Annotated in this window: 58 protein-coding genes and 1 pseudogene (2 of these 59 running past the window's edge); 32 read left to right on the forward strand and 27 right to left on the reverse strand. The window is 69.1% G+C overall.

Annotation, left to right across the window (positions count from 1 at the left end):
- From tilS to folK, 7 genes are all read left to right on the forward strand, one after another.
- On the forward strand, nt 1–850 hold the 3' portion of the coding sequence (tilS, locus tag GIY23_RS01590; RefSeq protein ID WP_228717490.1) for a tRNA lysidine(34) synthetase TilS. Its footprint begins 146 nt before the window's first position; 850 of the gene's 996 nt are visible here — the last part of the coding sequence; its start codon lies beyond the left edge, outside the window; it ends in the stop codon at nt 848–850.
- Between the two features lie 31 nt (nt 851–881).
- A complete protein-coding gene (hpt, locus tag GIY23_RS01595; RefSeq protein ID WP_154075028.1) occupies nt 882–1439 on the forward strand; it encodes a hypoxanthine phosphoribosyltransferase in 558 nt (185 codons plus the stop codon).
- Between the two features lie 235 nt (nt 1440–1674).
- The gene (gene ftsH, locus GIY23_RS01600) at nt 1675–4092 is read left to right on the forward strand and encodes an ATP-dependent zinc metalloprotease FtsH (protein WP_154075029.1); all 2418 of its coding nucleotides are present in this window, start codon (nt 1675–1677) and stop codon (nt 4090–4092) included.
- Nucleotides 4093–4164: 72 nt separating this feature from the next.
- On the forward strand, nt 4165–4803 hold the full coding sequence (gene folE / locus GIY23_RS01605; RefSeq protein ID WP_222850213.1) for a GTP cyclohydrolase I FolE: 639 nt from the start codon (nt 4165–4167) through the stop codon (nt 4801–4803).
- On the forward strand, nt 4803–5648 hold the full coding sequence (gene folP / locus GIY23_RS01610) for a dihydropteroate synthase (RefSeq protein ID WP_154075030.1): 846 nt from the start codon (nt 4803–4805) through the stop codon (nt 5646–5648). The genes folE and folP overlap by 1 nt, the downstream gene beginning before the upstream one ends.
- Nucleotides 5641–6000, forward strand: coding sequence for a dihydroneopterin aldolase (gene folB / locus GIY23_RS01615; protein ID WP_154075031.1), 360 nt, complete (start codon nt 5641–5643; stop codon nt 5998–6000). The genes folP and folB overlap by 8 nt, the downstream gene beginning before the upstream one ends.
- Nucleotides 5997–6491, forward strand: a complete 495-nt coding sequence (gene folK / locus GIY23_RS01620; RefSeq protein ID WP_154075032.1) for a 2-amino-4-hydroxy-6-hydroxymethyldihydropteridine diphosphokinase — start codon at nt 5997–5999, stop codon at nt 6489–6491. Before folB ends, folK begins: the two co-directional genes overlap by 4 nt.
- Nucleotides 6492–6617: 126 nt before the next feature.
- Here folK and GIY23_RS01625 read toward each other — a convergent pair whose 3' ends face one another.
- On the reverse strand, nt 6618–7190 hold the full coding sequence (locus GIY23_RS01625) for a hypothetical protein (protein WP_154075033.1): 573 nt from the start codon (nt 7188–7190) through the stop codon (nt 6618–6620).
- Between the two features lie 125 nt (nt 7191–7315).
- On the opposite strand from GIY23_RS01625, the gene GIY23_RS01630 reads away from it, so the two are divergent.
- The 10 genes from GIY23_RS01630 (at nt 7316) to GIY23_RS01675 (ending at nt 19070) form a co-directional block, all read left to right on the forward strand.
- The gene (locus GIY23_RS01630) at nt 7316–7783 is read left to right on the forward strand and encodes a DUF3180 domain-containing protein (RefSeq protein ID WP_154075034.1); all 468 of its coding nucleotides are present in this window, start codon (nt 7316–7318) and stop codon (nt 7781–7783) included.
- A 57-nt stretch (nt 7784–7840) separates the two neighbouring features.
- The gene (locus tag GIY23_RS01635; RefSeq protein WP_154075035.1) at nt 7841–8863 is read left to right on the forward strand and encodes a DUF6779 domain-containing protein; all 1023 of its coding nucleotides are present in this window, start codon (nt 7841–7843) and stop codon (nt 8861–8863) included.
- A gap of 90 nt (nt 8864–8953) precedes the next feature.
- Nucleotides 8954–10201 (forward strand): PrsW family intramembrane metalloprotease, encoded by a 1248-nt coding sequence (locus tag GIY23_RS01640; protein WP_154075036.1) that lies wholly within the window; start codon nt 8954–8956, stop codon nt 10199–10201.
- 299 nt (nt 10202–10500) lie between these two features.
- Nucleotides 10501–11421 (forward strand): Rossmann-like and DUF2520 domain-containing protein, encoded by a 921-nt coding sequence (locus tag GIY23_RS01645; protein WP_228717491.1) that lies wholly within the window; start codon nt 10501–10503, stop codon nt 11419–11421.
- A complete protein-coding gene (panC, locus tag GIY23_RS01650; RefSeq protein WP_154078539.1) occupies nt 11421–12344 on the forward strand; it encodes a pantoate--beta-alanine ligase in 924 nt (307 codons plus the stop codon). Before GIY23_RS01645 ends, panC begins: the two co-directional genes overlap by 1 nt.
- Before the next feature lie 94 nt (nt 12345–12438).
- On the forward strand, nt 12439–12924 hold the full coding sequence (gene panD / locus GIY23_RS01655; protein ID WP_154075037.1) for an aspartate 1-decarboxylase: 486 nt from the start codon (nt 12439–12441) through the stop codon (nt 12922–12924).
- Between the two features lie 28 nt (nt 12925–12952).
- Nucleotides 12953–13756, forward strand: a complete 804-nt coding sequence (locus tag GIY23_RS01660; RefSeq protein ID WP_154075038.1) for a type III pantothenate kinase — start codon at nt 12953–12955, stop codon at nt 13754–13756.
- Nucleotides 13757–13943: 187 nt separating this feature from the next.
- Nucleotides 13944–15449, forward strand: coding sequence for a lysine--tRNA ligase (gene lysS / locus GIY23_RS01665; protein WP_154075039.1), 1506 nt, complete (start codon nt 13944–13946; stop codon nt 15447–15449).
- Nucleotides 15450–15603: 154 nt separating this feature from the next.
- On the forward strand, nt 15604–15951 hold the full coding sequence (locus GIY23_RS01670) for a histone-like nucleoid-structuring protein Lsr2 (protein WP_154075040.1): 348 nt from the start codon (nt 15604–15606) through the stop codon (nt 15949–15951).
- A 560-nt stretch (nt 15952–16511) separates the two neighbouring features.
- Nucleotides 16512–19070 (forward strand): ATP-dependent Clp protease ATP-binding subunit, encoded by a 2559-nt coding sequence (locus tag GIY23_RS01675; RefSeq protein WP_154075041.1) that lies wholly within the window; start codon nt 16512–16514, stop codon nt 19068–19070.
- Nucleotides 19071–19450: 380 nt separating this feature from the next.
- On the opposite strand, the gene GIY23_RS01680 is transcribed toward GIY23_RS01675, so the two are convergent.
- Nucleotides 19451–20062, reverse strand: a complete 612-nt coding sequence (locus GIY23_RS01680; protein WP_154075042.1) for a TetR/AcrR family transcriptional regulator — start codon at nt 20060–20062, stop codon at nt 19451–19453.
- Nucleotides 20063–20148: 86 nt separating this feature from the next.
- On the opposite strand from GIY23_RS01680, the gene GIY23_RS22880 reads away from it, so the two are divergent.
- Complete coding sequence (locus GIY23_RS22880; RefSeq protein WP_228717492.1) at nt 20149–20541, forward strand: hypothetical protein; 393 nt, start codon at nt 20149–20151, stop codon at nt 20539–20541.
- 176 nt (nt 20542–20717) lie between these two features.
- Nucleotides 20718–21740 carry an endonuclease/exonuclease/phosphatase family protein gene (locus GIY23_RS22885; RefSeq protein ID WP_228717493.1) on the forward strand — a complete coding sequence of 341 codons (1023 nt, stop codon included), beginning with the start codon at nt 20718–20720 and terminating at the stop codon, nt 21738–21740.
- A 125-nt stretch (nt 21741–21865) separates the two neighbouring features.
- Here GIY23_RS22885 and GIY23_RS01690 read toward each other — a convergent pair whose 3' ends face one another.
- The 7 genes from GIY23_RS01690 to GIY23_RS01720 form a co-directional block, all read right to left on the reverse strand.
- On the reverse strand, nt 21866–22687 hold the full coding sequence (locus tag GIY23_RS01690; protein ID WP_154075044.1) for an SIR2 family NAD-dependent protein deacylase: 822 nt from the start codon (nt 22685–22687) through the stop codon (nt 21866–21868).
- Complete coding sequence (locus GIY23_RS01695; RefSeq protein ID WP_154075045.1) at nt 22684–22992, reverse strand: antibiotic biosynthesis monooxygenase family protein; 309 nt, start codon at nt 22990–22992, stop codon at nt 22684–22686. The genes GIY23_RS01690 and GIY23_RS01695 overlap by 4 nt, the downstream gene beginning before the upstream one ends.
- Before the next feature lie 57 nt (nt 22993–23049).
- Nucleotides 23050–23556 (reverse strand): 2'-5' RNA ligase family protein, encoded by a 507-nt coding sequence (locus GIY23_RS01700; RefSeq protein ID WP_154075046.1) that lies wholly within the window; start codon nt 23554–23556, stop codon nt 23050–23052.
- Nucleotides 23556–24461 carry an HhH-GPD family protein gene (locus GIY23_RS01705; protein ID WP_154075047.1) on the reverse strand — a complete coding sequence of 302 codons (906 nt, stop codon included), beginning with the start codon at nt 24459–24461 and terminating at the stop codon, nt 23556–23558. Before GIY23_RS01705 ends, GIY23_RS01700 begins: the two co-directional genes overlap by 1 nt.
- Nucleotides 24462–24514: 53 nt before the next feature.
- Nucleotides 24515–25891 (reverse strand): DNA repair protein RadA, encoded by a 1377-nt coding sequence (gene radA, locus GIY23_RS01710; protein WP_154075048.1) that lies wholly within the window; start codon nt 25889–25891, stop codon nt 24515–24517.
- Nucleotides 25892–25963: 72 nt separating this feature from the next.
- Nucleotides 25964–26791, reverse strand: coding sequence for an arginase family protein (locus tag GIY23_RS01715; protein WP_154075049.1), 828 nt, complete (start codon nt 26789–26791; stop codon nt 25964–25966).
- Between the two features lie 83 nt (nt 26792–26874).
- Complete coding sequence (locus GIY23_RS01720) at nt 26875–27453, reverse strand: copper chaperone PCu(A)C (protein ID WP_154075050.1); 579 nt, start codon at nt 27451–27453, stop codon at nt 26875–26877.
- 366 nt (nt 27454–27819) lie between these two features.
- On the opposite strand from GIY23_RS01720, the gene GIY23_RS01725 reads away from it, so the two are divergent.
- The 4 genes from GIY23_RS01725 (at nt 27820) to GIY23_RS01740 (ending at nt 29864) form a co-directional block, all read left to right on the forward strand.
- Entirely contained in the window at nt 27820–28311 is a 492-nt protein-coding gene (locus GIY23_RS01725; RefSeq protein ID WP_154075051.1) for a CarD family transcriptional regulator, read from the forward strand.
- A 19-nt stretch (nt 28312–28330) separates the two neighbouring features.
- Entirely contained in the window at nt 28331–29038 is a 708-nt protein-coding gene (gene ispD, locus GIY23_RS01730; RefSeq protein WP_154075052.1) for a 2-C-methyl-D-erythritol 4-phosphate cytidylyltransferase, read from the forward strand.
- Complete coding sequence (ispF, locus tag GIY23_RS01735) at nt 29035–29514, forward strand: 2-C-methyl-D-erythritol 2,4-cyclodiphosphate synthase (RefSeq protein ID WP_154075053.1); 480 nt, start codon at nt 29035–29037, stop codon at nt 29512–29514. The genes ispD and ispF overlap by 4 nt, the downstream gene beginning before the upstream one ends.
- A 104-nt stretch (nt 29515–29618) precedes the next feature.
- On the forward strand, nt 29619–29864 hold the full coding sequence (locus GIY23_RS01740) for a hypothetical protein (RefSeq protein WP_154075054.1): 246 nt from the start codon (nt 29619–29621) through the stop codon (nt 29862–29864).
- Nucleotides 29865–29895: 31 nt separating this feature from the next.
- On the opposite strand, the pseudogene GIY23_RS23335 reads toward GIY23_RS01740, so the two are convergent.
- The 4 genes and pseudogenes from GIY23_RS23335 to GIY23_RS01760 all read right to left on the reverse strand — a co-directional run.
- Nucleotides 29896–30030 (reverse strand): annotated as a pseudogene (locus GIY23_RS23335) (type II toxin-antitoxin system PemK/MazF family toxin); the annotation flags it as partial.
- Nucleotides 30027–30239 (reverse strand): antitoxin MazE family protein, encoded by a 213-nt coding sequence (locus tag GIY23_RS01750; RefSeq protein ID WP_154075055.1) that lies wholly within the window; start codon nt 30237–30239, stop codon nt 30027–30029. The pseudogene GIY23_RS23335 and the gene GIY23_RS01750, both read right to left, overlap by 4 nt.
- Before the next feature lie 73 nt (nt 30240–30312).
- The gene (locus GIY23_RS01755; protein WP_154075056.1) at nt 30313–30711 is read right to left on the reverse strand and encodes a PIN domain-containing protein; all 399 of its coding nucleotides are present in this window, start codon (nt 30709–30711) and stop codon (nt 30313–30315) included.
- A complete protein-coding gene (locus GIY23_RS01760) occupies nt 30708–31016 on the reverse strand; it encodes a type II toxin-antitoxin system Phd/YefM family antitoxin (protein ID WP_154075057.1) in 309 nt (102 codons plus the stop codon). The genes GIY23_RS01755 and GIY23_RS01760 overlap by 4 nt, the downstream gene beginning before the upstream one ends.
- A gap of 139 nt (nt 31017–31155) precedes the next feature.
- Here GIY23_RS01760 and GIY23_RS01765 point away from each other — a divergent pair, with 139 nt between their 5' ends.
- The 3 genes from GIY23_RS01765 to rlmB all read left to right on the forward strand — a co-directional run bounded on the left by GIY23_RS01765 (nt 31156) and on the right by rlmB (nt 34251).
- A complete protein-coding gene (locus GIY23_RS01765; RefSeq protein ID WP_154075058.1) occupies nt 31156–31839 on the forward strand; it encodes an HAD family hydrolase in 684 nt (227 codons plus the stop codon).
- A gap of 63 nt (nt 31840–31902) precedes the next feature.
- Nucleotides 31903–33297, forward strand: a complete 1395-nt coding sequence (cysS, locus tag GIY23_RS01770) for a cysteine--tRNA ligase (protein WP_154075059.1) — start codon at nt 31903–31905, stop codon at nt 33295–33297.
- A gap of 3 nt (nt 33298–33300) precedes the next feature.
- Complete coding sequence (rlmB, locus tag GIY23_RS01775) at nt 33301–34251, forward strand: 23S rRNA (guanosine(2251)-2'-O)-methyltransferase RlmB (RefSeq protein WP_154075060.1); 951 nt, start codon at nt 33301–33303, stop codon at nt 34249–34251.
- A 217-nt stretch (nt 34252–34468) separates the two neighbouring features.
- Here the strand turns inward: rlmB and GIY23_RS01780 are convergent, their stop codons facing one another.
- Nucleotides 34469–35293 (reverse strand): phospholipid scramblase-related protein, encoded by an 825-nt coding sequence (locus GIY23_RS01780; RefSeq protein WP_154075061.1) that lies wholly within the window; start codon nt 35291–35293, stop codon nt 34469–34471.
- 142 nt (nt 35294–35435) lie between these two features.
- Between GIY23_RS01780 and GIY23_RS01785 the strand changes: the two genes are divergently transcribed.
- The 3 genes from GIY23_RS01785 (at nt 35436) to GIY23_RS01795 (ending at nt 38855) form a co-directional block, all read left to right on the forward strand.
- A complete protein-coding gene (locus GIY23_RS01785) occupies nt 35436–36869 on the forward strand; it encodes an MBOAT family O-acyltransferase (RefSeq protein ID WP_154075062.1) in 1434 nt (477 codons plus the stop codon).
- A gap of 331 nt (nt 36870–37200) precedes the next feature.
- Entirely contained in the window at nt 37201–38730 is a 1530-nt protein-coding gene (locus GIY23_RS01790) for a sodium-dependent transporter (RefSeq protein WP_154075063.1), read from the forward strand.
- Nucleotides 38730–38855, forward strand: a complete 126-nt coding sequence (locus GIY23_RS01795; protein WP_154075064.1) for a methionine/alanine import family NSS transporter small subunit — start codon at nt 38730–38732, stop codon at nt 38853–38855. Before GIY23_RS01790 ends, GIY23_RS01795 begins: the two co-directional genes overlap by 1 nt.
- 16 nt (nt 38856–38871) lie before the next feature.
- Here GIY23_RS01795 and GIY23_RS01800 read toward each other — a convergent pair whose 3' ends face one another.
- Complete coding sequence (locus GIY23_RS01800; RefSeq protein ID WP_154075065.1) at nt 38872–39432, reverse strand: dihydrofolate reductase family protein; 561 nt, start codon at nt 39430–39432, stop codon at nt 38872–38874.
- A 527-nt stretch (nt 39433–39959) separates the two neighbouring features.
- Nucleotides 39960–41249 (reverse strand): alginate O-acetyltransferase AlgX-related protein, encoded by a 1290-nt coding sequence (locus tag GIY23_RS01805; RefSeq protein WP_228717494.1) that lies wholly within the window; start codon nt 41247–41249, stop codon nt 39960–39962.
- A gap of 106 nt (nt 41250–41355) precedes the next feature.
- Here GIY23_RS01805 and GIY23_RS01810 point away from each other — a divergent pair, with 106 nt between their 5' ends.
- Together GIY23_RS01810 and GIY23_RS01815 are read left to right on the forward strand one after the other, a co-directional pair.
- Entirely contained in the window at nt 41356–41709 is a 354-nt protein-coding gene (locus GIY23_RS01810) for a sporulation protein (RefSeq protein ID WP_228717495.1), read from the forward strand.
- A gap of 76 nt (nt 41710–41785) precedes the next feature.
- Nucleotides 41786–42220 carry a TIGR03618 family F420-dependent PPOX class oxidoreductase gene (locus tag GIY23_RS01815; protein WP_154075067.1) on the forward strand — a complete coding sequence of 145 codons (435 nt, stop codon included), beginning with the start codon at nt 41786–41788 and terminating at the stop codon, nt 42218–42220.
- Between the two features lie 165 nt (nt 42221–42385).
- Here GIY23_RS01815 and GIY23_RS01820 read toward each other — a convergent pair whose 3' ends face one another.
- From GIY23_RS01820 to GIY23_RS01835, 4 genes are all read right to left on the reverse strand, one after another.
- On the reverse strand, nt 42386–43183 hold the full coding sequence (locus GIY23_RS01820) for an IS5 family transposase (RefSeq protein ID WP_154075068.1): 798 nt from the start codon (nt 43181–43183) through the stop codon (nt 42386–42388).
- 252 nt (nt 43184–43435) lie between these two features.
- Nucleotides 43436–44314: a metal ABC transporter permease gene (locus GIY23_RS01825; protein WP_222850300.1), complete on the reverse strand. Its 879-nt coding sequence runs from the start codon at nt 44312–44314 to the stop codon at nt 43436–43438.
- 5 nt (nt 44315–44319) lie between these two features.
- Nucleotides 44320–45207 (reverse strand): metal ABC transporter ATP-binding protein, encoded by an 888-nt coding sequence (locus tag GIY23_RS01830; protein WP_228717496.1) that lies wholly within the window; start codon nt 45205–45207, stop codon nt 44320–44322.
- A gap of 1 nt (nt 45208) precedes the next feature.
- Nucleotides 45209–46231, reverse strand: coding sequence for a metal ABC transporter solute-binding protein, Zn/Mn family (locus GIY23_RS01835; RefSeq protein WP_154075070.1), 1023 nt, complete (start codon nt 46229–46231; stop codon nt 45209–45211).
- 342 nt (nt 46232–46573) lie between these two features.
- On the opposite strand from GIY23_RS01835, the gene GIY23_RS01840 reads away from it, so the two are divergent.
- A complete protein-coding gene (locus GIY23_RS01840; RefSeq protein WP_154075071.1) occupies nt 46574–47674 on the forward strand; it encodes a LacI family DNA-binding transcriptional regulator in 1101 nt (366 codons plus the stop codon).
- Between the two features lie 90 nt (nt 47675–47764).
- On the opposite strand, the gene GIY23_RS01845 is transcribed toward GIY23_RS01840, so the two are convergent.
- The 7 genes from GIY23_RS01845 to GIY23_RS01875 all read right to left on the reverse strand — a co-directional run.
- Nucleotides 47765–49363, reverse strand: coding sequence for a polyamine aminopropyltransferase (locus tag GIY23_RS01845; protein ID WP_154075072.1), 1599 nt, complete (start codon nt 49361–49363; stop codon nt 47765–47767).
- Between the two features lie 300 nt (nt 49364–49663).
- The gene (locus tag GIY23_RS01850) at nt 49664–50089 is read right to left on the reverse strand and encodes a DUF350 domain-containing protein (protein WP_154075073.1); all 426 of its coding nucleotides are present in this window, start codon (nt 50087–50089) and stop codon (nt 49664–49666) included.
- 42 nt (nt 50090–50131) lie between these two features.
- A complete protein-coding gene (locus GIY23_RS01855) occupies nt 50132–51172 on the reverse strand; it encodes a hypothetical protein (RefSeq protein ID WP_154075074.1) in 1041 nt (346 codons plus the stop codon).
- Entirely contained in the window at nt 51169–51600 is a 432-nt protein-coding gene (locus tag GIY23_RS01860) for a DUF4247 domain-containing protein (protein WP_154075075.1), read from the reverse strand. Before GIY23_RS01860 ends, GIY23_RS01855 begins: the two co-directional genes overlap by 4 nt.
- A gap of 10 nt (nt 51601–51610) precedes the next feature.
- The gene (locus GIY23_RS01865) at nt 51611–52219 is read right to left on the reverse strand and encodes a DUF4178 domain-containing protein (RefSeq protein WP_228717497.1); all 609 of its coding nucleotides are present in this window, start codon (nt 52217–52219) and stop codon (nt 51611–51613) included.
- A 218-nt stretch (nt 52220–52437) separates the two neighbouring features.
- Nucleotides 52438–54996 (reverse strand): trehalose-phosphatase, encoded by a 2559-nt coding sequence (gene otsB, locus GIY23_RS01870; RefSeq protein WP_154075077.1) that lies wholly within the window; start codon nt 54994–54996, stop codon nt 52438–52440.
- A gap of 157 nt (nt 54997–55153) precedes the next feature.
- Nucleotides 55154–55945: the 3' portion of an alpha,alpha-trehalose-phosphate synthase (UDP-forming) gene (locus GIY23_RS01875; RefSeq protein WP_154075078.1), read on the reverse strand. The gene runs 633 nt beyond the window's last position; 792 of the gene's 1425 nt are visible here — the last part of the coding sequence; its start codon lies off the right edge, out of view; its stop codon occupies nt 55154–55156.

Consider the following 55945-nt stretch of genomic DNA (forward strand, 5'->3'; position numbering starts at 1 on the left):
CGCACACGTAGCGCCTCGGCGGGTGCGCGCGCTCGTGGTGGATCACCAGCTTCAGGCGGGATCGGCCGAGGTCGCCGCGCGGGCTGCCGAGCAGGTGCGCCGGATGGGCTGCGAGGACGTGCGCGTGTGCCGGGCCGAGGTGCGCGGTCCCGGTGGAGCAGAGGCCGCAGCGCGTCGCGCCCGCTACGACGTGCTGAGCCAGGAAAGCCCGGACGATGCTCTCGTCCTCCTCGGACACACCCTGGACGACCAGGCCGAAACCGTCCTGCTCGGCCTCGGACGGGGTTCGGGGCCGCGCTCGATCGCCGGTATGCGTCCGCTGTCCCCGCCGTGGGCGCGGCCGCTGCTCGACACGTCCCGCGTGACCACCCGCAAGGCCTGCAGTGCGCTCGGCCTCGAACCGTGGGACGACCCGCACAACGTCGATCCGACCTTCACCCGTGCCCGCCTGCGCGGCGAGGTGGTCCCGCTGCTCGAGGAGGTCCTGCAAGGCGGGGTCGCCGAGGCTCTCGCGCGCACTGCCGCGCAGCTGCAGGACGATTCCGACGCGCTCGACGCGCTCGGGTCCCGCCTCCGTGGTGAAGCGCACGTGCGTGACGAACTCGACACCGAGGTCCTCGCCGCGTGGCCCGCCGCCGTGCGCAGGCGCGCCCTCCGGGAGTGGCTGTACGCCCGTGGCGTGCCGGAACTCGACGACCGGCACCTGCGGGCCGCCGACGCGCTGGTCGGCCGCTGGCGTGGGCAGGGCCCGCACGCCTTGCCGGGCGGCTTTGAGCTGCGCCGGGCGCATGGCAGGCTTCGGGTGGACGACGGTGGACACGCTTGCACCGCCGGTGCGACCGGAGGGTGAACGTGCGCCCAACAGAGAGGGGAAGCCGGGCGTGTACGACGGCGACATCGCCTCGGTGCTCATCACCGAGCAACAGCTTCGGGACAAGATCAGCGAGATCGCCCAGAAGGTCGACAGCGACTACGAGGACGTCCACACCTCGGATCTGGTGCTCATCGGCGTGCTCAAGGGCGCCGTGATGTTCATGACCGACTTCGCGCGAGCGCTCGGGCGCTCGACGCAGCTGGAGTTCATGGCCGTGAGCTCCTACGGCTCGTCGACCTCGTCGTCGGGCGTCGTGCGGATCCTCAAGGACCTCGACCGCGACATCGCGGGTCGTCACGTGCTCGTCGTCGAGGACATCATCGACTCCGGACTCACCCTCTCCTGGTTGCTGAAGAACCTCGAGTCCCGCAACCCCGCCTCGCTCGAGGTGTGCACCCTGCTGCGCAAGCCGGACGCGGTTCAGGTCGAGGTGCCGGTGCGCTACGTCGGCTTCGACATTCCGAACGAGTTCGTCGTCGGCTACGGTCTCGACTACGCCGAGCGCTACCGCGACCTGCCCTACATCGGCACGCTCGACCCGAAGGTCTACACCTCGGGCCGGTAGCGGTGCGTGGTGGACGACACAGCATGCGGTGGTCACCGCCGGAACTCCTGTGGTTCGCCGACCGTTGACCCCCGTGGGTGGGTACCCTGGAAAGCCCGGCGGAAGACTCGCGCGGCTCGCCGGCTGCGGCGGGCTGTACGCTGGTCCGAACCGGGGGTGGACGTCGACAGGGACGCCCACCGCCGCCCGACGTCATTGTCAGGGAGGGTCGAGGCCGCCCGTCGGCCGGAAGTGAATGGACCGAAAGCGCCTACTCCGCAACCCGCTGTTGTGGTTCCTCGCGGTGTTGCTGCTGTTCTACACGTTCAACGTGCTCTTCGACGACACCCGCGGTTACGCGGAGGTGTCCACCGCAAGGGCTCTGGAGCAGATCGACCAAGGCCGGGTGGCCGAGGTCACGATCGAGGACAAGGAACAGCAGCTTCGCCTGACCCTCAACGAGGGCGAGCAGATCGACGGCAGTAACCGTCTGATCGCCCAGTTCCCTGCGGGCTCCACCGACGGGATCGTGCAAGAGATCCGCGGTGCCCAGATCAACAACTGGAACACCGAGGTCACTCAGGACTCGTTCCTGATGCAGATGTTGATCTATCTGATCCCGCTGGGTCTGCTGTTGCTCCTGCTGCTGTGGATGATGAACAAGCAGGGCGGCGGAAACCGCATCATGAACTTCGGCAAGTCCAAGGCCAAGCAGTTCACCAAGGACATGCCCAAGACGCTGTTCGGTGACGTCGCCGGTGCCGACGAGGCCGTCGAAGAGCTGCACGAGATCAAGGACTTCCTGCAGTACCCGAGCCGGTACCAGGCGCTGGGAGCGAAGATTCCGAAGGGCGTGCTGCTCTACGGGGCTCCCGGCACCGGCAAGACGCTTCTCGCCCGCGCCGTCGCAGGCGAGGCCGGGGTGCCGTTCTACTCGATCTCCGGTTCGGACTTCGTCGAGATGTTCGTCGGTGTCGGTGCCTCCCGCGTGCGCGACCTGTTCGAGCAGGCCAAGCAGAACGCGCCCTGCATCGTGTTCGTCGACGAGATCGACGCCGTCGGGCGTCAGCGTGGCGCCGGGCTCGGCGGCGGCCACGACGAGCGGGAGCAGACGCTGAACCAGCTGCTCGTCGAGATGGACGGGTTCGACTCGAACGCCAGCATCATCCTCATCGCCGCGACGAACCGCCCCGACATCCTCGACCCGGCGCTGCTGCGTCCCGGCCGTTTCGACCGACAGATTCCTGTCTCCCCGCCGGACATGGCCGGTCGTCGCGCGATCCTGGGCGTGCACACCCAGGGCAAGCCGTTGGCTCCCGACGCCGACGTGGAGGGACTGGCCAAGCGCACCGTCGGCTTCTCCGGTGCGGACCTGGAGAACGTGGTCAACGAGGCCGCGCTGCTCACGGCACGCGAGAACGGTCAGCTCATCACCAGTGCGGCGCTGGAGGAGTCCGTCGACCGCGTGATCGGCGGGCCGAGGCGCAAGAGCAAGATCATCTCTGACCGGGACAAGAAGATCACCGCTTACCACGAGGGTGGTCACGCGCTGGCCGCGTGGGCGATGTCCGACCTGGACCCGGTCTACAAGCTCACGATCCTGCCGCGCGGCCGTACCGGTGGTCACGCCCTTGTCGTCCCCGAGGACGACAAGGACATGATGACCCGGTCGGAGATGATCGCCCGGCTGGTGTTCGCGATGGGTGGCCGCACCGCGGAGGAACTCGTCTTCCACGAGCCGACCACCGGGGCCTCCAGCGACATCGAGCAAGCGACCAAGATCGCCCGCGCGATGGTCACCGAGTACGGCATGACCGCACGCCTCGGCGCCGTGAAGTACGGCAAGGAGGAGGGCGACCCGTTCGTCGGGCGTTCCGCCGGTCAGCAGCCCAACTACTCGCTCGAGGTCGCTCACGAGATCGACGAAGAGGTCCGCAAGCTCATCGAGACCGCCCACACCGAGGCGTGGGAGATCCTCAACACCTACCGGGACGTGCTCGACAACCTCGTGTTGGAGGTCATCGAGCAGGAGACGCTGAACCGCACGGAGCTGGAGCGCATCTTCGCCAAGGTCTCCAAGCGTCCCCGGATCACCGCGTTCGACGACTTCGGCGGTCGGACGCCGTCGGATCAGCCGCCGGTGAAGACGCCGGGTGAGCTGGCCAAGGAGCGCGGCGAGCCGTGGCCGCCTCCGGAGCAGCAGCCCGCTCCGGTCGGCGGCACCAACGGTTCCGCACCGCAGGGACAGTTGCCCCCGGGGCAGCCTCCGCAGGTGCAGTCGCCGCAGGGCCAGCCGTACCCGCAGGGCCAGCCGTACCCGCAGGGCCAGTCCGCTCCGCAGGGCCAGCCGTCTCCGCAGCAGTCCGGTCAGGATCAGGGAACGGTGCAGGTCCCGCAGACGAACCAGGACCCCTCGGCGCAGACCGGCGGCCCGTCCGCTCCGCGTGCGGTACCGCCGAACTACGGTGCGCCGCCAGGGTGGACTCCGGCGACGTCGCCGGGCAGCCGGGACACCCAGCACAGTTGGGTCCCCTCGTGGGAGCGTCCGCAGAACCACCAGGCGCCCACCCCACAGCCGGGGCAGGTCGCCGCTGACCCGAACCGCCCGCAGGGTGAGCAGAACGGCTCCGCGGACGAGTCCCAGCGCGAGGACCCGGACAGTCGGAACCAGTGACGGTGCTGTGCCCGGCTCTGCCGTGAGCTCGCGGTGGTGCGCGGGCACGGACCGGTGGAGGACGAGAAGCACGTGACCAGTGAGGTCGGGGAACCGGTCGAGGTGGAACAGGACCACCTCGACCGGTTCGACGTCAGCAGGCCCGAGTTCGACCACGATCGCGCCCAGGCGGCGATCCGGGAGTTGCTCCTGGCGGCCGGGGAGGACCCCGACCGCGAGGGGCTGGTGGAGACCCCGGAACGGGTCGCCCGGGCGTATCAGGAACTGTTCGCCGGGCTCTACACCGACCCGGACGAGGTACTGGACCGCACGTTCGACGAGTCGCACGAGGAACTCGTCCTCGTCCGCGACATCCCGATGTACTCGTCGTGTGAGCACCATCTGTTGCCGTTCCACGGGATGGCCCACGTCGGCTACATCCCGAACGACCAGGGCCGAGTGACGGGGCTGTCGAAGCTGGCCCGGCTGGTCGACCTCTACGCGAAGCGCCCGCAGGTCCAGGAGCGGTTGACCTCGCAGATCGCCGATGCGCTGGCCCGCAAGCTCGAACCGCGCGGTGTCATCGTCGTCGTCGAGGCCGAGCACCTGTGCATGGGCATGCGCGGGGTTCGCAAGGCGGGCTCGACGACCACGACCTCGGCGGTGCGCGGCATCTTCCGTTCCTCCGCGTCGTCGCGGTCCGAGGCCCTGTCGCTGATCCGGGGGCGTTGATGCACGCTTTGTTGCCGCGTCCCGAGCGGTCGGTGGTGATGGGCGTTCTCAACGTGACGCCGAACTCGTTCTCCGACGGTGGCCGCTACCTCGACCAGCGGGACGCGGTCGAGCACGGTGTCGAGATGCACCGGCAGGGTGCCGATCTCGTCGACGTGGGCGGTGAGTCGACCAGGCCGGGTTCGGATCGGGTGGCCGCCGAGGAAGAGAGCTCCCGGGTCCTCCCGGTCGTGCGGGATCTCGTGGCGGCGGGCGTGCCGGTCAGTGTGGACACGACTCGGGCGCAGGTGGCGCGGGCGACCGTCGAGGCGGGCGCCTCGATGATCAACGACGTCTCCGGTGGCCTCGCGGACCCGGACATGGCGAAGGTCGCCGCGGAACTCGGCGTGCCGTGGGTCCTGATGCACTGGCGTGGCCACAGCAAGGACATGAACGCGCTCGCCGAGTACCACGACGTGGTTACCGAGGTGCGGGACGAGTTGAGCCGGCAGGTCGACGTGGCGTTGGCGGCCGGTGTCGAGCAGGAGGCGATCGTCCTCGACCCGGGCCTGGGCTTCGCCAAACGCGCCGAGCACGACTGGGCGCTGCTGCGGCACCTGGACGTGGTGCTCGGCATGGGGTTCCCGGTCCTGGTGGGGGCTTCCCGCAAGCGGTTCCTCGGGGCACTGCTCGCCGAGGAGGACGGCACACCGCGTCCGGCGGAGCAGCGCGACGGGGCGACTGCGGCGGTGTCGGTGCTCGCGGCCGACCACGGCGCCTGGGGAGTACGGGTGCACGACGTGTCGGGGTCGTTGGATGCCGTGCGGATCGCTGCGGCCTGGCGCCGCGGAGGTGCCCGTGGGTGACCGGATCACGCTGACCGGACTGCGGGTGCGCGGCTATCACGGGGTGTTCGACCACGAGAAGCGAAACGGGCAGGACTTCGTCGTCGACGTGACGGCGTGGCTGGACCTGGGCCCCGCGGCGCGTTCGGATCAGGTGGAACAGACGCTGCACTACGGCGAACTCGCCGAGCAGGTGGCCGGGATCGTGGCCGGGCCGTCACGCGATCTGATCGAGACGGTGGCCGGGGAGGTCGCCGATCACGTCCTGAGCGACTCACGTGTCGCGGAAGTGCAGGTCACCGTGCACAAACCGACGGCGCCGATCGCGTTGGAGTTCGCCGACGTGGCTGCCACGATCCACCGGTCGCGATGAGCAGGGCGGTGCTCTCGCTCGGGTCGAACCTGGGAGAGCGGCTGGAACATCTCCGGCTGGCGGTGCACGGATTCGGCGAGGACGTGGTGGTGACCTCGGCGGTGTACGAGACCGAGCCGTGGGGTGTGCGGGATCAGCCTCGCTTCCTCAACGCCGTGATCGTCGTCGCTGCGGACGGGCTCGACGAGTGGGGCTGGCTGCGGCGCGGCCAGGCATTGGAGGCGCAGGCGCAGCGGCGTCGCGAGCAGCGGTGGGGGCCGAGGACGCTCGACGTCGACGTGGTCACAGTGGACGGTGTCCACAGCGATCACCCGGACCTCGTGCTGCCGCATCCCGGGACGCCGAGCCGGGCGTCGGTTCTCGTGCCGTGGCTGGAGGCCGACCCCGAGGCCGTGCTGCCGGGCCACGGCCCGGTCCGTGACCTCGCCGCGGCGCTCTCGAAGGAGGAGCGGGACACGCTCCACCGCCGACCCGACCTCCCCCTCCACTGAGAACCCGCCGGTGGTCGTGCCGCGTCCGTGGTGACCGCTCAGCGGCTCCACCCCCAACCTGTGGACAACTCCCTCCCCCTGTGGACAGAGGGGTGGCAAATTCGCGCGAATTTGCCACCCCGGCGGTTAGCGGAGGGAGGCTCGGAGGGCCGCGGCGAGCCATTTGCTGGCGGCGTCGTCGAGGATGCCCTTCTGCTGGGGCCATCCGTTGATCGTCGCGAGCAGCACCCAGTAGCGGGAGAGCCGGGAGTCGTGGGACTCGAAGTGCCCGGCGATCTCTTCCCGCAGCTCCGGGGTGTCTGCCTTGCCCTTGTGGTCGGCGAAGGTCGTCGCGAACTGGCCCGCGAGTTCCACCGCCCGCGGAGAATCCGCAGGCGTGCCCTCGCGATGCGCCTGCGCGACGGCTTCCTGTACCTCCCACGCCTCCTCGGCGAGCTGCTGCGGCTGCTGCGCGTCCTCCTCGCCCCCGTCGCGTAGTGCGGCCTGCTCGGCGTTCATACCGCGCACCAGGTCACGGAAGCTCCGGTCGCTGACGAGGTCGGCGAGTTCGATCCACGCCTCCACCTGCTCGGTCGAGGCGTTCTCCGGCAGGTTCGGTTTCGCCGAGCGCATCCACGCGATGAATTCCGGGTTCACGTTCAGGCCTTCGCTGACCTCGTCCCAGAACTCGTCGATCATCCGGTTGCGTTCCTCGTCCACTCTGTTGTCTCCATTCGGGGGAGACTCAACCCCGAATGGCACCGGTCGTCGCACGCTCCCCGTGCGGGCCGTCGACGCCGACCCAGTGCCATCCTGGACGGGTGGCGCCACGGCAGCAGGAAAAGATGACTTTCACCCAGCCCCGGCATTTGATCGCGGCCGGGTTGATCGCGGCCGTGATCGCGTACCTCGGCGTTCAGATCGGGTACGGCGGTCTGCAGCGGGTCCCGCCCCTCGCTGGGACGACGCTGTTGCTCGTCGCGCTCGTCGACGGGACGCTCGCGTTGACGATGGGCCCGCGGGTGCGCCGCAAGCAGGACGTGGATCGGGTCGATTCACTGACGGCGGCGCGTGCTGTGGCGTTGGCGAAGGCGTCGTCGATGGCGGGCGCGATCATGGCGGGGGTGTGGCTGGGGTTCCTCGCGTACCTGCTGCCGATTCGGTCCACAGTGGAAGCGGCGAGTTCGGATACGGTCGCGGCCGTGGTCGGCCTGGTCAGCGCCCTGGTGCTCGTCGGTGCGGGCCTGTTGCTGGAATACAGCCTGCGCAACCCCGACGAACCGGAGGAACTGGACGGGGCGGAGGATTCGTGATCACGCGTTGCGGCGGCACATGGTCTCGATGCGATAAAGGCCAGGTACCGTAGGGCCATGCCCGACCCACACGAGACGAGGTCCGCGCATGGTGGTCGCGGCGCGACTGTGCTCGGGGTCGTGACCGTGGTGCTCGCGGTCGGCGCCACCGGCGCCATGGTGCTCGGCGACGACACGCGAATCCTGCGTCTCGGTCTGGTTGGCGCGCTCTGGGCGACGGTGCTGGCCGGGTTCGCCGTCACCGGTCTACGGAAACGGCTCGCGGACAAGGACGCGCGGGAAGTCGACCTCAAGCGGGTCTACGAGCTGGAGCTGGAACGCGAGGTCGCAGCGCGCCGCGAGTTCGAGGCCGAGGCCGAAACGGCGGCGCGGCGCACCGCGGCGGCGGAGTCCCGGGAGGAGCTCGACGCACTGCGTGCCGAACTGGCGAAGCTGCGGGGCACCCTGGAGCAGATCGTCGGCGGGGACATGCTCGTCGAGCGGGTGGCGCTGCATGCCGAGTCGACCCGGGTGCGGTCGTGGGGTGAGCACGAGGGCCCGCCTGCCCGCGTCACCCGGCCCGCCGACCCGTGGGGTGCGCAGTTGTCCCCGGGCGCGGCAGAGTACGGCTACGGCGATTACGCGCACAGTGGTCACGTGCAGTACGCACAGTACGGCGGCGACCCGACGCCGGGTGTGAACGGCGCTGGCTCCGCGCCTCACGGTGGGTACCCGGTGAACGGAGTCCGTCCGGCGCAGGCGCCGCCGCCCGGGGTCGATCACGGCGTGGGCGAGGCGCACACCGACCTCATCAGTCCCGTGCCGGGCAATGCGGCCTCGGACGGGCCCTCGCCTACCCCCGACACGTTGCGCGATTCGGCACGCCCCGCCGTCGTCCGCTCAGGCCCGCCGCCGCAGTCGGAGGTCACCGGCGAGTGGCCGGCCGCCACCGGCGAGGCCGCCGAGCCGGAGTCCGCACCGCCCGAGTCTGCGGAGCCACAGGGGAGCCCCGGCGCGCACGCGCAGGGAAAGTCGGTCAGCGAGTTGTTGGCCGCGTTCGGCGGTGGCCGGGCGTCGAAGCGCAGGCGCCGTCAGGGGTGACCGTGACGCGCCGGCCGCGGTCGAGCACGGAGGGTGCGGGTTCGCCGGGCCGGGCATCGCGCCGAACGTCGAGCACATAGGGTTCCTGCCGTGTCCACCCCAGCTGATCTCTCCGGTGCGCGGCGCCTGCAGATCCAGAAGCAGGCGCTCGCGGTCTGGCCGGTCGTCGGGCTGATCGTTCTCGGCGTCGTCGGTCTGATCATGGTCAGTGTCGCCACCGCGCGGGTCGGTGTCGCGGCGACGGTGATCGGCGCGGTGGCGGCGTTGGTCCCGGTCGGCGTCGTGTTCGCCGCGATCGTGTGGATGGACCGCTGGGAGCCGGAACCGCCGATGTTGCTGCTCGGCGCGTTCCTGTGGGGTGCCGGCGGCGCGACGGCGACGTCCCTGCTGCTCAACGACGCCGTGACCGGGCTCGGCGACCTGCTGGTCGGCGCGGACGGGCAGGCGTTCTTCGCGCAGGCAGTGGTCGCACCGCTGCTGGAAGAGACGGCGAAGGCGCTGTTCGTGGTCGCGTTGTGGGTGTGGCGGCGCAACGAATTCAACGGCCTCGTCGACGGCATCGTCTACGCAGCCCTGACGGCGGCGGGGTTCGCGTTCACCGAGAACATTTTCTACTTCGGCAGGGCGTTCGCCGAGGGCGGGCTCGGCGACGTCTCCGGCGGCGTGGTCGCCGTGTTCATCCTGCGCGGGGTGCTCGCACCGTTCTCGCACCCGCTGTTCAGCTCGATGATCGGCATCGGCATCGGGTTCGCCACGAGGACCCGCCGACCCGCGCTCCGCGTGGCGTACCCGCTCGGCGGACTGCTGCTCGCGATCCTGCTGCATGCCGTGTGGAACGGCTCGACGTTGCTCGGTGGCGTCGGGTTCCTCAACGTCTATTTCCTGATCATGGTTCCGATCTTCGTCGGCACCTGGTTCCTGGTGGCCTGGCAGCGGCGGCGCGAGCAGAGCATCGTCGCCCAGCAGCTGCCGATCCTGCAGCGGGCGGGCCTCATCGTCAGCAGCGAGGTCGAGATGCTCGCGAGTCTGCAGGGCCGGCAGGGCTGGCTGCGCAAAGTTCGGCGGAGCGCGGGGCCGGAGGCGGCGAAAGCCGTGCAGGACTACCAGGTCGCGGTCACCGAGCTGGCGTTCCTGCAGCACCGCGCGGCGGAGGGGCGCACGACCAGTGCCGTGCGCCGCGCTCGCCGGGAGCGGCTGATCGAGGACCTCAAGGCGGCCCGGCGTTCGGCGGCAGGTTCCCGCGACGCGTTCCAGACCGCCCGGGTGAAGATCGACGAACTCACCCAGGTGAACCTGCGACGGCCACCCGACGGCGAAGCTGGGCACCGGCACCGCTGAACGAGTCCACCGCAGAGCAGCCGCGACGTGGATCACCCCTTGGTCGGGTAGCGGAACCTCAGAGCCCTCCTCGCAGTGGGATCGATCTCTCGAGTAGCTCGCTGTCCTCGCGAGGAGGCGCCGGGAACCCCGGTGGCCCGTCTGCGTGGACCGGCGGAAGAACCGCCGACGCAGCTCAGTCGCACCTTCTCGGCGTGGTCCTCGCCACCCGCGTGGCACGGGGGCGGCCGTTCTCGGTTACTCTCGCGCCGCTGTCCGGTACCCGTCGACGGGACTGGAACGGTCAGAAGGGACGCAGTGTGGCGGTGTCTGCTGAGGGCGGACCGGCGCGGGGTCAACGACCTCGGCTCCGGGTCGGTGTCGTATCCGCCGGCCGGGTCGGCGCGGTGCTCGGTGCCGCGTGGAGGCGCGCCGGGCACGAGGTCGTCGCGGTGTCGGCGGTGTCGGACGCCTCGCGACACCGAGCCGAGGAACTGCTCCCGTCGGTACCTGTGCTGCCGCCGGACCAGGTTGCCGAGCTGGCGGACCTGGTCGTGCTGGCGGTCCCGGACGACGCGCTCGACGGGCTGGTGCGCGGACTGCTCGCGGCCGGATCCCTGCGCTCCGGGCAGATCGTCGCGCACACCAGCGGTGCGCACGGAGTGTCCGTACTGACCCCCGCCGCCGAGGCCGGGCTCCTCACGGTGGCGCTGCATCCGGCGATGACCTTCACCGGCCGTCCCGAGGACGTGGAACGGCTCACCACCGCCTGTGCGGCGGTCACCGCGCCCGCCGGCGAAGCCGCGTGGAGTGTCGCGGAAGCCCTCACCGTGGAACTCGGCGCCGAACCGGTCCGGGTCGCCGAGGAGAACCGAAGGCTCTACCACACCGCGCTGACCCACGGCGCGAATCACCTGATCACGCTGGTCAACGAGTGCGCGGAGCTGCTGCGCGGCGCGGGTGTCGAGGTCCCGGACCGGGTCATGGCGCCGTTGTTGTCGGCCTCGCTGGACAACGCGTTGCGGTTCGGAGATCGGGGACTCACCGGGCCCGTCTCGCGCGGGGACGCGGGCACGGTGCGGGCGCACCTCGACGTACTGGCCGCCGACGCTCCGGACGTGCGGGGCGGCTATCGCGTTCTCGCGTCCAGGACCGCCGACCGCGCCGAACGTGCCGGAATCCTCCGCGCCGACGACGCGGCGGACGTCCGTGCCGCGCTCGAACAAGGGGAGGACTCGTGATGGTGCACGACGACAGCGCGACGAAGGCCGGACCCGGATTCCGGCGCGGCGAACTCACGGTGCACGAGCACGCCCACGAGCTCGGAAACGTGACGCGGGCGCTGCGGTCGACGGGACTCACGGTCACGCTGGTGCCGACGATGGGCGCGCTCCACGAAGGACACCGCGAACTGATCCGCCGCGCGCGCAGCGTGCCGAACAGCGTCACCGTCGTGTCGATTTTCGTGAACCCGTTGCAGTTCGGTCCCGGAGAGGACTTCGAACGCTATCCGCGGACCCTCGACGCGGACCTGGAACTGTGTCGTGCGGAAGGCGTGGAGCTCGTCTTCCACCCGGACCGCGCCGAGCTGTACGGGCCGGAACCGCAGATCACCCTCAACGCCGGACCGCTCGGCGACGACCTCGAAGGCGCCAGTCGACCCGGCCACTTCGACGGTGTCCTCACCGTCGTCGCGAAGCTGTTCGGCGTCGTACGCCCCGATCTGGCGCTGTTCGGCGAGAAGGACTATCAGCAGCTCGTCCTGCTCCGCCGGATGGCGTGGGAACTCGCTCTCGGCGTGAAGGTGCAGGGCGTCCCCATCATGCGCGACGCCGACGGGCTCGCACTGTCCTCCCGGAACCGCTATCTCGAACCCGAGCAGCGCCGTGCCGCGCTCGCCCTGTCGGCCGCGCTCGTGGCGGGCCACTACGCCGGTCCCCGGGGTCCGCAGGCCGTGCTCGACGCCGCCCGTGAGGTGCTCGACACCGAGCCGGCCGTGCACGTCGACTACCTCGAACTCCGCGACCGTGAACTCGGCGCCGCCCCCGCCGACGGGGAGGGCAGGCTGCTCGTCGCGGCGAAGGTGGGCGGGACCCGCCTGATCGACAACGCGCTCGTCGTCCTCGGCGACGGGCGCACCGATCTCCCGGAGAACCGGTCATGACCACCGGGAAGACCGTCATCGAGCTCACCGGACCGCGCGTGGTGCGTGGCCATCCGTGGACGGTGGGACAGCGGAGTCGAGGAGGGAGTCTGCGATGTTCCGCACGATGCTGAAGTCCAAGATCCACCGGGCCACGGTGACTCAGGCCGACCTGCACTACGTCGGCTCGGTCACCGTCGACGCCGACCTGATGGACGCCGCCGATCTGCTCGAAGGGGAGCAGGTCGCCATCGTCGACGTCACCAACGGCGCCCGGCTGGAGACCTACGTGATCACCGGCGAGCGAGGTAGCGGGGTGATCGGCATCAACGGTGCCGCCGCCCACCTCATCGAACCCGGCGACCTCGTCATCCTCATCTCGTACGGCGTCATGGACGAGCTCGAGTGCCGCTCGTACCAGCCGCGGGTGCTGTTCGTCGACGCCGACAACGCCATTGTCGAACGCGGCACCGACCCGGCGAGCGCCCCGGAGGGGTCCGGCCTGCTCACCGGCGCCACGACCACGGTCGTGCCGGAGACCGACGACGCGGCGAAGCTCGACGCGCTACTGCAGCAACCCGAACTCGACGGCCGAGCCTGACCGGCCCGGCGATCAGGAAGGAACGACGGTGCTGCTCGCCATCGACATCGGCAACACCAACATCGTGCTCGGGCTCTACGACGCCGACGCGGCGAGCGCGGACGCCCAGGGTGCCGACGTGCCGCTCGTGCGGGACTGGCGGATGCGCACCGAACCGCGCATGACCGCAGACGAACTGTCCCTCACGGTCCGCGGCCTGCTCGGCGACTACGCCGACAAGATCACCGGCATCTCGGCGTTGTCCACGGTGCCCGCGCTGCTGCGGGAACTGCGCGTGATGCTCGACCGGTACTGGACCGACGTCCCCAGGGTCGTCGTGGAGCCCGGGGTCCGCACCGGGGTACCACTGCTCGTCGACAACCCCAAGGAAGTCGGGGCCGACCGCGTCATCAACACACTCGCCGCACACCACCTGCATTCCACGAACTGCGTGGTGGTCGATTTCGGAACCTCCACCAACATCGACGTGATCTCCGCGCGTGGGGAGTTCCTCGGCGGCGCCTTCGCTCCGGGAATCGAGATCTCGCTCGACGCTCTCGCCTCGCGAGCCGCACAACTACGCAAGGTGGAACTCGTCCGGCCCCGGTCGGTCATCGGCAGGAACACCGTCGAATGCCTGCAGTCCGGCATTCTGTACGGATTCGCGGGCCAGGTCGACGGACTCGTCCACAGCATCGTGGCCGAACTCGAAACCACCCACGGCGGGCCGACCACCGTGCTCGCCACCGGAGGTCTCGCACCGCTCGTGGTGGCCGAATCGGGGACGATCTCGCACCACGTCCCGGACCTGACCCTGCTCGGTCTCCGCCTCGTCTACGCCCGCAACTTCTGACCCTCTCAACGAGGCGAACGGCACTTTCGCCCCACCAGACGAGGCGAAAGTGCCGTTCGCTTCATTGGTCCGCGTGGGGCGAACGGCACTTTCGCCTCACAGGACGGGGCGAACGTGCCGGTCGCCTCTTCGGTGTCGGACGGGTTGGTGACGGGAGCGCCGGGCGGCTTCCGTAGGCTTGACGGCCGTGAACGAGCAGGAACACCACGTGGGAACGGACGCCGAGCTACCCGAGCAGCTCCGGGTGCGTCGGGAGAAGCGCGAGCGGCTGCTGGCCGACGGTGTCGACCCTTATCCCGTCCGGTTGCCCATCACGCACTCTCTCGGGCAGGTGCGGGCTGCGCACCCCGATCTCGAGGCCGACACCGCGACCGGCGAGCAGGTCGGTGTGGCCGGCCGGGTGATGTTCCTGCGCAACACCGGGAAGCTGTGCTTCGCGACGCTGCGCGGCACCGACGGCGTCGAGTTGCAGGCGATGCTCAGCCGCGACCGCGTCGGCGCCGATTCCCTCTCCGCTTGGAAGGCGGATGTCGACCTCGGCGACCACGTGTTCGTCCGCGGTGAGGTGATCACCTCCCGGCGCGGTGAACTGTCGGTCATGGCCGACGAATGGCGAATCGCGGCGAAGGCATTGCGCCCGCTGCCGGTGACCCACAAAGAACTCAACGAGGAGACGCGGGTCCGGCAGCGTTATGTCGACCTCATCGTCCGGCAGCAGGCGCTCGACACCGTGCGTACGCGGGCCGGTGTGATGAGTTCGTTGCGCTCGTCCTTCGAGCACCGTGGCTACACCGAGGTCGAGACACCGATGCTGCAAACGTTGCAGGGTGGCGCGGCCGCGCGACCGTTCGTCACGCATTCCAACGCATTCGACATGGACGTGTTCCTGCGGATCGCCCCGGAGCTGTACCTGAAGCGGTGCGTCGTCGGCGGGCTGGAGCGCGTTTTCGAGATCAATCGGAACTTCCGCAACGAGGGCAGCGATTCGTCGCACTCCCCGGAGTTCGCGATGCTCGAGTTCTACGAGGCGTACTCGGACTACGACGGAATGGCACGGCTGACCCGGGAGCTGATCCAGGAGGCCGCTGACGCAGTGTGCGGCACCCGGATCGTCACGTTGACCGACGACACCGAGTACGACCTCTCGGGCGAATGGGCGTCGATCACCATGTACGGCTCGTTGTCCGAGGCATTGGGCGTCGAAGTGACGCCGCGGACTTCGGTGCAGGAGTTGCGGGGTCACGCCGACAAGCTGGAGCTGTCGGTGGACGCCACGTTCGGCCACGGCAAGCTCGTCGAGGAACTGTGGGAACACCTCGTCGGTGATCATCTCTACGCGCCGACTTTCGTGCGGGACTTCCCGGTGGAGACCTCTCCGTTGACGCGCCAACACCGGGACGATCCCGCGTTGGCGGAGAAATGGGATCTCTACGTCCGGGGCTTCGAACTCGCGACCGGCTACTCGGAACTCGTGGATCCGGTCGTTGAACGCGCTCGCCTGGAGGAACAGGCCGCGCTGGCGGCTGCGGGCGACGCCGAGGCGATGCCGGTGGACGAGGACTTTTTGCGGGCCCTGGAGTACGGAATGCCGCCCTCGGGAGGCACGGGAATGGGGATCGACCGGCTCTTGATGGCGTTGACCGGGCTCGGTATCCGGGAGACGATCCTGTTCCCGCTCGTTCGCCCGGAATGACCTGATACGGGGTTCCCGGTGACTTTTTCGTGCGGGGTTGGTGCGTTGTCGCAGTTGCTGAGCTAACCTGACCGCGAGAATGTTCCAGCGGAGGCCACCCAGGGCCAGGTCCATCGGTGTCCCGCTATTGCCAATACCCGGAAGGACTCCGAAGATGGCGCAGAAGGTCACGGTCACCCTCGTCGACGACCTCGATGGTGGACAGGCGGACGAAACCGTCGAGTTCTCGTTGGACGGTGTCGCTTACCAGATCGACCTTTCCAACGACAATGCCACTGAGTTGCGCGACGCTCTCGCCAACTACGTGTCGAGCGCGCGCCGCGCGGGTGGTCGCAAGAAGCCCGGGCCCCGTCCGGGTGGCCGTTCCACCGGCGGATCCACCAGTGCCGATCGTGAACAGAACCAGGCGATCCGTGAATGGGCCCGCAAGCGGGGACTGAAGGTCTCGGACCGTGGCCGCATTCCCGCCGACGTCGTGGAGCAGTACCACAAGGCGAACTGAATCGGGATTCGCCGCCACCGCGGCGGCTCGGTGACTCGGGGCGTCCTTCTCGCGGAGGGCGCCCTTCGTCGTGCGTGGGTCACGATTCGCGTGGCCGGCGGGTAGTGCCCGGCGGAGGCCGGGAATGGTGGCAATTGTTGATGCCCCCGCGATTCGACGCGGTCACTGATCGAGAAACGGTTTTGTGATCCCCGACACTCTTCCGTGTGAGTGCCGCGCGGATCGTGATGCTTTTGCCGCGTCCACGCGCTGGGACACCTCGAATACACCCGGAAGGATGAGTTCGGGTCCGGGGAGCGGCGTTCGCCCGGGTTCGCCGCCGGTGTTCGCGCTGGGCGGACATGCCTCGCTCGTCGGCGTGCGCAGGAATGTCGCAGGCCAGCGGGCTGTTGTGCCGAGCGTTGCCCACGACGCAGGCGGCGCGGCGCCAACGGCGCGGACCGAGAGGGCCCGGGCCTACTACAGTGGGGCGGCGAGAGTGCTGAACGCATCGCGGGCGTCGGCGTGAACCGAAGCCGTGCCCGGAACGAGACCGCCGGCGCAGCAGTCAGGGAGTGCGAATGTTCGAGAGGTTCACCGACCGCGCGAGGCGGGTGGTCGTCCTGGCCCAAGAAGAGGCCAGGATGCTCAACCACAACTACATCGGCACCGAGCACATCCTGCTCGGCCTGATCCACGAGGGTGAGGGTGTCGCCGCCAAGGCGCTCGAGTCGCTGGGGATCGCTCTGGAGGGCGTCCGTCAGCAGGTCGAGGAGATCATCGGCCAGGGCCAGCAGGCGCCGAGCGGTCACATCCCCTTCACGCCGCGGGCGAAGAAGGTGCTGGAGCTGTCGCTGCGGGAGGCACTGCAGCTCGGCCACAACTACATCGGCACCGAGCACATCCTGCTCGGCCTGATCCGCGAGGGCGAGGGCGTCGCCGCCCAGGTGCTCGTCAAGCTCGGCGCGGACCTCAACCGGGTGCGCCAGCAGGTGCTGCAGCTGCTCTCCGGCTACCAGGGCAAGGAGCCCGCCGAGGCAGGCAGCCGTGGCGAGGGCACGCCGTCGTCGTCGCTGGTGCTGGACCAGTTCGGCCGCAACCTGACGCAAGCCGCCCGCGAGTCCAAGCTCGACCCCTGCATCGGTCGCGACAGCGAGATCGAGCGGGTCATGCAGGTGCTGTCCCGCCGGACGAAGAACAACCCGGTCCTCATCGGCGAGCCGGGTGTCGGCAAGACGGCCGTCGTCGAGGGCTTGGCCCAGGCGGTCGTCAAGGGCGAGGTTCCCGAGACGCTCAAGGAGAAGCAGCTCTACACGCTCGACCTGGGTTCGCTGGTGGCGGGCTCGCGCTACCGCGGTGATTTCGAGGAGCGCCTGAAGAAGGTGCTCAAGGAGATCAAGACTCGCGGCGACATCATCCTGTTCATCGACGAGATCCACACGCTCGTGGGTGCCGGTGCCGCCGAGGGCGCGATCGACGCCGCGAGCATTCTCAAGCCGATGCTGGCGCGCGGTGAGCTGCAGACCATCGGTGCGACGACCCGCGAGGAGTACCGCAAGCACGTCGAGAAGGACGCGGCGCTGGAGCGTCGTTTCCAGCCGATCGACGTCGGCGAGCCCTCGCTGGAGCACTCCATCGAGATCCTCAAGGGCCTGCGCGATCGGTACGAGGCGCACCACCGGGTGTCGATCACGGACTCGGCGCTGGTCGCCGCGTCGACGCTGGCCGACCGCTACATCAACGACCGGTACCTGCCGGACAAGGCGATCGACCTCATCGACGAGGCCGGCGCCCGGATGCGCATTCGCCGCATGACCGCGCCGCCGGACCTGCGCGAGTTCGACGAGAAGATCGCCGACGTGCGCCGCGACAAGGAGTCCGCGATCGACGCGCAGGACTTCGAGCGGGCCGCCCGCCTGCGTGACGAGGAGAAGCAGCTCCTCGGCCAGAAGGAAGAGCGGGAGAAGCAGTGGAAGGACGGTGACCTGGACGTCGTCGCGGAGGTCGATGACGAGCAGATCGCCGAGGTGCTGGCGAACTGGACCGGGATTCCGGTCTTCAAGCTCACCGAGGAGGAGACGACGCGGCTGCTCCGCATGGAGGACGAGCTGCACAAGCGGATCATCGGCCAGGACGATGCGGTCAAGGCCGTCTCGCAGGCGATCCGCCGTACGCGTGCGGGTCTGAAGGACCCGAAGCGCCCGTCGGGGTCGTTCATCTTCGCCGGCCCGTCGGGTGTCGGTAAGACCGAGCTGTCGAAGGCGCTGGCGGAGTTCCTCTTCGGCGACGACGACGCACTGGTCCAGATCGACATGGGCGAGTTCCACGACCGCTACACGGCCTCGCGGCTGTTCGGTGCCCCTCCGGGCTACGTGGGCTACGAGGAGGGCGGTCAGCTCACCGAGAAGGTGCGCCGGAAGCCGTTCTCGGTGGTGCTCTTCGACGAGATCGAGAAGGCCCACCAGGAGATCTACAACACCCTGTTGCAGGTGCTCGAGGACGGGCGGCTCACCGACGGTCAGGGCCGCACGGTCGATTTCAAGAACACCGTGCTGATCTTCACCTCGAACCTCGGTACCGGCGACATCTCCAAGGCCGTGGGTCTCGGGTTCTCCGCGGGTTCGAGCACGGAATCGAACTACGAGCGGATGAAGTCCAAGGTCAACGAGGAAATGAAGAAGCATTTCCGGCCGGAGTTCCTCAACCGCATCGACGACGTGATCGTGTTCCACCAGCTGACCCAGGACGAGATCATCTCGATGGTCGACCTGCTGATCGGCCGGGTGGAGACTGCGCTCAAGGGCAAGGACATGTCCCTGGAGCTGACCGACAAGGCCAAGCGGCTGCTGGCCAAGCGGGGCTTCGACCCGGTGCTGGGCGCCCGCCCGCTGCGGCGCACGATCCAGCGCGAGATCGAGGACCGGCTCTCCGAGAAGATCCTCTTCGGCGAGGTCGAGGCCGGTCAGATCGTCATCGCCGACGTGGAGGGCTGGGACGACGAGTCCGGCTCGGACGATTCCGCCCAGTTCGTCTTCCGCGGCGAAAGCAAGCCGTCCCTCGTCCCGGACGCCCCACCGGTGGGCCTGACGGCCTCGTCGGGCTCGGAGGAGTCCTCGGAGGGATCGGAGTCCAACGAGTGACGCGGTAAGAGGGCGTTGTGGAACTTGGGTGGGTGGTCGGGTAATGCCGCCCCAGTTCGCGCCTCGCGGCGTTGGGGTTCTCTTGAGTACCAGGTGTACGCGGCGAGAACCTCTGCTTTGCGAGGCACGAACTCCGAACGCCGGAGCCTCTCACCTGCCCAGGCTGGTCATTTATGGCCGTGCCCTCCGGGCACGAACGCAAGTTCCCACATGCACTCTTCAGAGAGCCGTGGGTGGTGAGGTGGACACGACGGTCGCCGCCGCGTGGCTGACCGCCGTGCTCAAGCCACGCGACCACTGAGCGAGTGCTTCGCGAGCGGCCCCGCACCGGATCCGGTGCGGGGCCGCTGTGCGTCTGTGGTGGGACGCCGTGCGTCGGTTCAGGCGCTTTCCGGGCTCCGGAGGAGTCCGCTGACGAGCGCGACCAAGACCTTGTCCACCTCGGTGTAGGCCGTGGCAGGATCGTCGCTTTCTGCGATCTGCAGCGTCGCGTCCACGAGCACGCTGAGGATCATGCGCGCCGTCGTCGGGATGTGCAGTGGCTGAAGCATCCCCGCGCCGCCGAGCCGTCCGAGAGTGTCGCGGATGAACGGCAGCGCGACCTCTTCGTCGATCTCGCAAATGCGGTCGTGGTTGAGCACGGACGCGGCTTGACGGACGATGCTGCGCGCTTCCGGGTTCTCGACGTGGCCGCGCAGGTAGGTTTGTGCGGCGGCGAGGGCGCGTTCCCACTCGGAGTCGGTCGCCTCCGCGGCGGCGGTGACGGCCCGCATGGCCTGCTGTTGGACGTCGGTGAGCAGCTGGGCGAACAGTTCCTTCTTGTCTGCGAAGTGATGGTAGATCGCACCCTTGCTGACCTGCGAGGACTTCGCGATGTCGTCGACCGAGGTGGTGTCGTACCCGCGTTGGACGAACAGTTCGCGTGCGCTGTCCAGCACGGCGGCGCGAGTCATCTCGGCGTACTGCGCTCGTCTCGACTTGACGCCTTCCATGAACCGCAAGCATACTCACCGACTGAGAGTCGGTGAACGAATAATAGTCGGACACCGAAGGTCGGTCGGCTCACTGGGAGGGTCCGATGGGCTGGGAAAGCTACCGCCGCCGCAAGCGAGCACTCGACGCCGTGATCGAGCGGGCTTGGCGCACCGGCGAGCATGCGCTGCCACCGATCGAGGGTGCGTTGGCCACAGAGTTCGGCAGCGTCGAGGAACTCCGCGATGCCCTGTGCTACCGGTGGTCCCTTCTGCTCACCGCCCGCATCGACCTGGCGATCGAGGACGCTGCAGCACAGGCGGACGTCGGCGAACGCGCGCATGCGTCGTGTGCCGCGGCGAACCCGGGCCTGTGGACACTGGTCGAACCGCATCACGGTGCACGGGCGCACGGGATTCCGGCACTCACCAGGGCGTTGTCGTCCGCAGGGGACACGCCTCGCGTAGAAGATCGTCTTCCGCATCCGGTCGGACGCTGATCCGCTCGGGCGTCTCGGTCGTGTCTCGCGGTCGGGGGCGTCGAGCTCCGGTGCGGCGACAACGGTGGAGCAGCTCACGCACGCGGCGCGCACAGCGCACTGACACCCTTCGTGCGCCGCTGTTCGGCTCGGTGTCGGTAGGTTGGGTGCGGGTGCCGCCGTCGAGGGGAGGTCCGGTGAGCCGCAGCGCGCCGATAGAGCTCGACGTCGAGCGAACTCGCGGAGACGACGAGCGGGAGGGGCGACGGGCCCCGCGCGGACCGATCGTCACGGTGCTGTTGCTCAGCGTCGCGGTGCCGTTCCTCGGGTGGGCGACCGTTTCGCTCGTCGGCTACGACCGCGACCCGTACACCGCCGCGCTCGTTGCGCTCACCCAGTACGCCGTGCCCGTCGGCGGCGCACTCGTGCTTGTCGGGCTGCTGTTGCACCGCTGGCTGACGACGCTGTTGGTGCTGCTGGCCACGATCGGACTGGCTCTGCACGTCGCGCCACGCGCCGTGCCGAATACCTCGGCGCCGGTACAGGGAACGCCGGTCAAGGTCATGTCGATCAACCTGTACTTCGGCGGTGCCGACGTACGCCGGGTGGTCGAACTCGTCCGCGCCGAGCAGGTGGACGCGCTCGTGCTGCAAGAACTCACCCCTGAGAGCGCCGAGGCGCTCGACCGCGCTGGGCTCACCGAACTGCTGCCGCACCGCGTGTTCGAACCCAGGCCCGGGGCTGCAGGCAGCGGTATCGCCTCCCGCTGGCCTCTGCGGGAACTCTCGATCGCGCCACCGAGCACCATGCAACAACCGTCGGCGCTCATCGACTCGCCCGGCCCTGGCGAACTCGAAGTCGTCGGTGTGCACCCTGTGATTCCGGTCGGGGACACCGCGACGTGGCAGGACGAGCTCCGCGCGTTGCCTGAACCGGCGAGGGATGCAGCGACACCTCGCGTGCTGGCCGGAGACTTCAACGCCACGCTCGACCACTCGCCGATGCGCCGACTTCTCGGTCAGGGGTACGAGGATGCGGCGGCGACGACGGGAGACGGGCTTCAGGGCACCTGGCCGGGCGCGGACGTCCGGATCCCACCGCCGATGACCATCGACCACGTGCTCGTCAGCGGGGGTGCCACGGTGCAGGGGTACCAACGGTTCGACGTGGCCGGTGGCGACCACCGAGCCATCCTCACTCACCTCACCCTCCCCGCCTGACCCCCGGGCGAACGGCACTTTCGCCTCGTCTCATGGGGCGAACGGCACTTTCGCCTCAGGCGCGGGGTGGGGCGAACGGCACTTTCGCCTCGTGTGGTGGGGCGAAAGTGCCGTTCGCCTCGAGCTCAGAGGAGCTTTTCGATCGATTCCAACGCTTCGAGCGCGGGCATCGGCAGGGATACGCCCCGCCCGTGCCGGATTTCCGGCTCGCGGGGGTTGATGCGGACCAGTGCGCCGCTGCCGGCGCTTGCCAGTTCCGCGTGCCGACGCACCGACGGGATCGCCGTGCCCGCCCCGAGTTCCACCACGACCAGCCGAGACGCTCGCAGGTCCCGGCGCCAGGCGGTCAGCTCACCCAGCCGCGCTTCCGACGGCTGCGGCACCCAACTCCAGTCGCCGAACATGAGGATGTTCGGGCGAGCCATTCCGCCACAGTTCGGACAGCTCGGAAGCGGCTCCCTGGCGCGCATCGTGTCGGTGTCGACGTCGACGGACACGTCGTCGGCTGGCCAGACGTCGTCGGTGCACGGCTCGAGGCACTGCAGGTGGTGGATCGAACCGTGACACTCCGCCACGTGTTCGAACCCCGCCCGTTGGAAATGACCATCCACATTGGACGTGAATACGCGCGCTCCGTGCTCGGTCGCCGCGCCCCAGGAACGCAACAGCTCGAAGCCGCGATGGGGGACCGTTCGCCGATACATCTGGAGTCGATGCCCGTAGAAGCCCCACGCGAACGCGGGGTCCTCGGCGAAATGAATCGGATCGGCCGCCTCGGTGAACGACAGGCCGAGCCGCTCGTACGGTGGGTACGCGCGCCAGAATCCCTCGTCGCCGCGGAAATCAGGCAGTCCCGAATCAACACCGAAGCCCGCGCCCGCGCACACCAGCAGCGCCTCGGCGCCGGAGATCAACTCCGCGGCGCGCGCCAACTCCTGGTCGCTCACGGCGCGGGGTCCTCCGACGACAACGCGACTTCGAACTCCAGCAGCGACGCTCCCGACGACACCGGCTGTTGCGACCCGGCGTGGGCCGCTCCGGCCGAGTTCTGCCGCCAGTCCTGGAACGCCTCCTCGGTCTCCCAGCGGGTGTAGACGAAGTATCGCGACTCGCCCGCCACCGGACGCAGCAACTCGAACCCGAGAAAGCCCGCAACGCCCTGCATCTGTTCCTTGCGGGCAGCGAACCGCTTCTCGATCTCGGGGCCCGAACCCTCCGGCACCTCGAGTGCATTGATCTTCACGACTGCCATGTTTCCCAGGGTACGGATGTCTCGGATCGGTGGCCCGTGACGTTTGCCGGCGTCGGGCTAAAGCGTGAGCCAGTCGGGATCGTCGGAGCTCGTAGTGACGGCGATGCCATGTGTGCGGGCGCGGACCGGGGCGGTGTCCCTCAGGAGTTCGAAAGCTTCGGCGACTCCGGTCGACGGAATTCCTTGCGTCAGAACGCAATGGGGCACCCACGCGCCGGGAAAGTAGTAGGCGGAGGCCTGTGACACGCGGCCCGCGAGCGCGTCGTGGACGGCGGAGTGCACCGCGAGTAGTTCGGTGTCGACGACGGCGGCGAACACCAGGTTCGGCTCCTCGCCGGGAAATGTGCCAAGCGTGTACAGCCAGACGTCGGGCAACGACACGTAGCGCAGTTCCTCGCGCACCGCGTCGCGAGCCCCCTTCGGGATCGTCCGAGCCGACGCCAGCGTCACACGCGGACGATCCCGTGGACCGCCCGAGAGGCCCGCGTCGTCGAGCCGACGCCACAGCTTCCGCACCGCGTGTTCGGCCTCGTCGTCGAAGAACAGCTCGACCGACTCGGCCATCAGTGCTCGCCCGGCAGCGCGAAACGACCGTCGTCGGTCTGCTCCATCAAGCCGTCCACCAGCAGCGAGTCGAGGCAGCGGTCCCGCTGTCCGGCGTCCGACCACACCGCGTCCAGCTGCTTGCGCGCCACCGGGCCTTCGGCGCCTCGCAGCACGTCGAGGAGCTTTCCGCGCACTTGCCGGTCGGTCCCGGCGAACTTCTGCACCTTCTTCGCCGGACCCGCGTATGCCGGGCGACCGTTGTGCTGCCACGCGCAGCGGCGGCGGACCGGGCAACGTTCGCACTCGGGTGAGCGGACCGTGCACACGGTCTGTCCCAGCTCCATCAGCCCGGCCGACAACGCCGACGCACGCGCCTCGTCCGCCGGTAGCAGCGCCTCGACGTCCGCGAGATCCCGATTCGTGGCGGGCGGTCCGGCGTCACCGGCACCGTGGACCGCTCGCGCCACGACACGACGCACGTTGGTGTCCACGACCGGAACCCGCTTGCCGTAGGCGAAAGCCGCCACAGCTCGCGCCGTGTAGGCGCCGACACCGGGAAGCGCCAGCAAGGTGTCTACATCGGACGGAACGACGTCGTCGTGCTCGGTGGCCACGACACCGGCGGCCTCGTGCAGCCGCAGCGCGCGCCTCGGGTAGCCGAGCTTGCCCCACGCACGCAACACCTCGGCCTGACTCGTCGCCGCGAGATCCGACGGTGCCGGCCAGCGCGACATCCACTCCAGCCAGATCGGCTCCACCCGCCGTACGGGTGTCTGTTGCAACATCGTCTCGCTGACGAGCACGCCCCATCCAGTGACGTCGGGCTCGCGCCACGGCAGAGCGCGCGCGTTCGACCGGAACCACAGGATCAACTCGGTGAGGTCCGGGGCGGAGGTCGTGGGGGCGTCAGCGTCAGTCGTCATCGCACCGTCGATCCTTCCACCCGGCCGCAACGTCTCGCCCACGTGGTCGAGCGTTACTCCTTCCGCCGCAATTCCCGTAGAGCCGACTTCAGGTCGGGCACGACCGTGGCCTTCATGCCCTGGGGCACGGGCCCGGGGTCCGGAGGAACCAGGGCGCGGTCGAACCCGAGCCGGGCGGCCTCCGCGAGCCGGCGACCGACCGAGTTCACCCTGCGGATCTCACCTGCGAGGCCGACCTCACCGACCGCGATCATGTTCGACGGCAGCGGCAGGTCCAGCTTCGACGACGCCACCGCCAAGGCCACCGCGAGATCCGAGGCGGGCTCGGTGAGCTTGGTGCCGCCGACCGTGGCGGCATACACCTCCTGATCGCCGGTGCGGAGATTGCCGCGTTTGTCGAGCACGGCGAGCATCATCGACAGCCGCGCCGAATCCAGGCCGCTCACCGACCGGCGCGGCATCGTCATCTGCGTCGGGGTCACCAACGCCTGCACCTCGGCGAGCAGCGGACGTTTGCCCTCGACCATCACGGTCACGGCGGTGCCGGGGACCATCGACTCCTGCCGGTTGAGGAACAGCCCGGACGGATCGACGACCTCGGCGATGCCGTCGTCCCGCTGCTCGAAACACCCCACCTCGTCGGCGGGGCCGAAGCGGTTCTTCACGCCGCGCAGCAGACGCAGTGCGGAGTGCCGGTCGCCTTCGAAATGCAGGACCACGTCGACGAGGTGTTCCAGCACGCGAGGCCCGGCGACGGAGCCTTCTTTGGTGACGTGGCCGACGAGCACCACCGGCAGGCCGCGCTCCTTCGCGAGCGCGACGAGCGCCGCCGTCACCGAGCGCACCTGCGTCACCCCGCCCGGCGTGCCTTCCGCGTCCGGAGACTGCACCGTTTGCACCGAATCGACCACCAAAAGGCCGGGGGAGACGGCGTCGACGTGGCCGAGTACCGCCGAGAGGTCGGACTCCGCGCCGAGGAACAGCTGTGGGTGCACCGAGTCGGTTCGTTCCGCGCGTAGCCGGACCTGCCCCGCCGATTCCTCGCCCGTGACGTAGAGCGACGGTGTGCCCGAACCGAGCGCCCAGCGATGCGCGACCTCCAGCAGCAGCGTGGACTTGCCGACTCCGGGCTCGCCGGCCAGCAGCACCACGGCCCCCGGCACGACACCGCCGCCGAGGACGCGGTCGAGTTCGCCGATGCCGGTCGAGACGGCGCGGGCGGAGTCGAGGTCGACCTCGGCGATCGGGCGTGCGGGGGTCGACGGAGCCCCGGCGCTCACCTTGGCCAGTGCCGGTCGGGCGGGGGCGGCCTCGTCGATCGTGCCCCAGGCCTGACAGCCGGGGCAGCGGCCGACCCACTTTGCGACCTCGTGGCCGCAGTCGGCGCATCGGTACGTGGGTCGGGGAGGGCGAGCGGTCTTGGATGGCACGGCGCGAGATTATCCGCCGGAGCCGACAGAACCGATCACACCGGCGTGTCGGCAAAGAGCGCGTGAGCCCTTTTAGTGCCTATAGCCACCAAAAAGGCTCACGCGTCTCTTTTGTAGCAGGGGGTCGAGCGCGTCGATCAGCGCGTCGGCCGCGTCGCGGTGCTCCGAGGATCCCTCGAACTCGGCGATCTCGACGCCCACGATCGGCTGCTCCGCTAGGACCTCCGCGACCGAACGCAGGGTCGCGAGATCGAGACCACCTGGGACTCGGTACTCGGTAGGGACTATCCCCGGCTCGAGGACGTCGCAGTCCAGATGCACGTAGACGGGGCGTTGACCGACGGCGGCACGGAGATCCGAGGAGAAGTCCGGCCTCAGTTCGACGGCCCGGATCACGCCGTCGTCGAGCAACCGCTGCTCCGCCGGATCGAGGTCGCGAGCACCGGCCAGCACGATGTTCCCGGTCGCCAGGTCCCCTCCGAGGCCCGAGTCCCACAAACCGGCGGCACCGGAGAGGGCCATGCCACCGAGATAACCGCCGGTGGTGTCCGGGGTGTTGAGGTCTCCGTGCGCATCCAGCCACACCACGCACGCTTCCGGGTGATGGCGCGCGACGACGGGAACGGTGGCGAGCGCGACGGCGCACCTGGTCAGGACGGTCACCGGGACGGTGCCCGCGTCGAGCAGGCGCTCGTAGGTCTCGGCCATGTCGCGCAATCCGGGTCGAGCGGCCGACAGCTCGGGCTCCCAGTCGTGTCCGAGCGGCGGTTCCGGAGTGCTGACGTAGGCCGGTTCGAGGCGAGTACGTCGGGCCAGTGCCTCACCGAGCTGAACTGCCCCGCGCATGGCGCGTTCATTGCGATCACCGGCACGCCCCCGGAAGACCGTCAGTGCGGACATCGCCACTCCTGGGTGCCGGGAACAAAAGAGCGCGTGAGCCTCTTTTGTGGCTATAGCAACCACAAAGGCTCACGCCCTCTTTCTCAGTGGCTGCCTTCGCCCTCGGTGTCGGGGCGCTCCTGCGGACTCGGCCCGATCGGCACCTGCACCGTCGTCTGTCCGGCTTGGGCGAACGTGAACGTCACCGGGATGGTCACGCCAGGGCGGATGTCCTGGGTGAGTCCCTGCACCGTGATGTCCACGGTCGGCCGGTCCGACGGCGTGCCCTGCACGGACGGATTCGTGCGTCCGAACGCGCGCAGCGAGGTCTCGGCAGGCAGGTCGGTGGTGCCCCCGATCCGGATCGAGCTCGCGTACGGGCTCGAGGCGCCGACCAGTTGGTCGTCCCGGGTGCTCTGGTTGACGATCACGGTCCGCAGCGGCGCCGAGCCGCCCTGCCGGTAGAGGTCGCCGTTCTCGGGGTACGCCAGGGTCGCGTTGCGAACGGCGATGGCGCGGTCGTCGTTGACCATGACGTTCCCGCTGCCGCCGCCGACGGCGCCGACCTGGGTATCGGTCTCGGTGACCTGACCCGCGCTGCAGCCGCTGAGGGCGAGCACGGCGCTGACCCCGACGACGACCGGGGCCCACCGAACGGAACGGAGATGCTGGAGGCGGCTCACGGGTGGCTGGTCCTTCCTGATCGCCGACGTCGCGCGCGGGCGTCGACGTGTGGTCGCGTTCGCCGACCCGTCGCGGTGCCGGTCGGGCTACGACCCGAGCTTAATGGTCGGGCCGCAGCGTTCCCGGTCCGCCCCTGACGCGGCAAGGGAATGTGTCCGAGCCGATCTTCGGCACCCCAGTTCAGACGGCCGGTGAGGTGTCCACATCAGATCATCCTCCGGCGTGAACGGGTCCCGGCGAGCATGGCTCAACGTGGTTTGTCAACCCCCTGTTCCGTCTCTGACCTGCGGTTACGGAGGTGGGCGGGTTTCCGGTGGCGTTGCCGCGCGTGCTAAGCTGGGATCAGCGAAAGGGGCAGAGGACACATGGTTTTCAAGGTCGGAGAGACCGTCGTCTACCCGCACCACGGTGCCGCGCTCATCGAAGCGATCGAAACCCGCGTGATCCGAGGCGAGGAGAAGCAGTACCTCGTCCTCAAAGTCGCGCAGGGAGACCTGACCGTTCGCGTTCCCGCTGACAATGCCGAGATCGTCGGTGTCCGGGACGTCGTGGGTCAAGAGGGACTCGATCATGTCTTCGACGTGTTGCGCGCTCCCCACACCGAGGAACCAACGAACTGGTCCCGTCGGTACAAGGCCAACCTCGAGAAGCTCGCCTCCGGCGATGTGAACAAGGTGGCCGAAGTGGTGCGCGACCTCTGGCGACGCGAGCAGGATCGTGGGTTGTCCGCGGGTGAGAAGCGGATGTTGGCCAAGGCCCGTCAGATACTGGTGAGCGAACTCGCGCTCGCCGAAGGTACGGACGAGTCCAAGGCGGAGACCCTTCTCGACGAGGTGCTGGCGACGACCGCGGTCTGACGTCGACTGAGCGCCCGAAGTGAATGCTGTAGCCCTGGTCCCGGCGGCTGGCCGGGGCAGGCGACTCGGCGCCGGGATGCCGAAGGCCCTGGTCCCGGTGGCCGGAGAGTCCTTGTTGCTGCGCGCGGTCCGGGGCCTGCTGGCCTCGGGATGCGTGCAGCACGTGGTCGTCGCCGCGCCGGATGACGGCGTGACGCTGGTCGAGGACGACCTGGCTCCGCTCGGTGCTGCTGACGCGGTGCACGTGGTCGCCGGTGGTGCCGAACGGACCGACTCCGTGCGTATCGCTCTGGAGGCGGCCCTCGCGCGGGTTTCGGGTGTCACGACCGTGCTCGTGCACGATGCCGCCCGTGCCTTCACCCCTCCGTCGGTGGTGCGGACCGTGGTGGAGGCGGTGCAGCGCGGCGCGCCTGCCGTGGTTCCGGTGCTACCGGTCGCCGACACGGTGAAGCAGGTCGACGTCGACGGAGCCGTCGAACACACCGTCGACCGCAATGCCCTGCGTGCCGTACAGACTCCGCAAGGGTTCACCGTCACCGTGCTGCGAGAGGCCTACGAGATCGACGGGGACATCGCCACCGACGACGCGGGTCTGGTCGAACGTGTCGGACATCCGGTGCTGGCCGTGCCCGGCCATCCGCACGCACTCAAGATCACGACGGCGTTCGACCTCGCGATCGCCGAACGCGTGCTCGCCCCCGCAGCGTCGGAAGAGGAACTCACGTGACCCAGCCCCTCCCTCGTGTCGGTCAAGGCATCGACGTGCATCCGGTCGAGCCGGGGCGTGAATGCTGGGTCGCCGGACTGTTCTGGTCCGATGTCGACGGCTGCTCCGGGCACTCCGACGGGGACGTCGCCGCGCACGCGCTGTGCGACGCGGCACTGTCGGCGGCAGGGCTCGGTGATCTCGGCGCCGTGTTCGGCACCGGTGACGACCGCTGGGCCGGTGCACACGGCGTCGACCTGCTCGCCGAGGTGCGCCGCAGGCTCGAAGCCGCAGGCCACGTCGTCGGGAACGCAACGGTTCAGGTCGTCGGCAACACGCCCCGGATCGGCACTCGCCGGGAGGAGGCGCAGCGCGTGCTTTCGGAGGCGCTCGGCGCGCCGGTCTCGGTGGCGGGAACGACGTCGGACGGCTTGGGACTCACCGGCCGCGGTGAGGGTCGCGCCGCGATCGCCACGGCGCTGGTGTTCACGGCCTGACCTGGCGGTGCACCCGGCTGTCTCGTGGTGGGTCGCCAGAGTTCAGGGAATGTTCAGGGCTCGTCCCGGGGTCAACGGGGCGGCTCGTGGCGCACCCTCGGGGTATGGCGCTGGGGAAGTTTGCGTGGGATGGCGGGGAAGCGCTCGGCCGGGCTCCCCGGACCAGGCGCGCGCTCGTGGTGCAGCCGGTCGTGGCGTGGCCGGTGTCGTGGTGGTTGTGGGCCGTGGGCGCCGCGGCCTCGCTCGGCCTGGCTGTCGTCCTGTTGTGGGTGAGCGCGCTGGCGTGCGTCTACGCGATCCTCGCGCCGATGCACGGCAGTGCCTCGCGGCGAGACGAGTGCACCGACTGATCACACCGGGATGCGCAGTAGCGGCGCCTCGGGGGTCCGTGGTGAGCGGGCACACTGTGATCGAGTGGGTGCCCTCGAAACGGTCGTCCTGCACGATCACGACCGGTCTGGGCTTTCCGGTGTAGGCATCGCGTCCGGCGGCGGTGTAGATCTCTCCCCGGCTCACTCCCCGGCCTCGTCGATGTCCCAGGCGAGCGCTTCGACGAAGCCCTGATCACCGTCCGCGTGCTCGCTTGCGGCGACCGCTAGCGACTGAGCGTGTGCAGCAGCCGTGAACGAGGCCGACCGGGAGTCGGGCACCCAGATCTGCACCGGCCGTAGTCCCTGCGCACGCAGCCGCTGGCGGTACTCGTGAACTCGCGCGCGGGATGTCACGATCTGGCGATGGCCGGGCTCGAACACGAGAAGGCCTGGTTCGACGGGATCCACGACGAGCACGGGCAGCCGTTCACACCGCGATGACGTCGACGACCGACTCGAGTGCTGTGAAGTCCTTCGGGTTGCGGGTCAACAGCGGAAGCTGGTGCACCCCGGCGACCGCGGCGATCATGAGATCCATACGTCGTGGTCGTGGATCCCGCCGAAGGCGGAGGACGAGTGCGCGCAGCGCGCCGTAGGTCTGCGCGCAAGGGCTGTCGAACGGAATCACGTCGAGGGTCGAACGAATCTCGACGAGTCGTTCCTGCCGCCGGGCGGACTCGACGACGTTCGTGCAGTGGACGCCGAAGCTCAGCTCCGCGAGGGTGATCGACGAGATGGCGTGCTCGGCAGCATGCCGGTCAGCGGCCTCCGCGGGAAAGTCGATCACCGCGGAGGTGTCCAGCAGCGATACCGGGTGTCTGTTCATTCCCGGCCGCGATCCCCCTGCGTTCCGGGCCGGTCTCGCCACGGATCGTCGAGCTCGTCCGGGCCGAAGAAGCTATCCGCTGCCGCTATGTCTTCGTGCCACGCCTCGACGTCCACAGGGGTCTCGGCGAGCAGCGCAGCCACCTCCGCGGTCGGGATGCTGCGCCGCTTTGTGCTCGGGCGGTGCGGAACCAGGTCGGCGACGGGCTTTCCGTTGCGTGTGACAGTGAAGCTCTCGCCGGCCTCGACACGGCGGACGATCTCTGCGTTGTCGTTGCGCAGCTCCCGCTGCCCGATCACCGTCATAGCACTACCGTAGCACTCGGTGGCGAACCGCGAGGTTCGTCAACCAGCGTCGCAGCTGCTCATGCTCGGTACCGGAACCAGCGATGGTGGCCCTCTCGGCGTCTCGGACAACACCGGACGTGCGGGATACCGTGCGGGTATGACTGTGCGCGCGGTGGTGTTCGACTTTTCCGGCACGTTGTTCCGGCTCGAACACGAGCAGGCCTGGTTCGACGGCATCCACGACGAGCACGGGCAGCCGTTCGACGCCGAGGGGCGTGAGGCGTTGCTTCGCCGCATGGTCGCTCCGGTTCGCGAGGACGTCGACGTGCCCGAGGACGTCCTGGACGCGTGGGAACGCCGCGACCTCGACCCCGAGCTGCACCGCAAGGCCTACGTCGGCCTGCTGACTCGCGCCGGACTGACCGCTGAGCAGGCCGCGACGTTCTACGGGCGGCTCAGCGACCCGTTGGCCTGGACGCCGTATCCCGACGCGGCCGAGGTGCTGTACCGGCTGCATGCCCAGGGGACGAAGACGGCCGTGTTGAGCAACATCGGCTACGACATCCGGCCCGCGTTCGCCAACCTCGGGGTCCTCGACCAGCTCGACGAGGTGTTCATGTCGTACGTGGAGGGGCTCGTCAAACCCGACGCCCAGCTGTTCCGCCGGGTGTGTTCACGACTCGGCGTGGCCCCCTCGGAGACGGTCATGGTCGGCGACAGTGTGGAGGCCGACGGCGGCGCGGCCGAGGTTGGCTGCCGGGTGGTGATCGTCGACCCGTTGCCCGTCGCGGAGCGAAAAGAGGCGCTGATCACAGCGCTGGAGACCGCCGGCGTGCTCTGAGCGGAACGACGAGAGCATCCCTGAGGTGCGGGAACGCGTGACCGGACCCGTACCATCTGCACCGTGAACTTGCACCTGTATGACACCGCCACCCGCTCGACGCGCGCGTTCCGGCCGCGTGAGGAGGGGATCGCGTCCCTGTACGTGTGTGGCGCGACCGTGCAGGGCGTTCCCCACATCGGACACGTCCGCAGTGGCCTGAACTTCGACGTGCTGCGGCGCTGGCTCGATCACCAGGGGCTCGACACTCGCCTGGTCCGCAACGTCACCGACATCGACGACAAGATCCTCGAGAAGGCCGCGGACGCGGGACGGCCGTGGTGGGAGTGGGCGGCGACCCACGAGCGTGCGTTCGAGTACGCCTACGACGCGCTCGGGTGCCTGCCGCCGTCGGTGCTGCCGCGCGCCACCGGGCACGTGACGCAGATGATCGAGCTGATGCAGCGGTTGATCGAGCGCGGCCACGCGTACGCCGCCGGCGGCGACGTGTATTTCTCGGTGGGCACCTTCGCCGAGTCCTACGGGGCGCTGTCCGGGCAGAAGCTCGACGACGTGCAGCAGGGCGAGAGCGCGGCCACCGGCAAGCGGGATCCGCGCGACTTCACCATGTGGAAGACGGCGAAGCCGGGCGAGCCGAGCTGGCCGACACCGTGGGGCCAGGGACGTCCCGGATGGCACCTGGAGTGCTCGGCGATGGCGACCTACTACCTGGGGTCCGAGTTCGACATCCACGGTGGCGGACTCGACCTGGTGTTCCCGCACCACGAGAACGAGCGGGCCCAGTCGCACGCGGCCGGTGACGAGTTCGCCCGCTACTGGATGCACAACGCGTGGGTCACGATGAGCGGCGAGAAGATGTCGAAGTCGCTGGGCAACGTGGTCGCGATCCCGGCGATGCTGGAGCGGGTGCGGGCAGTGGAGCTGCGCTACTACCTGATCACGCCGCACTATCGGTCGACGATCGAGTACTCCGAGGAGTCGTTGGAGGACGCGGTCACCGCCTACAAACGGATCGAGTCGTTCGTGCACCGCGTCACGCAGCGGGCGGGTTCGTGCGAGCCGGGCGAGGTGACCGCCGAGTTCCGTGTCGCGCTGGACGACGACCTGGGCACACCGCAGGCGGTCGCCGCAGTGCACAATGTGGTGAAGGAAGGCAACGCCGCCCTCGACCGGGGTGACGACCTCGCCGCCCGGGAGGCGGCGAGTGCGGTGCGGGCCATGATGGGCGTGCTCGGTCTGGACCCGCTCGCCCCGCAGTGGGCGGAGCGCTCCGGCGGTGACGACGCCGCTCGGCGCGCGCTGTCCGAACTGGTCGAGGACCTGCTCGAACAGCGTCGCAAGGCGCGGGCGGACAAGGATTTCGCCACGGCCGACGCGGTGCGGGATCGCCTGCAAGCCTCCGGCATTGCCGTCGAGGACACCCCCGACGGTCCGCTGTGGACAGTGAAAGACGGGTAACACGTGGCCGGCAACGACAAGCGCCGCGGAGCGAAACGCAAGCCCGGCACCAAGAAGGGCATGGTCGTCGGCTCCGGCGGCCAGCGACGCAAGGCTCTCGAAGGGCGCGGACCGACTCCGAAGGCCGAGAACAGGGTCAGTCACCCCGCGAAGAAGCGGGCCGACGCCCGTAAGGCCCAGCAGCAGAAGCGGGAACGCAAGCAGTCGACCGAGGGCCCGGAGCTCATCGCGGGCCGGAATCCGGTCGCCGAGTGCATCCGCGCGGGCGTGCCCGCCACCGGGCTGTATCTCGCGCACGGCATCGAGCTCGACGACCGTGTGAAGGAAGCCGTCGGCGGTGCGGAGGACCAGGGCATCTCGGTGGTCGAGGTGCCGCGTACCGAACTCGATCGACTCACCGGCGGCGCGTTGCACCAGGGCCTCGCGTTGCAGGTGCCGCCGTACGACTACTCCGACGTCCGGGACGTGCTGGAGCACGCCGTCGACTCGGGGATGCCGCCGATGCTCGTCGCACTCGACGGGGTCACCGACCCGCGCAACCTCGGCGCGGTGATCCGCTCGGCGGCGGCGTTCGGAGCGCACGGCGTGATCGTGCCGCAGCGCCGCAGCGCGGGTCTGACCGCGGTGGCCTGGCGCACGAGCGCGGGCGCGGCGGCGCGGATCCCGATCGCGAAGGCGACGAATCTGACGCGGGCGTTGAAGGACCTCAAGTCCGAGGGCCTCATGGCCGTGGGGCTCGACGCCGACTCGGACGTGAGCTCCGACGAGCTGGAGCTGGCGACCGAGCCGATCGTGGTGGTCGTCGGTTCCGAGGGCCGCGGGTTGTCCCGTCTCGTGCGGGAGACCTGCGACCAGACGGTGTCGATCCCGATGGTCGGCGGTGTCGAGTCGCTGAACGCCTCCGTCGCGGCGGGGATCGTGCTCTCCGAAGTCGCCCGACGCCGCCGCCGCTGAGGGGTGAAGCGAGCTGGGGTTGATCCGCGTTGATGCTCGGGTGGCGGAACCTCACCTCGCGGCTGGCTGCGGGATCGTCGACCTCAGGCAGCCGCTCTCCATCACGTCGACGCTGTCCTCGCCAGCCACGAGGTGAGAACCCGCGGGTGGTCGGCCTGCGTAGGTGGTGGGAACAACTTCCTGACTGCAGCACGCAAGCCGAACACCCTGGATACCGCTACTTCTGAGCTTGGCCGAGGACGGTGTCGACGGTGAGAGCCGAGGCGACGACGAAGCTGATCAGTGGTTCCGGCAACGGCCGGTGGATCTGCAGTACATAGTTGTCGGCGGTGGTGAACGCGGCTTTCGCGAGTCCCTGCCAGGTCTTGCTGATCTTGCCGACCTCGGAGTCGGTGTGGTCGAGGACACTGATGTCCCACGCCCGCAGGTTCTGAGCGTGCAGGCCGCCGACGCGTTGCCCGTTGGCCTCGAACGCGAACCGCACTTTGCCCCACACGTTCTCCATCCGCAGGGACCCGACGGGGCTGCCGTCGCCGCGCTGAACGTGCACGGTCGACTTCCACATCGTCGCGGGGCGGGTGAGGTGCAGGACCGGCGTGCCGTGCGCGTCCCGAATCTCCAGCTTCACCTCCATCACGGAGTCGAGCTTGGTGAGCATGCGCATCGCCTTCTGCATCCCGCTCTGTCCCACCTGCACGACCGAGCCGAGGGTGTGGCCGTGCTGGTCGTAGACGGCGTACTCGTTCGCCGTCTCCCAGATCTTCGCTTTCTGGTTCACCACCAGCACCGGCTCGGTGAACAGCGTGCCGCCGCCTCCGCCGACGACACCACCGACGCTCGCTCGTTTCTGCACCTGACGCTGTACGTCGTCCTGTCCGGTGCCGCCGACGGCGAGTTCGAGGTCGTGCGAGTCGCTCCGGGCCTGCTGTGGCCGGGCCGGTCGTGCGGGGTGCACGTGGTGCGTCCACTGCCTGCCGTCCCACCAGCGCACCTGGCGCGGGTCGCGGTCGGGGTACCAGCCGGGCGGAGTCGGTGCCGTCATGCTCGTGAGCTTATGCGGGTGGCCTCGGCCCGTGGGGCGGGTTCGCCCGTTCCGGACTGGTCGGCGTGGTGGCTCCGTTAGAGTTCCGGACCGTAGAACCAGGGAGGTCTGGTAGCGACGTCCCGAACCCCGAGGCCCCGAGATGTCGTTCGCCAGTCCCCTGTTCCTGTGGTACTTCCTGCCTGTCGTCCTGGTGGGAGTCCTCGTCGCGCCGCGCGCGGCCCGCAACGCGGTCGTCGCAGGCGCGAGCCTGGTGTTCTACGCCAGCGGCGCGGGCGGGACGACCGTCCTGCTGCTGTGCTGCATCGCGGTCAACTTCGTCGTCGGCAGGGGCTTGGAGCCCGACGACTGGGGTTTCGGCGAGGCGCGCAGACGGCTGCTGCTCGTCGGCGGCGTGGGATTCAACGTCGCGGTGCTGGCGATCTGGAAGTACGCGGGGTTCGCCACGGAACAGCTCGACGTGCTCACCAGCTGGTTCGGCGGCGAGTTCCCGGTGGTGCAGCTGGCGCTGCCGATCGGCATCTCGTTCTACACGTTCCACCACATCTCGTACCTGGTGGACATCTACCGGGGTGAGCGTCCCGCGCTGCGTGAGCCGGTCGCGTTCGTCACCTACATCTCGATGTTCCCGCAGCTCGTCGCGGGTCCGATCGTGCGGTACCGGGAGATCGCGGACCAGCTGCCGCAGCGCCGCACGCACCGGCTGGACGACATCGCGTCCGGGTTCCCGAGGTTCGCGTGGGGTCTGACGAAGAAGGTCGTCATCGCCGACACGCTGGCCCCGATGGTCGACGCGTGCTTCGCGACCCCGGCCGAGGACATGACGTTCGCGATCGCCTGGCTCGGCGCGATCGGCTACACGGTGCAGCTGTACTTCGACTTCTCCGGATACTCGGACATGGCGATCGGACTGGCAAGGATGCTCGGGTTCCGCCTGCCGGAGAACTTCGCGCGCCCGTACTCGTCGGTGACGGTCACCGAGTTCTGGCGTCGCTGGCACATGTCGCTGTCGCGTTGGTTCCGCGACTATGTCTACATTCCGCTCGGCGGTAATCGGAAGGGTGTGCACCGCACCTATCTGAACCTCGGTGTCATTTTCGTGCTCACCGGTTTCTGGCACGGCGCGGCGTGGACGTTCCTGGTGTGGGGTCTTTTTCACGGGATGCTGCTGGTCGTCGAGCGCGCCACGGGCCGGGACCGCGCGCCGAGCACCCCCGGGGGCCGGATCGGTCGCCGGGCGGTGACGATGCTGTGCGTCGTGGTGGGCTGGGTGTTCTTCCGCGCGCCGGATCTCGGCACGGCCTTCACGATGCTCGGGCACATGCTGACGCCCGACCTGGCCGGGCTGACCGACGTGGTCGCGGCCTCGATGACCAACCAGCGCGTGCTGTTCCTGGTCGTCGCACTGGCCGTGGTGTTCGTCCCGGCGAACTCGGGGACCGGGCCGTTCCTGGAGTCGGTGCGTTCCCGCCGCGCCACCGCCCTGCGCGTCGGGGTCATGACCGCGGGTCTCGGCTACGCCGCGCTCCTGGTCGCTACCGGCTCCTTCAGCCCGTTCCTCTACTACCAGTTCTGAATAGCGGAGATCTCCTCCCGGTCAGCCACAGGCACCCGACGCACGATGGGCATCCTCACCCACCGAACACCAAGATCAACTGCTGTCACCAGCTGAAGTCGAGATTGGCTGGTGGTGCGGAGCACGGCGAAGGCGTCGTCCTCCGGTCCCTTCTGCTCCGACGCGCCGGGACACGCCGATCGTGGGACATTGCCCACGAGGACGCTGCGCGCCGCCGGTCCGCGCGGGCCTGACGGGATCGCCGCCCCGACGGCGGTGATCGCCGCGAAGATCGGGTGGTTATGCTGCGTAGGTTCTGGCGGCGGATCGGCAAGGGCAAGGAGCAGCGCGCATGGCGGATCAGGAGCGCGAGCAGTGGGGTAGCCGCCTGGGCTTCCTCCTCGCTGCGATCGGCTCGGCGATCGGTCTCGGGAACATCTGGCGGTTCCCGTACGTGGCCTACGACAACGGTGGCGGTGCGTTCCTCGTCCCGTATCTCGTCGCGTTGCTGACCGCGGGCATCCCGATGCTGATCATGATGTACACCATCGGACACCGGTTCCGCGGCTCGCCGCCGCTGGCCTTCCGCAGGATTGCCCGCCCGGCCGAGGCGCTCGGCTGGTGGCAGGTCGTGATCAGCTTCGTGATCGCGACCTACTACGCGGTCATCATCGCGTGGGCGGTGCGCTACGTCGGCTTCTCGTTCGGCACGCAATGGGGCCAGGAAGCCGACACGTTCCTGTTCAACGACTTCCTGAACCGAGCAGAAGAACCGGGCATGATCTCGGGGTATGTCGGCGGGGTGCTGTGGCCGTTGATCGCCGTCTGGGTGGTCACGCTCGGGGTGCTCGCCTTGGGCGTCCGGAAGGGGATCGAGCGCGCGAACAAGGTGTTCATCCCGCTGCTCGTCGTGCTGTTCCTGATCCTGGTGGTGCAGGCGCTGTTCCTGCCCGGCGCGGCCGTCGGCTTGAACGCACTGTTCACACCGGACTGGTCGGCCATCACCGACGGAAGTGTCTGGGTCGCGGCCTACGGCCAGATCTTCTTCTCGCTCTCGGTCGGCTTCGGCATCATGATCACCTACGCCTCGTACTTGCGGCGCCGTGCCGATCTGACCGGCACCGGACTCGTCGCGGGCTTCGCCAACAGCTCCTTCGAGTTGCTGGCGGGTATCGGCGTGTTCGCGACGGTCGGGTTCATGGCCGCCGCGTCGTCGGTTCCGGTCGACGAGGTCGCCACCGACGGGATCGGACTGGCCTTCGTCGCCTTCCCGGAGATCATCTCGAATCTCCCGTTCGGCAGCGCGCTGTTCGGGGTCCTGTTCTTCGGTTCGCTCGTGCTCGCCGGACTGTCGTCGCTGATCAGCATCGTGCAGGTCGTGATCTCCGCCGTGCAGGACAAGACCGGCATGAGCAGGCTGCCCGCCGTGTTCATCGTCGGTGGTGCGACCGCGCTGGTCTCGATCCTGCTGTTCCCGACAGCCGAGGGGCTGTACCTGCTGGACACGATCGACCACTTCATCAACGCCTACGGTGTCGCGCTCGCCGCCCTGGTGGCACTGATCGTGGTCGCGTGGGTGCTGCGCAAGCTGCCGATGCTGCAAGCTCACGCCAACGAATCCTCTGTCGTCCCGCTCGGTACGTGGTGGCGGGTGCTGCTCGGCGTGGTCACGCCGATCGGGCTGGGCTGGATGATGTGGGACAGCCTGCGCGCGGAGCTGGCGAGCAACTATGAGGACTATCCGACATCGTTCCTGTTCAGCGCGGGATGGGCGGTCGTGATCGGCGCGATCGTGCTCGGCGTCGTGGTCGCGCTGACGCCATGGCGGCGTGGCGCCGAAACCGCCGCGGACGAGGACGCCGAGACAGGAGTGACTCGCTGATGTCGACAGCTGCCGTACTCATGATGATCGTCGCGATCGTCCTCGTGTGGGGCGGGTTGATCGCCTCGGCCATCCATCTCCGTCGTCATCCCGAGACGCCCGAGGACGATCCGTCCGAGCAGTAGGCGTCCGGAGTGGTGCCTACGGTGTTGCGTGGATGACTTCGTAGCGGAGTAGTGCGACCCCGTTGCCGAACTCCGTCGACTCCACAGTCGTGAGCTGGGGAATCTCGTAGCCTTCGGGGAACAGGCGGCGCCCGCGCCCCTGCACGACCGGGAAGAGGAACAACCGGTACTCGTCGACGAGTCCCGCTTCGATCAGACCGTGGCAGAGCTTGATGCTGCCCGTCACGCCGATCTCCTTGCCCGGCTGTTGCTTGAGTTCTCGCACCTCGTCGACCCAGCTTTGGTTGATGATCGTCGAGTTCTGCCAGCCGGGGTCGCTCAGCGTCGCGGACACGACGTACTTCTGGATCTCGTTGAGCTCGTCGGTGATGCTCGTCCGATCGTCGGTCTGCTGCGGCCAGTAACCACGGAAGTCTTCGAACGTCTGGCGCCCCAGCACCAAGGCGTCCCCGCGCTCGCTGAGGCGACGAGTCGCTTCCAGCAGCTCTTCGTCCTGGTCGCCCGGGTCGAACCAGTCACCGAGCATCTCGACCGATCCGTCGAGCGTGATGTTCTGTGTGATGGCGAGCGTGCGCACGGGGGCTCCCTTCGTCGGCGACGTGCTCGGTGGTACTGACTGGCTCGGCGGTTCGGAGTCATCGGCCGGTGGGCCGCGAGTTCCGCCGAGGCCGAGCGTCGCCGCGAGGGCCTCGGGATGGATCGGCGTTCGTGGTCGTCATCGGCATCGGCGACCCGGTCCGCAAAGGACTGCGAGGTGGTCGCGTCTACGAAGTCCGACCGCTCGAAGACCACGATCGAGCTGATCGTCAAATGACGTAGCTCCCCAGCGTGTCCTCCACTGTGGACTCGCCGTCACTCGTCTCGCGATAGCGCAGAGACGAACGAGGGGTGCGGGTTCGTGATCACCACAGACGTTCCGTCCTCGGACGTGCGCGCACGTGTCAGACGCGGGAGCGAGCCTCGCACGAACGGGACCACCGAGACCAGCATCGCGCCGAACCCCAGCAGCAGTGGAGGCCTGAGCGGAACGGGCACTGGCGAACGGTGAGGGGGACGTGGGGTGATCTGCGTTGGCGGTTGCGTGGCGAGCCCTCGCACGAACGGTTACCGCACCGGGTGGCGCGCGAGCACCTCGCCGACCTGCTGCGCCACCGCCGGGTCCAGCATCGGGTAGCGGCCGCCCGCTACGAACCGTTCCGAGAGTTCCAGCATCACGACCTCACCTTCGGCGAGGGTCTCTGCCGTCGCGGCAGGCTCCCGCGCGACGGCGTCGGGATGCGCGATGGTGAGATCGGCGAAGGTCGCCGCCAGGTACGGACTCGCGAACTGCGTGAACGAGTCGGCGACCATCCGTGTCGGCCGCGAGATCATGCCCGGCGTCGGCGTCGACTCGAGGCGCAGCGGCTCCTGGAAATCACTCGGCACGAACCGGGTGTTGTCCTGCCCGCCGTCGGGCGCCAGCGAGTACGCCTGGATGTCGACCTTCCTGTTCTGCCCCCGCAGCTCGGGGATGTCCGCGGTGTGCGGGTACGAGCGGCTCGGCTCGACCTTCCACGTGCTGGTGGAGCCCGGCGCGACCCGTTCGGCGAGTGCGTACGTCATCGCGACGCCCCCTTCGTGGGTCCAGTGCGTGTCGATCGCGTGGTAGACCTCGCGCCCGTTTCGTTCGGCGAGGGAACGCAGTTCGGGTCGCATGTCGATCGCGCCGGTCTCGCGAGGAACGGTGCGCCAGAACTCCTGCACCGCCTCGGTCGCGCATTGCTTCCCGGCGAACGAGTCCGGCAGGTGCTCCGGATGGACCGTCGACTTGTCCGGGGCGATGACGAGGTGGAACTCGCGTCCGGACGCCTCGACGACCTCGCGCCACCGCTGCAATCCGTCGACGACCCGGTCCAGCTCCATCCGGGGAACGCACTTGTACGACACGTCGTGGCCGAGGTAGAGCCACCCGTTCTCGCCTTCGATGACACTCGGGAAGACGCCCTCGTCGAGTCGAGGCTTCTCGGGCTCCTCGGCCGGATCGCCACCACCGCCGACCGGTGGTGTGTGCGAACCGCCGTTGCTCGGTGCCTCACCGAACACGCCACGGCTGACGCCGTCGACCGACCGCACCGCCTCGCCACGGAACGGCAGGTTGTCCGACGCCCACGGCGGCAACCCGGTGAAGAAACCCCACCCGTCCATGGGGCTCGGAAACGCCGCCAGCGGCCGGTTCTCCACGGGCTCGGCACGAGCACCCAGCATCCACGAGACGGTCGGCGCGGCGAAGAACAGCACGGCGCACACGAGCGCGGTGAGCTGTTTGCCGCCGTGCCGAGGACGGTGCAGCGGGTGCTCCCGAGGCAGCCACGCCTCGTGGACCGCCGGGAGTTCCGATGACCGCCGTGTCGACACGACCGACACCGTAGCCGGACCGAGCGCCGGATGGTGGTGGAACGCGAGTCCCGGCGGAAACGATCTCCGCCGGGTACGTTGGCGACACGCGTGGAAAGGACGGGACATGGGTGCGGAGCGGATCGGTCTCACCACACGGCAGGTGTTCGGCGACCCCGTCGAGCGTCGCGGCGTCACGGTGGTTCCTGCGGCCGTGTTCGTCGGTGGGGGCGGCGGCGAGCCGGGCCATCACGGATTCGGCGGTATCGCCCGCCCGCTCGGTGCGATCGTCATCGAGGGCGACCGGGTGCGGTGGCTGCCCGCCGTCGACGTCACCAAGGTCGCGGTCGGGATCGGCACCGCCGTCGCGGTGTTCGCGGCCGCCCGCGCTCTGCGGCGCCGCCGTGCCCGCAAAGCCCTCCGGCGCGAGTCCGAGGAACTGCGCCAGGGCCTGGACGACCTCGTCAGCGAAGGCAGCTGAGTGGTCGCAGGAGGCGGTGCACCGGTAGGTGCGGCAGGGTGGGCAGCTGAACCGAGCAGAGCCTTGAGGTGAAGCGATGCCGCAAAGTCTGGACGTAGTCGAGCGACTCGCCGCCCGCGACCACTACCTCGCGGTGGTCGCGACCACGCGCGAGGACGGCACCGTGCAGTCCTCGGTGGTCAATGCGGGGATCATCGACCACCCCGGCTCAGGGGAACGCGTGGTCGCCTTCGTCACCTACGGAGCCGCGAAGAAGGCACACCTGCGTGCGCGCCCACACGCGACACTGACGTTCCGCGCGGGATGGGAGTGGATCGCGGTCGAAGGCGGCGTGGAACTCATGGGGCCGGACGATCCGGCGCCTGATCCGGAGCGAGTGCGCTTGCTGCTGCGCGAGATTTACCAGGCGGCAGGGGGAGAGCACGACGACTGGGACGCCTACGACCGCGTCATGCAGCGCCAGCGGCGTACCGCGGTCCTGCTCACCCCGGACCGCATCTACAGCAACTGACCCGGTAAGAGGATCATTGAGAGGCCGCGCGGATGTTGCCCAGCGGGTCGGGTGGCGGAACCTCAGCGCCCTCCTCGCTGCGGGATCGATTTCTTGAGTAGCGGCCTACGCTGCGAACTCGCTGTCCTCGCGAGGAGGGCGCTGAGAGCCTGTCTTGGAACTGGGTTAGGTGGTGGTGGCCCGCGGGTGTGGGCGGGTCAGGCGTCGGCTCATCATAGTGATCATGGCGCAGTTGATGAAGGCTTCGGAGTGTTCGGGCAGGCGTTCGTAGTCGCGGACGTTGCGGCGTGCTTGGCTGATCCAGGAAAACGTGCGCTCGACCACCCACCGTCTGGGGAGGACGACGAACCCGACCTGACCGGCGAGTTTTGTCACGATCTCGACGGTGATGCCCAGGGTGGCCTTCGCCCACGTCAGGAGGCTGCCGGTGTAGCCGCCGTCGGCCCACACGTGGCGCAGGCCGCGCTGGGTGCGGTGTAGCCGGTTCAGCAGGGGTCGTGCCGCAGGCCGGTCCTGGAAACTGGCGGTGGTGACCATGACGACCAGCACGAGCCCCATCGTGTCGACGGCGATGTGGCGCTTGCGGCCGTTGACCTTCTTGCCTCCGTCATAGCCGCGTGTGGGTGTGGGCACGGTTTCCGCCGCACGCACCGACTGGGAATCGATCGCTGCGGCACTGGGGCGGGTGTTGCGGCCGGCCCGCAGGCGCAGCTGCTCGCGCAGAGCATCGCGGATCCGTTCGAGCAGGCCAGAGGCGTTCCAGCGGGCGAAGAATCCGTACACGGTCTTGCACGGTGGGAAATCGACCGGCAGTGCGCGCCACTTGATGCCGTTGTCGGTGACATAGCGGATCGCATCGATGATGTCGCGGCGATGGTGCTTCTCCGGGCGCCCACCCGCTGGCCTCTGGCAGGCCGGGGCCGGCAGCAGTGGTTCGATCAACGCCCACTCGGCGTCGGTCATGTCCGACGGGTAGCGGCGAGTGCGGGCCGATGCGCTGGACGAAGGCGTCGTGCGGTACAAAGTGAGCCGGGCCTCTGCTGTTGATGATCATGACTGGTATCACGATCACTAGCAGAGGCCCTCCTCATGCCCCACAGCGGGATCCAAGACAAGCTCTGAGAATCCGCGGGTGGTCCGGCTGCGTACGTGGTGAGTGCCCAGCGGCTCCGCTGCGTTACGGATCCGGAAACGCGGAGCACTCCGCGCGCCCTGTTAGCCGGTCGTGAGCTGCGGGGCGTTCTCCGAGACGGTCCGGCTCTGGTGCTTGAGTCGCCACGAGCCGACCGCTCGGCAGGCCAGGTAGATCGCGAACGAGATCGCCGTGACGAACGCGCTCACCGGAACGCCGGGCGCCAGCGACAGCAGGATTCCACCGAGAACCGCGACCTCGGCGAACAGCACCGCGAACAGCGTCGCCTTCAGCGGGCTCGCCGTGATCCGGGCGGCGGCGGCTCCCGGCGTGACCATCAACGCCAACACCAGCAACGCTCCCACGATCGACACGCCGAGCGCGGTCGTGACGCCCACGAGAACCGAGAACAGCGGGGTGAGCAGGCGCATCGGCACGCCCCGTGCGGTGGCCACATCCGGGTCGATGCTGGCGAACAGCAGCGGGCGGTAGACCACCGCCAACACGGCCAGGACCACGGCCGCACTGCCGACCAGCAGCACGACGTCGGCGGTGTCCACCCCGACGATCTGCCCGACGAGGATCGAGAACTTGTTGCCGGTGCGCTCCGGATTCATCCACAGCAGCAGCACCCCGACACCGAGCCCGAACGCGAGGACCGCGCCGATCACCGAGTCCCGTTCCGAGTCCTTGTTGCCGAGGACGCCGAGCAGCAAGGCGGCGACCACCGCGCCCGCCAACGAGCCGACACCGACGCTGAAGCCCAGCAGCAACGCGGCGGCGGCACCGGTGAAGGCGAGTTCGGCCGTGCCGTGCACGGCGAAGGCCATCTTGCGGGCGACCACCAGCGGGGCCACGGCTCCGGACACGAGCCCGAGTGCGGCGGCGGCCAGCAACGCCTGCTGCACGAACGGCATCGCGAGCAGCTCCGCCGCGAGTTCGAGGTCGAAGAAGTCGGCCAGCGAGCTCATCGGCCGCCCTCCACGTGATGGGGATGCGCCGGTTCGTCGCCACCCGCGACGACCAGTCGCCCTCCGACCTGGGCGACGTCGATGTGGGTGCCGTACAACGCCGAGAGTGTCTCGGAGTTCATCACTTCGTCGGGGGTACCGACCCGGAACTTGCCGTCGACGAGGTAGAGCACGCGGTCCACCAGCGGCAGCACCGGGTTGATCTCGTGCGTCACGAACAACACGCCGGCACCGGCGGATTTGGCCTGCTCGGCGATGAGTGAGCTGACCTTGCGCTGGTGGGACGGGTCGAGTGACAGCAGCGGCTCGTCGCAGAGCAACACGCTCGGGTCGCCGACGATCGCCTGCGCGACCCGCAGCCGCTGCTGTTCACCACCGGAGAGCAGACCCAGCGGCATCGACGCGTACGAGTCGGCTTCGACCGCCGCGACGGCCTCACCGACCTTGCGTGCGCGTGCGCGACGGTGCCGGAGGCCCAGACCCCAGTGGTGGCCGTCCAGTCCGAGCCCGACGAGGTCGGTGCCGCGCACGGTCAGCGTCTCGTCGACGGCACGCTGCTGTGGGATGTAGCCGATCGTGCTGCTTCCTCGGCGTGGGGGTGCGCCGGCGACGTCGACTTTTCCGGTGTTGAGTTGTTGCAGGCCGAGCAGCACCCGCAGCAGGCTCGTCTTCCCGGATCCGTTCGGCCCGAGCACGGCGAGGAATTCCCCCGGGCGCACGTCGAGGTCGAGCCCGTCCCACAGCACGCGTGGGCCGTAGGCGAGTCGCGCGTCGCGCAGCCGCACCACGGGGTCCGGTTCAGAACCGGTGTCCTCGGCGAGCGATCCCGCCCAGTTGCGGCGAAGCCCGGTCGAGTCGGCGACGTGCTCGCGTTGCATGCTCATGTCAGCGTTGCCCGTTCAGTGCGGCGTCGAGTGCGGCGATCTGCGAGTCCATCCACGCCACGTAGTCGGTGCTCTCGGGGGGTAGTTCGGTGAGCTCCACGACAGGCAGGCCGCGCTGTTCGGCCTGGGCGCGGAGCTGCTCGGTCACGGGGGACTCCGTTTGCGGGTTGTAGATCAGCGCGCCGGCCTGCCCGGAGTCGATCGACTTGCGGATCTCGGCGACTGCGGCCACCGACGGGTCGCCGCCGGTTTCGACGGAATCGACGAACTCCTGCGGGGTGATGTCGTCGAGTCGGCCGCGCTCGACGAGATAGTGCGCGATCGGCTCGGTCACGACGACCTTCGTGCCGCCGTGGCGGGCTGCGATGTCGTCGACACGCTGCTGCAGTCCGGTGACCTGGTCGGCGAAGGCGGAGGCCCGGTCGGTGAACTCTTGCTGCTGTTCCGGGCGAAGGGCACCGAGCTCGTCGGCGATCGACTGGGACACGTCCTGAACGGCGTCGAGGTCGTACCAGATGTGCTCGTTGCCGTGCTCGTGCGAGTGCCCGCCTCCGCCGTGCTGCTTCGGTTCCTTGCCCTCGTGCGCGTGGCCTTCGTGCTGGTGCTCAGAACCACCGTCGGAATGGGAGTGGGTGTTCTCGCCCTGGAACGCCTGGACCTTCGGGGTCGTCTGGGCGGTGCTGGACAGAATCTGCTGCATGAACTCGTCGTAGCCGCCGCCGTTGAACACGACGAGGTCGGCCTTGCCCACTTCCGCCGCGTCGCGGGGCGTGCTCTCGTACGAGTGCGGGTCGGCTCCTGGGTCGTCGACGACCGGCGTGACCTCGACGTCCTCGCCGCCCACGGCTTGCGCGACGGTGCCCCACACGCTGGTGGACGCGACGACCTCGAGTGCCTCACCCGATGACGGAGCGCCGTCGTCACCGGCACCGGCGGAGCCGCACCCGGCGAGGGTCAGGCCGATCACGGCGCCGCCTGCGACGGCGGCGGTCCGGACGCGGCTGGGGCGACTGCGCACAGTCATCGGGCGCTCCTCGGGGTGGGCGGACACGGATCGCTAACGGGAACCGTTGTCAACTGTACGCGGAGGCGGACATCGGCGACAGGACGCGGGACAGTAGTGCGGCCCACACTGCCGTGTCACCTCTGCCGGAACCGCTCGAGTGGTGGCAGAAGAGAAGCGAAACGGTGTGACGGAGGTTGCACCGATGCCGCGCCTGCGGCTCAGGTGGTGCGTTCCGCGCAGGTCAGCGGCGAGTAGCTGGGCTGGCGGGAGCGGCGGTGGTGATCACGACCCGGCATCGAGTCGGTTCTGGCGCGGACATCCCTGCTTCACCCCGAAGTACTGAACCGTTACGGTTCCTGCATGGCTCGGTCAACGAATGCCCGGCGGCCCGCGACACTCGCCTCGCTCGCGGCCGAGCTCGGTGTTTCCAGAACCACGGTGTCCAACGCGTACAACCGACCCGACCAGCTCTCACCGGAGTTGCGCAAGCGGGTGCTCGACACCGCGCGGCGACTGGGCTACCCCGGCCCGGACCCCGTCGCACGGTCGCTGCGGACCCGGCGCGCGGGCGCGGTCGGGCTGCTGCTCACCGAGAACCTCTCCTACGCCTTCCGTGACCCGGGCGCGCTCAGCTTCCTCGAAGGGCTCGCGCTGGCCTGCGAGGACGCAGGCCACGGTCTGCTGCTCGTGCCCGCGAACCCGGAGCGTGAAGACGTCGCCTCGGTGCACAGCGCCGGCGTCGACGGCTTCGTCGTGTACTCCGTTCCCGAGGACGACCCGCACCTCGCGGCGGTGCTCGAACGTCCGGTGCCGAGCGTCGTGTGCGACCAGCCGAGCATCCCGGACGTCGACCGCGTCGGCGTCGACGACCGCGCCGCGATCACGGCGATGGCCAAGCATCTCCTCGACCTGGGGCATCGGCGCGTCGGGATCTCGTGCATGCGACTGGCGCGGGCGCGCAACGACGGACCGGCATCGTTGCAGCGTCAGGCGAACGCGAGCTTCCACGTCCAGAAGGCGCGGTTGACCGCGCTCGCCGAAGTGTTCAGCGACGCGGGAATCGACTGGTCGACGGTGCCCGTCGTGGAACGGTTCGACCACTCGCAGGAATCAGGCGCGTCCGCCGCCGCCCAGATCCTCGACACCGATCCGGAGGTGACCGCGATCGTGTGCACTTCCGACATCCTCGCGCTCGGAGCGCTGGACGAGGCGGAGCGACGCGGGGTCAAGGTCCCCGACGACCTCACGATCACCGGCTTCGACGGGATTCCCGACGCCGAACGGGCCGGGCTGACCACGATCCGCCAGCCCATCCTGGAGAAGGGCCGCGCGGCGGGGCGCCTCCTGCTCGACACCGCCGAACGTGGGCGTCCGCGCGAGATCCGCCTCGAAACCCAGCTCATCGAAGGCACGACCGCGGGACCGCCGCGCTCGTCCGAGGAACGCTGGTTCGGCCCGTAAAGAGCGCGTGAGTCTTTTTGGTTGCTATAGCAACCAAAAAGACTCACGCCTCGACGTCGGCCACCGCCACCGGATGAGCTTGCGGGGCGGTCAGTAGTTCGTCCACTCGCCCCGGGCGTGGTCGAGGATCGTCGGGTGCATCAGGGTCGATGGCTCCATGCCGGGAATCCGTGCGCGATCCGGTGGGAACGTAGCCGCTGCCCGCAACGTCGGCGGATCGAGCGACCGCAGCGGCGGAGCGTCGTCCGGCAGTCGCAGCGGTGGCGTGCCGCCCGCCTGCGCGAGGTGGAAACCCCACTCGCCGAAGCTGGGCACGGTCACCTCGAACGGGACCGTCGACAGGCCGGCCGAGCGCATCGTGGCTTCGACGCACCAGTACGCCTGCGGCGCGAAGAACGGGGAACCCGCTTGCACGTTCAGCCTCGCGCCGTCGGCCATCGCGTGCCGCACCAAGCCGTAGAACTCCGTCGAGTACAGCTTCGCGGTGGCCGTCGAATCGGCGTCCGGCATGTCGACCAGCACCACGTCGAAGCGGTCCCGGTTCTCGCGCAGCCACTCGAACGCATCCGCCGCCACCGTCGTCACGCGCGGGTCGTCGAAGGCGTGATCGTTGAGCCGGGAGATACTCGGGTGCTCACGAGCCAGGTCCACGACGGCGGGGTCCAGCTCGACGAGCGTGACCTCCTCGACGTCGGGGTACCGCAGCACCTCCCGCACCCCGAGCCCGTCCCCGCCGCCGAGCACGAGGACCCGCTTGCGCGGCCCCGACATCGCAGGATGCACCAACGCCTCGTGATAGCGGTACTCGTCGACGGAGCTGAACTGCAGGTCGCCGTTGAGGAACATGCGGGTGTCACCGGCCCCGAATCCGGGGGACTGGGTGAGCACGATCTGCTGGTACGGGGTGCGCTCGGCGTGCAACACCGGGTCGGCGTAGAGCGCCTGTCGCGCGGTCACCTCGAAGTCCTCGGCGTAGGCCGCCGCACCGCCGAGCGCTGCAGCCACCAGCACCGACAGCGCCACCAGGATCGCCATTGCCCGGCGCGAGAGCTCTCGACGGAAGACGGTCAGTACGAGCCCCAGCCCGGCGGCTGCGTTGAGCATCCCCACGAACAGGGCGCCGTGGATCTGCCCGAACAGCGGCAGCAGCACGAAGGGGAAGGCGAGCCCGCCGAGCAGGCCGCCCACGTAGTCGGCGGCGAAGAGGTCCGCGACGGCCGAACCGGCGTCCTGCTGCCGGATGCGCTGCAAAAGAACCATGAGCAGCGGGATCTCCGCGCCGATCAACACCCCGAGCACGAGTGCGGTCGCGATCAGCGCCGGCATGTACAGACTCAGCCACGCGAACGCGGCGTAGAGCACGAGAACGCTGAGCCCGCCGATCAGCGCCAGCAGGATCTCGATCGCCGCGAACGCCTCCGCCGCCCAGCGCTGCAACGGTTTCGCCGTGAGCGCCCCGACGCCCATCGCGAACACCATCAGCGACAGCACGATCGAGGCCTGCCCGATGGTGTCGCCGATGAGGTAGCTGCCGAGGGCGACCAGCGCCAGCTCGTACACCAGTCCGCAGGCGGCGCACACGAACACGGCGAACAGCACGCAGGCGCGAGCGAGCCGAGCCCGCGCGGGCGTCCGGGGAGGCGTTGCCGCCGCGTCGTCCCCGAGTTCCGCCTCCGCGCTCGTCGTCACGGCATCAACCTCCCTGCGTCCCCGACCGCGCGAACCGTCGACGACACGATAGGTGCTCGTGTGGATTGAGGGCTGTGGTCATGCCCACTGCGCCGACAGCTTTCCCCGCCACCCACGCCTGGCCACCTACGCAACCCAGCCACCGGCGGGTTCTCACCTCGTGGCTGGGGAGGACAGCGTCGACGTGATGTAGGTGGCTACCTGAGGTCGACGATCCCGCAGCCAGCCGCGAGGTGAGGTTCCGCTACGGAACCGCCAACGCAGATCACCCGCGCACCCTTTCGTACGCAGGTTATCTGGTCACCAGATGGCGGCTGCCATCACGACGGCGATGACGATGTGGGCGGCGGCCGAGACCCAGGTGCCGGGGTGCATCGTCGGCGAGGTCAGCTCGTCGCCGAGCTTGCCGGGGGTGGCCGCGTCGATGAGCGCGAACGACAGGCTCATCAGCACCAGCCCGAGCAATCCGTAGAACACGGTGCCGAGCAGGCCCGCGAGAATGTCGTTGGCGCTCGCGGCGATGGCGGTCGTCAGGATCGTGCCGATGCCGATCAATCCCGAGACGAGCAACAACGCCGCGTTCGGGTTGCGCTCGACCCAGATCAGCTGCCGCAGCTTGCCCGGCGTCGCCAGGTCGACGAGCACGTAGCCGAGCACCATCATGAGCAGCCCGACCGCGCCGAACGCGACGGCGGCGAGCAGACCGGTGAGCAGTTCTTGGAACACAGTATTGGCCTTTCCGGTGAGGACGCGGAGATGGACGGTCGGTCAGCGGCGCGGAGGGTGTCCGTGCCACCCGGGCGGGGGGTTCGGCCACGGGTTTCCCGGGGGAGGCGACGGCCGGCCTTGCGTGGGTGGTGCGGGCTGCTGCGGCGGTGCCCAACCCTGCGGAGGTGCCCAACCCTGCTGAGGTGCCCAACCCTGCTGAGGTGCCCAACCCTGCTGTGCTGGCCGGCCGTGTCCCGGTGCCAGCGGCGGAGCAGCCTGGTACTGCGGGGGGACCGGCGGTTGCGGTCCCGGCGGGTACGGCTGGGTCATCATTCCCGGCGGTGCGACTCCCGCCGCGCGCTGGGCGGCCGACCGGGACACGAATCCGACGACGGTGAACGCGGCGGCGGCCATCCCGAACAGCACGACCCACACCCACGCCGTCACTACGGCGTTCGTTCCGTCGGAGGGGGGAAGCGGCGTTGCCGGAGCCGCCTCTTGCACCTCCCGCGCCGGGGGCGCGGCCTGCAACGCACCTTGCTCGACCAACAGCAGAGGCAGCGACAGGGCTGCCTGACCCGTTTCGATCGTGGGTTCCGCCACGAGCCGCTGCGCGCTGAACCCGAGCGGGACGAAATCCTCGGCACCCGGGGCCGGGCTGATGCCGGGGGAGGTCTGCGTGTCGATCGAGGCATAGTCGAAGTCGTACTCGCCACTACCGCGGTTCTCGACGACCACGACCCGGACCTCGGCCCACCGTGAGCACGTGTCGGCCGGAACGGTCGGGCCTCGGCTGGACCCGCGCTCGGTGCGGTCGTTCGAACCGTCGGTCAGCGACCAGCCGAAGCACACGCCGTGTGTCCGCTCGGCCTTGGCGAGGGCGGTCGACAGTTCACCCGCGGCCCTGGGGGTGAAGCTCTCGATCGGCGCCGCACTGTCCACTTGGGTCGACGAGTCGTACTGCTTCGTTTCGCCGTCTGCGAACGAGGTGACATCGCTGCCGAAGAGGCTCTGCACGGCGGTGAACGCGATCGTGCCGACGACGATCACGATCGTCAACCCGCAGCCGAAAGGGTTCTTCTTCAGCGGCGATCCGGTCACTTGCCCGCCCCCGGGCCCCGGCCCCGGAAGCTGTCACCGCTCGGGCCGGTCCACGCCCAGAAACCGGCCACGACTCCGTGGTAGCGGTTGTACGCGCGATCGGCGTCCATCACGTGGATGACCGAACCTTGCTCGCGCGGCTGCACCACGACCGCGTCGTCCGAGTAGCGCAGGTACACCCCGGAGGCGTCGGTGGCCTGCGAGATCGGCTGCCACCGGTCGGTGATCTCCCTGGCGACCGTGCTCGGCGGTCGTGGGCTCGTGTAGGCGCGATCCTGCCGGTCGAGGTCCAAAGAGGACGCCCGGGTGTAGTGGGTGTCGACGTAGGCGGCCGGGCCGGTGCCGGTGGAGAACACCGTGATCAGGCCGAGCAGCAGCGCGAGCCCGGCGCAGACCGCCGCGATCACGAACCAGAACTTCGGTTTCATCGTGGCGGCCTTACTGCGGCGAGACGGGGTAGATGGTCACGTCGTACCGGCTGAGCGTCTCACCGAGGGCAGCCTCCCAGCCCGCGTCGCCGTAGGCCTCGAAACTGAGCAGCGCTCCGTCCGGGCCCTCGTAGTCGTGGTAGCGGACGGTGCCGCTGTCGTCGAGACCGGTGGTGGCCTCGCTGCGGAACTCCGCGGAACCGGACTCGTCGGAACGGAAAGTCCGGCCGTCGTGCTCGATCGTGGCCGGGCCGGGCGCCAGACCGGACTCGGCGAGCGGCGTCCACGCGGACAGGATCAGGTCCGGGTCCTCCTCGACGCCGAGCCAGAGCTGGGTGCCCTTGGCGTCGTCGAGCAGATGCTCGGACCAGGTCCAGCCGCCCTCGGACATGCGGAGTGTCCCGCGTGCGGTGTAGGTGATCCCGCGGATCTCCACGATGTCGCCCGCTTTCAGGGCGCGCGGATCACCGCGCAGCGAGTCCTGGTCACCGGTGTGGAACGGGTCGACCGGCCGTGCCGCGGGCTGCTGGCGCCCTTCGCGGGAGCGTCGGATGGCGAGCACGCCCAAGACCGTCGCCACCACAGCGACGATCAGCAACACGACGATCAAGGAAACCACGCCCCGCACCTCCGGTTCGGTCGTTGTCCTGCGATCGCGAGCGCGACCGCGCACCAGACCTTAATCGGACGCGGCCGACCCGTGTGCGGGTTCCCCACAAATCCGGCGTGCCGCACACCACTCCCGGCCGCCCCGAAAGCCTTTGGAGGGCAGTGTGGAACTGGGGTAAGTGGTCCGGTATCGCCGCCCCAGTTCGTGCCTCGCGGCGTCTGCGGTGGTCAGGCGTCGAGGAGCTTGGCGCAGCGGATGAGCCCGAGGTGCGAGTACGCCTGCGGGTGGTTACCCAGCGAACGCTCCGCGATCGGGTCGTACTCCTCGGAGAGCAGCCCGGTCGGCCCCGCGTTGTCCACGATCTGCTGGAACAACTCCTCGGCCTCGGTGCGTCGCCCGGTGAGCAGGTACGCCTCGATGAGCCACGTCGCACACAGGTGGAAGCCGCCCTCGCCGCCGGGCAACCCGTCGTCGCGCCGGTAGCGGTACACCGTCGAGCCGGTGCGCAGCTCGGCCTCGATCGCGATGACCGTAGCCCGGAACCGCTCGTCCGACGGGTCGATGAGCCCGGACAACCCCACGTACAACGACGCGGCGTCGAGGTCGGAACCCTCGTAGGCGGTGGTGAACGCCTGAACCTCCGGGTGCCAGCCGTTCTTCATGACGTCCTGCGCGATCTCCTCGCGCAACGGTGCCCAGCCCGGCTCCGGGTCCTTGCCGTGGCGATCGGCGAGGGTCAGGGCGCGGTCGAGCGTCACCCAGCACATCACCTTGGAGTACACGTGGTGACGCGGAACGTCCCGTTCCTCCCAGATGCCGTGGTCCGGCTCGAACCAGCGTTGTGCGACCGCTTCGGCCATGTCCTTGACGAGTTGCCAGTCGCGGTCGCGCAGCGTCCCGGTGAGGGTCGACAGGTGCAGCGCGAGTTCGACCACCGGGCCGAAGACGTCGAGCTGCACCTGCTGGTCGGCGAGGTTGCCGACGCGGACCGGGCGCGATCCCGCGTAACCGGGCAAGCTGTCGATGACGGCCTCCGGTCCGAGACTGGTGCCCTGCAGCGAGTACAGCGGGTGCAGTCGTTCCGGCCCGGGCAGCGTCTCGACCACGCCGTGCAGCCAGTCCAGGAACGCCTCGGCCTCCGCGGTGGACCCGAGGGACACCAGCGCCTGCGCCGTCATCGCGCCGTCACGAAGCCAGCAGTAGCGGTAGTCCCAGTTGCGGACGCCGCCGATCTCCTCCGGCAGCGACGTCGTCGCCGCAGCCATGATCCCGCCGGTGTCCGAATTGCACAGTCCGCGCAGCGTCAGCGCCGAGCGCGCCACGAGGTCGCGTTCGGTGTCCGGCAACGTCAGCCCGTCCAGCCAGTCCGACCAGTACGAGTCCGCCTTCCGGCGGCGCTGTTCGTACGACTCCTCTGCCGGTTCGAGCGAGTCGCTGCCGCAACGCAGCTCCAATGTCACCGGGGAGTCCTCGGTGACCTCGACGATCGCCTGCGCGGACTCGTGCATCCCGTCGCTGCTGATCGTCCACTGCACGCCCGGCGAGTACAGCACCATCGGCTCGGCGGTGCCCTGCACCCGCAGCCCGCCGGCCTCGGCGGTGAGCTGCACGGCGACCTGGCCGAACTCGGGCCGGGGGCAGAAGTCGACGACGACGCTGGTCTCGCCGCTGATGACGCGCACCAGGTCGGTGCGGTGGGCGTCGCTGCCGTGCTCGAGGAAATCGGTGACCAGCAGCCGGGACCAGCGGGTCTCGACCGTCATCGTCCCCGGCACGTAGCGCTGCCCCAGCGGCATCGGATCACGCTGTCCGCCGTTCGCGTCACCCTGCTTGTAGGTCGGGCGCACCGAGAAGTGGCCTGCGGCGAACCCGCCGAGCAGGTCGGCAACGAAGGCTGCCGAGTCCGGACCCGGATGGCACATCCAGGTCAGGCGTGCTTCGGGCGTGAGCAGGGCGACGTTGCGCTCGTTGGACAACATCGTGAGGCGCTCGATCGGCGGAGCCTGCTCCCCGAACAGCCAGGTGCGCCGCTCGTCCATGAGGAACGCGAGCACGGTCGCGACGTCCGGCGTGTCGGCAATCCGGTAGTCGGCGAGCGTGTCGCCGGGGCCGATCTTCACGCCGATGTCCGGGCCGTGCAGGCGGGCGAACGCCTTCTCGTCGGTGACGTCGTCGCCGAGGAAGATGGCGGCGGTGGCGCCGACCTGATGACGCAACGCGTCCAACGCGATGCCCTTGTCGGTCTGCACGACGGCCAGTTCCACGACGGCCTTGCCGTCGGTGACCTCCACGCCCTCCCACAGCGCCGGGCCGGTGCGCACCGCGTCCAGCACCTGTTCGGCCACGTCGGGCTCCGCGTTGCGGACGTGCACGGCGACGCTCGCGGGCTTGGGCTCCAGGGTGACGCCCGGCCGGTCCTTGACGAGGTTCTGCACCTCGACCTGCAAGCGGGTGCGGAGCTCGGTGGCTTCCGGCTCGAGCTGGTGCACGAAGCCGGCGTCGAACTCGGAGCCGTGGCTGCCGACGAGGTGCACCTCGGAAGGCAGGCGGGACAGCGTCGCCAGGTCGCGCAGCGCGCGACCGGAGATCACGGCGGTGGTGGTGGCGGGCAACGAGGCCAGCGAGCGCATCGCGTGCACGGATTCCTGCTGCGGCGTCGCGGCGTTCGGGTTCGTGACGATGGGCGCGAGAGTCCCGTCGTAGTCACAGGCGACCAGCAACCGCGGCGTCCGTGCCAGTTGGACGATCCTGCGGCGCAGTTCGGCGGGGAGGGCTTCGGCGGTCAACGCCACTCCTGTCGGCGTCGTCGGGACGATGTCTGAATGCTCGGACCCGCGTCGGCGCCGTGGTCCGGGACCACGGGTCGCGGGGTCGACCGGTGCTTGGAGGCACCGGTCCGGTCGGTACCAGCCGTGCGGTCTGGTCCGGTCGAGCCTGCCGCGCTCAGTGTGCTCCGAGTGCTTCCAGGAACGATCTCGCCCACCGGTCGACGTCGTGGGTGAGCACTTGTCTGCGCAACGCGCGCATCCTACGGCGCCCCTCGGCTTGCTCGATTCCGAGGGCCGCCGACAAGGACTCCTTCACACCGTCCAGGTTATGCGGATTCACCAGGAACGCACTCGTGAGCTCCGCCGCCGCGCCCGCGAACTCGCTGAGCACGAGGGTTCCGCCGAGGTCGTGGCGGGACGCCACGTACTCTTTGCACACGAGATTCATCCCATCGCGTACGGGTGTGACCACCATGACGTCCGCCGCGCAGTAGAACGCCACCAGGTCCTTGCGATCGATGTGGGTGTGCAAGTAGTGCACGGCGGGGTGGCCGACCCGGCCGAACTCGCCGTTGATGCGCCCGACCTCACGCTCGATGTCCTCGCGCATCTGCTTGTAGTGCTCGACGCGTTCCCGGCTCGGGGTGGCGACCTGGATCATCGCGACCTCGTCGGCACGGACCCGGCCCTCGGCGAGCAACTCGTGCATCGCGTGCAGACGCACGTCGATGCCCTTGGTGTAGTCGAGGCGGTCCACGCCGAGCATGATCTTGCGGGGGCTGCCTAGTTCGGCCCGGATCTCCTTCGCCCGCTGCTGCACCTCCTTGGTACGCGCGAGCTGGTCGAGCTCCGACGAGGCGATGGAGATCGGGAACGCGCCGACCCGCACCGTCCGGTCTCCGACCTGCACCATGCCCGGCCGGGAGCGCACCCCCACCTGGCCGCGGCTCGGTTCGAACCCGGCCAG

The organism is Allosaccharopolyspora coralli, from assembly GCF_009664835.1.
In the GTDB taxonomy this organism is placed as follows: domain Bacteria; phylum Actinomycetota; class Actinomycetes; order Mycobacteriales; family Pseudonocardiaceae; genus Allosaccharopolyspora; species Allosaccharopolyspora coralli.

Coding starts and splice junctions, on each gene's coding strand:
- ftsH (WP_154075029.1), top strand. CDS start 1,675: ATGGACCGAAAGCGCCTACTCCGCAACCCGCTGTTGTGGTTCCTCGCG.
- folP (WP_154075030.1), top strand. CDS start 4,803: ATGCACGCTTTGTTGCCGCGTCCCGAGCGGTCGGTGGTGATGGGCGTT.
- folK (WP_154075032.1), top strand. CDS start 5,997: ATGAGCAGGGCGGTGCTCTCGCTCGGGTCGAACCTGGGAGAGCGGCTG.
- GIY23_RS01630 (WP_154075034.1), top strand. CDS start 7,316: ATGACTTTCACCCAGCCCCGGCATTTGATCGCGGCCGGGTTGATCGCG.
- GIY23_RS01635 (WP_154075035.1), top strand. CDS start 7,841: ATGCCCGACCCACACGAGACGAGGTCCGCGCATGGTGGTCGCGGCGCG.
- panC (WP_154078539.1), top strand. CDS start 11,421: ATGGTGCACGACGACAGCGCGACGAAGGCCGGACCCGGATTCCGGCGC.
- panD (WP_154075037.1), top strand. CDS start 12,439: ATGTTCCGCACGATGCTGAAGTCCAAGATCCACCGGGCCACGGTGACT.
- GIY23_RS01670 (WP_154075040.1), top strand. CDS start 15,604: ATGGCGCAGAAGGTCACGGTCACCCTCGTCGACGACCTCGATGGTGGA.
- GIY23_RS01675 (WP_154075041.1), top strand. CDS start 16,512: ATGTTCGAGAGGTTCACCGACCGCGCGAGGCGGGTGGTCGTCCTGGCC.
- GIY23_RS01680 (WP_154075042.1), bottom strand. CDS start 20,062: ATGGAAGGCGTCAAGTCGAGACGAGCGCAGTACGCCGAGATGACTCGC.
- GIY23_RS22880 (WP_228717492.1), top strand. CDS start 20,149: ATGGGCTGGGAAAGCTACCGCCGCCGCAAGCGAGCACTCGACGCCGTG.
- GIY23_RS01695 (WP_154075045.1), bottom strand. CDS start 22,992: ATGGCAGTCGTGAAGATCAATGCACTCGAGGTGCCGGAGGGTTCGGGC.
- GIY23_RS01700 (WP_154075046.1), bottom strand. CDS start 23,556: ATGGCCGAGTCGGTCGAGCTGTTCTTCGACGACGAGGCCGAACACGCG.
- GIY23_RS01705 (WP_154075047.1), bottom strand. CDS start 24,461: ATGACGACTGACGCTGACGCCCCCACGACCTCCGCCCCGGACCTCACC.
- GIY23_RS01715 (WP_154075049.1), bottom strand. CDS start 26,791: ATGTCCGCACTGACGGTCTTCCGGGGGCGTGCCGGTGATCGCAATGAA.
- GIY23_RS01725 (WP_154075051.1), top strand. CDS start 27,820: ATGGTTTTCAAGGTCGGAGAGACCGTCGTCTACCCGCACCACGGTGCC.
- GIY23_RS01740 (WP_154075054.1), top strand. CDS start 29,619: ATGGCGCTGGGGAAGTTTGCGTGGGATGGCGGGGAAGCGCTCGGCCGG.
- GIY23_RS01755 (WP_154075056.1), bottom strand. CDS start 30,711: ATGAACAGACACCCGGTATCGCTGCTGGACACCTCCGCGGTGATCGAC.
- GIY23_RS01760 (WP_154075057.1), bottom strand. CDS start 31,016: ATGACGGTGATCGGGCAGCGGGAGCTGCGCAACGACAACGCAGAGATC.
- GIY23_RS01765 (WP_154075058.1), top strand. CDS start 31,156: ATGACTGTGCGCGCGGTGGTGTTCGACTTTTCCGGCACGTTGTTCCGG.
- GIY23_RS01780 (WP_154075061.1), bottom strand. CDS start 35,293: ATGACGGCACCGACTCCGCCCGGCTGGTACCCCGACCGCGACCCGCGC.
- GIY23_RS01785 (WP_154075062.1), top strand. CDS start 35,436: ATGTCGTTCGCCAGTCCCCTGTTCCTGTGGTACTTCCTGCCTGTCGTC.
- GIY23_RS01790 (WP_154075063.1), top strand. CDS start 37,201: ATGGCGGATCAGGAGCGCGAGCAGTGGGGTAGCCGCCTGGGCTTCCTC.
- GIY23_RS01795 (WP_154075064.1), top strand. CDS start 38,730: ATGTCGACAGCTGCCGTACTCATGATGATCGTCGCGATCGTCCTCGTG.
- GIY23_RS01810 (WP_228717495.1), top strand. CDS start 41,356: ATGGGTGCGGAGCGGATCGGTCTCACCACACGGCAGGTGTTCGGCGAC.
- GIY23_RS01815 (WP_154075067.1), top strand. CDS start 41,786: ATGCCGCAAAGTCTGGACGTAGTCGAGCGACTCGCCGCCCGCGACCAC.
- GIY23_RS01820 (WP_154075068.1), bottom strand. CDS start 43,183: ATGACCGACGCCGAGTGGGCGTTGATCGAACCACTGCTGCCGGCCCCG.
- GIY23_RS01830 (WP_228717496.1), bottom strand. CDS start 45,207: ATGAGCATGCAACGCGAGCACGTCGCCGACTCGACCGGGCTTCGCCGC.
- GIY23_RS01835 (WP_154075070.1), bottom strand. CDS start 46,231: ATGACTGTGCGCAGTCGCCCCAGCCGCGTCCGGACCGCCGCCGTCGCA.
- GIY23_RS01840 (WP_154075071.1), top strand. CDS start 46,574: ATGGCTCGGTCAACGAATGCCCGGCGGCCCGCGACACTCGCCTCGCTC.
- GIY23_RS01860 (WP_154075075.1), bottom strand. CDS start 51,600: ATGAAACCGAAGTTCTGGTTCGTGATCGCGGCGGTCTGCGCCGGGCTC.